Source organism: Pseudomonas sp. GW821-FHT09H03 (genome assembly GCF_059415945.1).
Genome location: NZ_JBWKOF010000010.1, coordinates 44,914 through 102,339, shown reverse-complemented (window position 1 = coordinate 102,339; position 57,426 = coordinate 44,914). Strand labels below are relative to the sequence as shown.

Annotated in this window: 52 protein-coding genes (1 of these 52 only partly in view); 33 read left to right on the top strand and 19 right to left on the bottom strand. The window is 57.0% G+C overall.

Annotated features, from left to right (window positions below; translation table 11 throughout):
* Positions 1–99, bottom strand: partial view of a nitroreductase family protein gene (locus AC07OG_RS16055; protein ID WP_495067457.1) — the 5' end (the start) only. The gene continues 495 nt to the left of window position 1, outside the view; only the first 99 of its 594 coding nucleotides appear in the window; its start codon is at positions 97–99; the stop codon falls past the left edge of the window.
* Between the two features lie 276 nt (positions 100–375).
* Here AC07OG_RS16055 and AC07OG_RS16050 point away from each other — a divergent pair, with 276 nt between their 5' ends.
* Positions 376–825: a YcgN family cysteine cluster protein gene (locus AC07OG_RS16050; RefSeq protein WP_007944020.1), complete on the top strand. Its 450-nt coding sequence runs from the start codon at positions 376–378 to the stop codon at positions 823–825.
* A 36-nt stretch (positions 826–861) separates the two neighbouring features.
* Positions 862–2,091, top strand: a complete 1,230-nt coding sequence (locus AC07OG_RS16045; RefSeq protein ID WP_495067456.1) for a hypothetical protein — start codon at positions 862–864, stop codon at positions 2,089–2,091.
* 85 nt (positions 2,092–2,176) lie between these two features.
* Here the strand turns inward: AC07OG_RS16045 and AC07OG_RS16040 are convergent, their stop codons facing one another.
* The 4 genes from AC07OG_RS16040 to AC07OG_RS16025 all read right to left on the bottom strand — a co-directional run bounded on the left by AC07OG_RS16040 (position 2,177) and on the right by AC07OG_RS16025 (position 4,436).
* The gene (locus tag AC07OG_RS16040) at positions 2,177–2,554 is read right to left on the bottom strand and encodes a YgaP family membrane protein (RefSeq protein WP_495067455.1); all 378 of its coding nucleotides are present in this window, start codon (positions 2,552–2,554) and stop codon (positions 2,177–2,179) included.
* A 92-nt stretch (positions 2,555–2,646) separates the two neighbouring features.
* Complete coding sequence (locus tag AC07OG_RS16035; protein WP_060541271.1) at positions 2,647–3,117, bottom strand: RNA methyltransferase; 471 nt, start codon at positions 3,115–3,117, stop codon at positions 2,647–2,649.
* 210 nt (positions 3,118–3,327) lie between these two features.
* A complete protein-coding gene (locus AC07OG_RS16030; protein WP_007944009.1) occupies positions 3,328–3,699 on the bottom strand; it encodes a YajD family HNH nuclease in 372 nt (123 codons plus the stop codon).
* Between the two features lie 50 nt (positions 3,700–3,749).
* On the bottom strand, positions 3,750–4,436 hold the full coding sequence (locus tag AC07OG_RS16025; RefSeq protein ID WP_095171697.1) for a spermidine synthase: 687 nt from the start codon (positions 4,434–4,436) through the stop codon (positions 3,750–3,752).
* A gap of 95 nt (positions 4,437–4,531) precedes the next feature.
* On the opposite strand from AC07OG_RS16025, the gene AC07OG_RS16020 reads away from it, so the two are divergent.
* Positions 4,532–4,822 (top strand): hypothetical protein, encoded by a 291-nt coding sequence (locus AC07OG_RS16020; RefSeq protein WP_060541273.1) that lies wholly within the window; start codon positions 4,532–4,534, stop codon positions 4,820–4,822.
* Here AC07OG_RS16020 and AC07OG_RS16015 read toward each other — a convergent pair.
* Both AC07OG_RS16015 and AC07OG_RS16010 read right to left on the bottom strand, forming a co-directional pair.
* Complete coding sequence (locus tag AC07OG_RS16015; RefSeq protein ID WP_495067454.1) at positions 4,819–5,292, bottom strand: cyclic nucleotide-binding domain-containing protein; 474 nt, start codon at positions 5,290–5,292, stop codon at positions 4,819–4,821. The genes AC07OG_RS16020 and AC07OG_RS16015 overlap by 4 nt on opposite strands.
* A gap of 286 nt (positions 5,293–5,578) precedes the next feature.
* Positions 5,579–7,633, bottom strand: a complete 2,055-nt coding sequence (locus tag AC07OG_RS16010) for a S9 family peptidase (protein WP_495067453.1) — start codon at positions 7,631–7,633, stop codon at positions 5,579–5,581.
* Between the two features lie 214 nt (positions 7,634–7,847).
* Here AC07OG_RS16010 and AC07OG_RS16005 point away from each other — a divergent pair, with 214 nt between their 5' ends.
* From AC07OG_RS16005 to AC07OG_RS15995, 3 genes are read left to right on the top strand one after another with little or no spacing between them, the layout of a single operon-like run.
* Positions 7,848–8,345, top strand: a complete 498-nt coding sequence (locus AC07OG_RS16005; protein WP_060541276.1) for a hypothetical protein — start codon at positions 7,848–7,850, stop codon at positions 8,343–8,345.
* 30 nt (positions 8,346–8,375) lie between these two features.
* Positions 8,376–9,152 (top strand): class II glutamine amidotransferase, encoded by a 777-nt coding sequence (locus AC07OG_RS16000; protein ID WP_060541277.1) that lies wholly within the window; start codon positions 8,376–8,378, stop codon positions 9,150–9,152.
* Positions 9,153–9,161: 9 nt separating this feature from the next.
* Positions 9,162–9,704, top strand: coding sequence for a DUF2937 family protein (locus AC07OG_RS15995; protein WP_495067452.1), 543 nt, complete (start codon positions 9,162–9,164; stop codon positions 9,702–9,704).
* Between the two features lie 102 nt (positions 9,705–9,806).
* Here the strand turns inward: AC07OG_RS15995 and AC07OG_RS15990 are convergent, their stop codons facing one another.
* Positions 9,807–10,733, bottom strand: a complete 927-nt coding sequence (locus tag AC07OG_RS15990) for a LysR family transcriptional regulator (protein WP_495067451.1) — start codon at positions 10,731–10,733, stop codon at positions 9,807–9,809.
* A gap of 159 nt (positions 10,734–10,892) precedes the next feature.
* Between AC07OG_RS15990 and AC07OG_RS15985 the strand changes: the two genes are divergently transcribed.
* The 4 genes from AC07OG_RS15985 to AC07OG_RS15970 all read left to right on the top strand — a co-directional run bounded on the left by AC07OG_RS15985 (position 10,893) and on the right by AC07OG_RS15970 (position 14,619).
* Complete coding sequence (locus AC07OG_RS15985) at positions 10,893–12,179, top strand: MFS transporter (RefSeq protein WP_060541280.1); 1,287 nt, start codon at positions 10,893–10,895, stop codon at positions 12,177–12,179.
* 63 nt (positions 12,180–12,242) lie between these two features.
* On the top strand, positions 12,243–12,995 hold the full coding sequence (locus AC07OG_RS15980) for a 5-oxoprolinase subunit PxpA (RefSeq protein WP_060541281.1): 753 nt from the start codon (positions 12,243–12,245) through the stop codon (positions 12,993–12,995).
* Positions 12,992–13,696: a 5-oxoprolinase subunit B family protein gene (locus AC07OG_RS15975; protein WP_060541282.1), complete on the top strand. Its 705-nt coding sequence runs from the start codon at positions 12,992–12,994 to the stop codon at positions 13,694–13,696. Before AC07OG_RS15980 ends, AC07OG_RS15975 begins: the two co-directional genes overlap by 4 nt.
* Entirely contained in the window at positions 13,693–14,619 is a 927-nt protein-coding gene (locus AC07OG_RS15970) for a 5-oxoprolinase subunit C family protein (protein ID WP_495067450.1), read from the top strand. The genes AC07OG_RS15975 and AC07OG_RS15970 overlap by 4 nt, the downstream gene beginning before the upstream one ends.
* 118 nt (positions 14,620–14,737) lie before the next feature.
* Here the strand turns inward: AC07OG_RS15970 and AC07OG_RS15965 are convergent, their stop codons facing one another.
* The 3 genes from AC07OG_RS15965 to AC07OG_RS15955 form a co-directional block, all read right to left on the bottom strand.
* The gene (locus tag AC07OG_RS15965; protein WP_060541284.1) at positions 14,738–15,916 is read right to left on the bottom strand and encodes a vWA domain-containing protein; all 1,179 of its coding nucleotides are present in this window, start codon (positions 15,914–15,916) and stop codon (positions 14,738–14,740) included.
* A gap of 18 nt (positions 15,917–15,934) precedes the next feature.
* The gene (locus AC07OG_RS15960) at positions 15,935–16,780 is read right to left on the bottom strand and encodes an AAA family ATPase (protein WP_060541285.1); all 846 of its coding nucleotides are present in this window, start codon (positions 16,778–16,780) and stop codon (positions 15,935–15,937) included.
* 143 nt (positions 16,781–16,923) lie between these two features.
* Positions 16,924–18,030 (bottom strand): DUF748 domain-containing protein, encoded by a 1,107-nt coding sequence (locus tag AC07OG_RS15955; RefSeq protein ID WP_495067449.1) that lies wholly within the window; start codon positions 18,028–18,030, stop codon positions 16,924–16,926.
* Positions 18,031–18,128: 98 nt separating this feature from the next.
* Between AC07OG_RS15955 and cysK the strand changes: the two genes are divergently transcribed.
* The 12 genes from cysK (at position 18,129) to AC07OG_RS15895 (ending at position 33,263) form a co-directional block, all read left to right on the top strand.
* Positions 18,129–19,103, top strand: a complete 975-nt coding sequence (gene cysK, locus AC07OG_RS15950) for a cysteine synthase A (protein ID WP_495067448.1) — start codon at positions 18,129–18,131, stop codon at positions 19,101–19,103.
* Between the two features lie 634 nt (positions 19,104–19,737).
* Positions 19,738–21,408 carry a urocanate hydratase gene (hutU, locus tag AC07OG_RS15945; protein WP_495067447.1) on the top strand — a complete coding sequence of 557 codons (1,671 nt, stop codon included), beginning with the start codon at positions 19,738–19,740 and terminating at the stop codon, positions 21,406–21,408.
* A 142-nt stretch (positions 21,409–21,550) separates the two neighbouring features.
* Positions 21,551–22,342, top strand: a complete 792-nt coding sequence (locus AC07OG_RS15940; RefSeq protein WP_218425856.1) for an ABC transporter ATP-binding protein — start codon at positions 21,551–21,553, stop codon at positions 22,340–22,342.
* A gap of 388 nt (positions 22,343–22,730) precedes the next feature.
* A complete protein-coding gene (locus tag AC07OG_RS15935) occupies positions 22,731–24,821 on the top strand; it encodes a hydantoinase/oxoprolinase family protein (protein WP_495067446.1) in 2,091 nt (696 codons plus the stop codon).
* Positions 24,818–26,497 carry a hydantoinase B/oxoprolinase family protein gene (locus tag AC07OG_RS15930; RefSeq protein ID WP_495067445.1) on the top strand — a complete coding sequence of 560 codons (1,680 nt, stop codon included), beginning with the start codon at positions 24,818–24,820 and terminating at the stop codon, positions 26,495–26,497. Before AC07OG_RS15935 ends, AC07OG_RS15930 begins: the two co-directional genes overlap by 4 nt.
* An 81-nt stretch (positions 26,498–26,578) precedes the next feature.
* Entirely contained in the window at positions 26,579–27,301 is a 723-nt protein-coding gene (locus tag AC07OG_RS15925; protein WP_218425853.1) for an ABC transporter permease, read from the top strand.
* Positions 27,301–28,026, top strand: coding sequence for an ABC transporter permease (locus AC07OG_RS15920; protein WP_495067444.1), 726 nt, complete (start codon positions 27,301–27,303; stop codon positions 28,024–28,026). The genes AC07OG_RS15925 and AC07OG_RS15920 overlap by 1 nt, the downstream gene beginning before the upstream one ends.
* A complete protein-coding gene (locus AC07OG_RS15915; RefSeq protein WP_218425851.1) occupies positions 28,023–28,805 on the top strand; it encodes an ABC transporter ATP-binding protein in 783 nt (260 codons plus the stop codon). Before AC07OG_RS15920 ends, AC07OG_RS15915 begins: the two co-directional genes overlap by 4 nt.
* Entirely contained in the window at positions 28,750–29,727 is a 978-nt protein-coding gene (locus AC07OG_RS15910) for a transporter substrate-binding domain-containing protein (RefSeq protein WP_495067443.1), read from the top strand. The genes AC07OG_RS15915 and AC07OG_RS15910 overlap by 56 nt, the downstream gene beginning before the upstream one ends.
* 496 nt (positions 29,728–30,223) lie before the next feature.
* The gene (locus tag AC07OG_RS15905; RefSeq protein WP_495067442.1) at positions 30,224–31,717 is read left to right on the top strand and encodes a formimidoylglutamate deiminase; all 1,494 of its coding nucleotides are present in this window, start codon (positions 30,224–30,226) and stop codon (positions 31,715–31,717) included.
* Positions 31,714–32,517: an N-formylglutamate deformylase gene (gene hutG / locus AC07OG_RS15900; RefSeq protein ID WP_218425848.1), complete on the top strand. Its 804-nt coding sequence runs from the start codon at positions 31,714–31,716 to the stop codon at positions 32,515–32,517. The genes AC07OG_RS15905 and hutG overlap by 4 nt, the downstream gene beginning before the upstream one ends.
* Positions 32,518–32,690: 173 nt before the next feature.
* Positions 32,691–33,263 carry a HutD/Ves family protein gene (locus tag AC07OG_RS15895; RefSeq protein ID WP_495067441.1) on the top strand — a complete coding sequence of 191 codons (573 nt, stop codon included), beginning with the start codon at positions 32,691–32,693 and terminating at the stop codon, positions 33,261–33,263.
* Positions 33,264–33,584: 321 nt separating this feature from the next.
* On the opposite strand, the gene AC07OG_RS15890 is transcribed toward AC07OG_RS15895, so the two are convergent.
* From AC07OG_RS15890 to AC07OG_RS15880, 3 genes are all read right to left on the bottom strand, one after another.
* On the bottom strand, positions 33,585–34,493 hold the full coding sequence (locus AC07OG_RS15890; protein ID WP_218425846.1) for a MurR/RpiR family transcriptional regulator: 909 nt from the start codon (positions 34,491–34,493) through the stop codon (positions 33,585–33,587).
* 219 nt (positions 34,494–34,712) lie between these two features.
* A complete protein-coding gene (locus AC07OG_RS15885) occupies positions 34,713–35,258 on the bottom strand; it encodes a cucumopine synthase-related protein (RefSeq protein WP_218425845.1) in 546 nt (181 codons plus the stop codon).
* Positions 35,258–35,677, bottom strand: a complete 420-nt coding sequence (locus AC07OG_RS15880) for a hypothetical protein (RefSeq protein ID WP_218425844.1) — start codon at positions 35,675–35,677, stop codon at positions 35,258–35,260. Before AC07OG_RS15880 ends, AC07OG_RS15885 begins: the two co-directional genes overlap by 1 nt.
* A gap of 255 nt (positions 35,678–35,932) precedes the next feature.
* Between AC07OG_RS15880 and hutH the strand changes: the two genes are divergently transcribed.
* The 4 genes from hutH (at position 35,933) to AC07OG_RS15860 (ending at position 42,127) form a co-directional block, all read left to right on the top strand.
* Positions 35,933–37,456, top strand: coding sequence for a histidine ammonia-lyase (hutH, locus tag AC07OG_RS15875; RefSeq protein WP_218425843.1), 1,524 nt, complete (start codon positions 35,933–35,935; stop codon positions 37,454–37,456).
* Between the two features lie 514 nt (positions 37,457–37,970).
* The gene (locus tag AC07OG_RS15870) at positions 37,971–39,218 is read left to right on the top strand and encodes an OprD family outer membrane porin (RefSeq protein ID WP_256352840.1); all 1,248 of its coding nucleotides are present in this window, start codon (positions 37,971–37,973) and stop codon (positions 39,216–39,218) included.
* Between the two features lie 243 nt (positions 39,219–39,461).
* Positions 39,462–41,105 (top strand): acetolactate synthase large subunit, encoded by a 1,644-nt coding sequence (locus AC07OG_RS15865; protein ID WP_495067440.1) that lies wholly within the window; start codon positions 39,462–39,464, stop codon positions 41,103–41,105.
* A 200-nt stretch (positions 41,106–41,305) separates the two neighbouring features.
* Positions 41,306–42,127 (top strand): MinD/ParA family protein, encoded by an 822-nt coding sequence (locus tag AC07OG_RS15860; RefSeq protein WP_495067439.1) that lies wholly within the window; start codon positions 41,306–41,308, stop codon positions 42,125–42,127.
* A gap of 75 nt (positions 42,128–42,202) precedes the next feature.
* Here AC07OG_RS15860 and AC07OG_RS15855 read toward each other — a convergent pair whose 3' ends face one another.
* From AC07OG_RS15855 to AC07OG_RS15840, 4 genes are all read right to left on the bottom strand, one after another.
* Positions 42,203–43,144 (bottom strand): LysR family transcriptional regulator, encoded by a 942-nt coding sequence (locus AC07OG_RS15855; RefSeq protein WP_060541289.1) that lies wholly within the window; start codon positions 43,142–43,144, stop codon positions 42,203–42,205.
* Positions 43,145–43,213: 69 nt separating this feature from the next.
* Positions 43,214–44,743, bottom strand: a complete 1,530-nt coding sequence (locus tag AC07OG_RS15850) for a tripartite tricarboxylate transporter permease (protein ID WP_495067438.1) — start codon at positions 44,741–44,743, stop codon at positions 43,214–43,216.
* Positions 44,740–45,273 carry a tripartite tricarboxylate transporter TctB family protein gene (locus AC07OG_RS15845; protein ID WP_495067437.1) on the bottom strand — a complete coding sequence of 178 codons (534 nt, stop codon included), beginning with the start codon at positions 45,271–45,273 and terminating at the stop codon, positions 44,740–44,742. The genes AC07OG_RS15850 and AC07OG_RS15845 overlap by 4 nt, the downstream gene beginning before the upstream one ends.
* Positions 45,274–45,326: 53 nt before the next feature.
* Complete coding sequence (locus tag AC07OG_RS15840; protein ID WP_495067436.1) at positions 45,327–46,340, bottom strand: Bug family tripartite tricarboxylate transporter substrate binding protein; 1,014 nt, start codon at positions 46,338–46,340, stop codon at positions 45,327–45,329.
* Between the two features lie 441 nt (positions 46,341–46,781).
* On the opposite strand from AC07OG_RS15840, the gene AC07OG_RS15835 reads away from it, so the two are divergent.
* The 6 genes from AC07OG_RS15835 (at position 46,782) to AC07OG_RS15810 (ending at position 54,356) form a co-directional block, all read left to right on the top strand.
* Positions 46,782–48,122: an MFS transporter gene (locus AC07OG_RS15835; protein ID WP_495067435.1), complete on the top strand. Its 1,341-nt coding sequence runs from the start codon at positions 46,782–46,784 to the stop codon at positions 48,120–48,122.
* Complete coding sequence (locus AC07OG_RS15830; RefSeq protein ID WP_218425837.1) at positions 48,115–49,086, top strand: amidohydrolase family protein; 972 nt, start codon at positions 48,115–48,117, stop codon at positions 49,084–49,086. The genes AC07OG_RS15835 and AC07OG_RS15830 overlap by 8 nt, the downstream gene beginning before the upstream one ends.
* Positions 49,083–50,087: a 4-hydroxythreonine-4-phosphate dehydrogenase PdxA gene (locus tag AC07OG_RS15825; protein ID WP_060541295.1), complete on the top strand. Its 1,005-nt coding sequence runs from the start codon at positions 49,083–49,085 to the stop codon at positions 50,085–50,087. The genes AC07OG_RS15830 and AC07OG_RS15825 overlap by 4 nt, the downstream gene beginning before the upstream one ends.
* A 330-nt stretch (positions 50,088–50,417) precedes the next feature.
* Positions 50,418–51,593 carry an L-rhamnonate dehydratase gene (locus tag AC07OG_RS15820; protein ID WP_060541296.1) on the top strand — a complete coding sequence of 392 codons (1,176 nt, stop codon included), beginning with the start codon at positions 50,418–50,420 and terminating at the stop codon, positions 51,591–51,593.
* A gap of 39 nt (positions 51,594–51,632) precedes the next feature.
* On the top strand, positions 51,633–52,628 hold the full coding sequence (gene araD1 / locus AC07OG_RS15815; protein ID WP_218425836.1) for an AraD1 family protein: 996 nt from the start codon (positions 51,633–51,635) through the stop codon (positions 52,626–52,628).
* Positions 52,629–52,775: 147 nt separating this feature from the next.
* A complete protein-coding gene (locus tag AC07OG_RS15810) occupies positions 52,776–54,356 on the top strand; it encodes an aldehyde dehydrogenase (NADP(+)) (protein WP_495067434.1) in 1,581 nt (526 codons plus the stop codon).
* A 132-nt stretch (positions 54,357–54,488) separates the two neighbouring features.
* Here the strand turns inward: AC07OG_RS15810 and AC07OG_RS15805 are convergent, their stop codons facing one another.
* Entirely contained in the window at positions 54,489–55,397 is a 909-nt protein-coding gene (locus tag AC07OG_RS15805) for a DMT family transporter (RefSeq protein WP_495067433.1), read from the bottom strand.
* A gap of 181 nt (positions 55,398–55,578) precedes the next feature.
* Here AC07OG_RS15805 and aceK point away from each other — a divergent pair, with 181 nt between their 5' ends.
* A complete protein-coding gene (aceK, locus tag AC07OG_RS15800; RefSeq protein ID WP_060541300.1) occupies positions 55,579–57,297 on the top strand; it encodes a bifunctional isocitrate dehydrogenase kinase/phosphatase in 1,719 nt (572 codons plus the stop codon).
* The last annotated feature ends 129 nt before the right edge of the window (positions 57,298–57,426 follow it).

The window sequence follows — 57,426 nt, the reverse complement described above, 5'->3', positions numbered from 1 at the left end:
CTCGACGGGAATGGCTTCGCCGGTGAAGGCGCGAGGGGACCAGCGATCAGTGAACTGCGGGTGAATGGCGTATTCGGCAACGCGTGGGTTGGCACTCATCAAGAGATTCCTTGCTACGTTTGAAAGAGAGTTGTCTGAAACCTGCGGGCGCAGTTGAGCTGGGCGATGAGGTTTGTCGAGAGCCTGGCAGACTACTGCAATGCAACGCGGTCGAGCGTTTATGGCACGCGGGTATGGCTCCTTGCGATTGGCAAAGCTACTTGGCGGCGCAATAACTGACAAGTGCGATGTACCGACAGTCGCCAATGCTTGGCCCAACGGGCCGGGGGCACTAGACTGGCGGCCTTTTCACCACCTGATGTTGATGCTCGAGCCATGGCCGCCAAAGTCGAACCGTTCTGGATACGCAAAACCCTCGATCAACTCGATCAAGAGGAATGGGAATCGCTGTGCGACGGCTGCGGCCTGTGCTGCCTGCAAAAGCTTGAAGATGAAGACGACAACAGCGTCTATTACACGCGCATCGCCTGCAAACTGCTGGACCTGAAAACCTGTCAGTGCACTGACTACCCTAATCGTCGTGACTTCGTGCCGGACTGCATCCAGCTCACGCCGGGCAAGGCCGACGAGTTCAAGTGGCTGCCACCGACCTGTGGCTATCGCCTGGTCAGCGAAGGCAAGGACCTGCCGCTGTGGCATCACCTGGTGTGCGGTGATCGCGATGCCGTGCACCACGAGCGCATCTCCCAGTCCGGGCGCATGCTGGCCGAAGGCAGCGTGCCGGAAGATGATTGGGAAGATCACCTGATTTTCCGGGCGGGCTGATCGCCCGGGGTTTTAGCGTTTCACGAAGGAGTGTGTATGGCTGTGGAATGGCGGCTGGCGTTGGCTTGTGGATTTCTGACCCTGGGTTCGCCCGTGTGGGCGGCGAACAAGGTCGATCTGGATTATCACGTGCGCTTGCTGCCGCAGAGCGATCAGGCCGAAGTGCGCCTTACCCTGGCCCAGGGTTCGGCAGTGCGCAGTCTGGATTTCGACCTTGGTGACGGCAGCCATTACAGTGATTTCAAGGCCGATGGCCAATGGCAGCTGACGCCGGGCAGCCAAGCACGGGGCGTTTGGCAACCAGGCGCCGACAAGGCCAGCCTGACCTATCGCGTGCGCATCAGCCACGGGCGCAAGAATGGCAGCTTCGATAGCCGTATGACCCCGACCTGGGCCTTGATGCGCGGTGACGACCTGGTGCCGCCCGCCCGACTCGATCAGCAGGATGGCGTCGAATTGGTGGCGCGCCTTGAGTTTGAACTGCCCAGTGGCTGGAAAAGCGTCGAAACCGCCTGGCCGCGCATCGGCACGAACAAATTCCGCATCGATAACCCCTCCCGCCTGTTCGACCGGCCCACGGGCTGGATGCTCGCCGGCCACCTCGGCAGTCGGCGCACGCGGCTTGGGGAGACCGAAGTCACCGTCGCCTCTCCCCAGGGGCAGGGCATGCGCCGCATGGATGTGCTGACCATGCTGACCTTCGTCTGGCCCCAGGTACAGGCGGTTTATTCCCGACACCCGACCAAACTGCTGATTGTCGGCGCCAGCGATCCCATGTGGCGCGGCAGCCAGGCGGCACATGAGTCGATCTACCTCAACAGCCGTCTGCCGCTGGTCAGCGAAAGCGGCACCAGCGTCCTGGTGCGTGAACTGGCTCAGCTGTGCGGGAGAATCAACGACACGCAGCGCAGTGACTGGATCAGCGAAGGTCTTGCCGAGTATTACGCCATCGAACTTGTGCGGCGGGCCGGCGGCATGAGCGATGAGCGGTACGAAAGTCTGCACGCCAAGCTGATCAAGACAGGCCAGAAGGTCACGACCTTGCGCGTTGAATCGGCGAGCCCGGCGCAGGTGGCCAGGGCGGTGGTGTTATTGCAGGAGCTGGATCGCGAGATTCGCCTGAAAACCCACAACAAGCGTTCGCTCGATGATGTGCTGCGTGGGGTGATGCGCCTGGAGAACGTTGATACCAAGGCGTTTGTGCAGCTCAGCGAGAGTGTGATCGGGGATTCGTCGAAGGTACTGGATACCGAGTTGCTTCAGTAACTCGGCTATCGCTGGCGAGCCAGCTCCCACAAGTGGAAGCTGGCTTGCCGGCGATGAGGCCATCAGCCTTACCAGAACGCTTGGATCAGACCCCGGCTTTCGGCGATTGCAGCGAATCATTGCCCGTGACAGTCGCCGTTTTGGTCGCCGCCTCGGCATTGGCCTTCAACTGGCTCAACTCTTCCCCGGCCCGCTGGATTTTCGCCCGCACGTTGTTCATGTCCTGACGGCTTTTTTCCAGCAGGCTTTTCGCCGAGCTGTGGCCAGTGATGCCACGGGCCAGGGCGACGCCGCCAATGGCCACCTGGATCAAACCGAAAATACCGCCGCGGCGCAGGCCTTTACCGACCATCACAACGCCGCCCGCCAGGGAACCGATGCGCTCCCAGCCCTGCACGTTTTGCTCGGATGGGCTCTGCAAAGGTGTGGATTCGATACGCTCGACGCGCTTGAGTTCGCTCATGATCTGACTCCAGGCAGGAAGGGTTGCTTCAGTAATGGATAGTTAAGCTGACTGCCGAAACGGCCAGCTTGTTCCATCGGATGTGCGGCACTTCAGCGGAATTTCGGCCCGGATCGGGTATTGAGACCCTTGGCCATGCGGTCATAGAGCACGACGTTGACGGTGGCCGCCAGGTTCATGCAGCCGGTGGTCGGGATGTACACCACGTCTTCGCACCAGTCGCGAATCTCTTGATCCAGCGAACCGTCCTCGGGGCCGAAGATGTACAGCGCGCGATCCGGGTGAGTGTATTCAGGCAGCGCCCGGGCGCCGTCGACAAGTTCAACGGCAACGGGCACGCAGCCCAAGGGCAGGATTTTCTTCAGGTCGTCGATGCCGATCAGCGGAATGTCGTAGTGGACTCGCTTGGTATCGGTGACGAAGTCAGCGGCGCGTTCATAGCGCTTGCCGGTATAGAACACCGACGCCACGCCATAACAGCCAGCGGCGCGCATCACCGAACCGACGTTCTCCGGTGATTTTGGGTTGTACAAACCGATGCAGCTGTACCGTTTGTCTGCCACGAGCGAAGCGCCTTTCAGGAAAAAAGCGCGATTATACGGGGAATGGGTGGCAGTGGTCTGTTCGCAGATTAGTGGTGTCTGCGCAATCGCCTTCGCGAGCAAGCCCGCTCCCACACTGGACCTGAAGCGCACATAAATTGAGTGCTCACCTCCAATCCACTGTGGGAGCGGGCTTGCTCGCGAAGGGGCCGGTTCAGGCGCTAAAAATCTTCAGTCTTCCTTTTTCATCAAACCGGCCAAAGCCGCAAACGGATTGTGCGTCGCCTTGGCGATTTTTGGTGTGCTCAGCGAGCCTTCGCCGAAGTACTGCTGGTCGGTATATCGAGAGTGCTCGTTATCGTGGCAATACAGGCACAACAATTCCCAGTTCGAGCCGTCCTGCGGGTTGTTGTCGTGGTTGTGGTCGCGGTGGTGCACGGTCAGTTCGCTCAGGCGCTTGCCGGAAAACTCTCGGGCGCAGCGGCCGCACACGTGCGGGTACATCTTCAGGGCTTTATCGCGGTAGCCCATTTCCTTGTCGCGCTGGTTGTCGGCAAGGATGCGATCCAGCTTCGAAGTGTTGGTCGGGGTGGACGAACTCATGGGTTCACCTTTGTAGAAAGACTAATGACGGTTATAGGGTGAAGTTTAGCCTAGCCCTTGAGCTTCTCGGCAATCCAGATGGTGTGACGGGTGCCTTTGTTGCCATGGGCGAAGACCTGGACTTCCTCGGCCTTGAAGCCAGCTTTTTTCAGCTTGTCGGAAAATTGCCGATCGGCGCTGGCCGACCACACGGCCAGCACGCCCTTGGGCCGCAAGGCTTTGGCGCAGGCCGCCAGGCCTCCTGCGGAGTACAACCAGCTGTTGGCCTTCTGGGTCAGTCCTTCAGGGCCGTTGTCGACATCGAGCATGATCGCATCAAAACCCTGTGGCTCGGCTTGCAGTACCTTGGCGACGTCTTCCATGCGAATTACCGTGCGTGGGTCGAGCAGCGGCTTGCCGGCCTTTTCGCCCAAGGGACCGCGGTTCCACTCGACCACGCCTGGCACCAGCTCGGCCACCACCACTTCGGCGCTCTTGCCCAGGTGCTTGAGCGCGGAGGCGAGGGTGAAGCCCATGCCCAGTCCGCCGATGAGCACCCGTGAATTCGGTCGGCCAGCGACTTTGCGGCAAGGAATCTCGGCCAGGGCGTCTTCGGAGCCGTGCATACGGGTGTTCATTAATTGCCCGCCGTCACCGCCCTGGATCTTGATGACGAAATCCTCGCCGTACTCGAACAGGCACAGGGCGCCGCCGTTTTCAGGAATAGGGGTGGTGTCGAGCAGAACAAAACGTTTCATGGGGCTCACTTGAAGAAAATTGGCAGAACTCAGGAGGGCAAACCGACGCAGTTGGGAGTAGCCTGTTTATGACGACAAGGCCAACGGAGCCATTGATGAAGCGCACCATTCTAACGGTCATTGCCCTGGCCGCGCTCTCGATAACTGCAGCGCAGGCCCAACAGCTGCAAACCATTCCTGTCAGCCCCGCGTCGACGCTCGGTGCTCCCGGCACTGCGACGCCTACACCATATCCGCAGATCAGCCCCGCACCGTTGCCCAGGGTTGGCCCAGGCAGCAGCGGTCCGCCGTTGGTGCCGATGGAGATGCCCAGCCCGCCGAGCAAAGACCAGCCGCTGCCAGGGCTTACACCGCAACCACCGAAAGCCAAGTCGCCGGGCGGTTAAACCTGCTGTGAAAGCAGTTGCCCGTCGGCCATGCGCAGGCGCCTGGAGAGGGAAACGGCGAGGGCACGGATGATCTTCGCGGCGATTTTCGGCGCGTCGTTGAGCATTTTTTCCAGTGAGTCCTTACCCAGGTTAAGCAACTGACAGTTGCTCGCCGCCACGCAACTGGCCGAGCGCCGCTCGCCGTCGAGCACAGCCATTTCACCGAACGAGCGACCGCTGCGCAAAGTGGCGATGGTTACCCGTTGGCCGTCGGCGGTGGTTTTCTGCACCGCCACCTGGCCGGTGTGGATGATGCACATGAAGCTGCCGGCATCGCCTTCCTGGAAAATTTCTTCGCCCTGGGGGATGGCACTGATGCTGAAGTAGCCTGAGGCGGCGGCAAAGTCCGCTGGCAGCAGCTGGTTGAACAGGCCGCAATCCATCAGCCAGTCGCGGATTTCGTTGTTAAGCAAGGTCGGTTCTGACATGTCTTTGCGGTCTTTTTGTAGTGTCTTTTACTGGCTGGATTATGAATACACCGCAATCCCCTAATGTACGAACGAGCTTTGTGGCGAGGGGGCTTGCCCCCGTTCGACCGCGTAGCGGTCGCATAGCACAGCCGATCTATCAGAATGAATTCAGGACACCGGGTTTGGGGCTGCTTCGCAGCCCAACGGGGGCAAGCCCCCTCACCACAAAGGCGCCCACAGGGGGTTAGGTGTTGTATCGGCCCGAGGCGTCTGGAATTAAGACCGTTTCGTCGGGCCAGGTTCCTCAGGCAATGCCCAAAACCTTGAACAAAAACCCATATTCGAGCGCTACGTCACGTAATCCCTGATATCGACCGCTCATCCCGCCATGACCGGCGCCCAGTTCGGTCTTGAGCAGCAGTGGATTGTCGTCGGTTTTGTTCGCGCGCAGCTTCGCCACCCACTTGGCCGCTTCCCAGTACTGCACACGGCTGTCGTTGTAGCCGGCGATCACCAGGGTCGCGGGATAGTCCTGAGCGGTGACGTTTTCGTACGGGGCATAGGCCTTGATCCGCTCATAGACATCCGGCTCCTCGGGATTGCCCCACTCGTCGTATTCGGTCACGGTCAGTGGCAGGTCCGGATCGAGCATGGTGTTGAGCACATCAACGAACGGCACTTCGGCGATAGCGGCAGCGAACAACTCCGGGCGCTGGTTGAGTACCGCACCGATCAGCAGGCCACCGGCGCTGCCGCCGCTGATCGCCAATTGTGCAGAGGAGGTGAAGCCCTCGGCAATCAAGTGTTCGGCGCAGGCGATGAAGTCGCTGAAAGTGTTGTGCTTGTGCTCCTGCTTGCCGGCGCGATACCAGGCTTCCCCCAGCTCGCCGCCGCCACGCACATGGGCAATGGCAAAGGCCATGCCGCGATCGAGCAGGCTCAGGCGCGCGTGGGAAAACCACGGGTCGAGGCTTTCGCCGTAAGCGCCGTAGCCATAGAGGTACAGCGGTACCGGTTTGCCGAGGTTCTCACGCTTGATCACCAGACTGATCGGCACTTGCGTACCGTCCGGCGCGGTCGCCCACAGGCGCTGGCTGACGTAGGCGTCGGCATCGAACGGACCGAGCACCGGCGTTTGCTTGAGGACTTGCTGCTCGCCCGTCACCAGGTCGAGCTGGCGGATCTGCGCCGGACGGTTCAATGCCTCATAGCGCAGGCGGATGCGCTCGCTGAGGAACTCCAGGCTGTTCTGCACGTGCAGGCTGTAGGCAGCGTCGGGCAGTTGCACGCGGTAGCTCGGCAGACCCTCGGGGTGAACCTCGATGATCGGCAGGCCGCCGATGCGCAGGCTCAGGGTCATGGCGCCGGCATTGAGGCTGACGCCATCGATCATCACCGTATTGCTGTGCGTGATCAGGTTCTGCCAGTCGGACTCGCTCGGCGCGCCGCCGTTATCAATGGCTGTGTACAAGGCGAAGTTGATGCCATCGCGGTTTGTGCGGATGAACCAGGTCCATTGACCGTCGAGCGTACCGTGGTCGACGTCGTATTCGTGATCTTCGACCCTCGGTGCAATGCAGGTAAAGGCTTGCTGGGGCTGGGAGGCGTCGAGCACCCAGACTTCACTGGTGGTCTTGCTGCCCACGGACAGCAGCAATTGCTGCTCGGAGCTGGAGCGATAGCAATGCATGAAGAAACGGCCATCGGGTTCATGGAACACTTCTTCGGCCGCAGTGCCATCGAGGCGATAGCGGTACAGCTTGTGCGGGCGATGGGTGTCGTCCAGTTCGCCGAAAAACAGGGTCAGGCTGTCATTGGCCCAGGTCATGCTGCCGTCGCAGTCCTGGAACTCCAGTTCGCTGACACGCCCGTCGGACAACTCCTTCACGAACAGCGTGTAGATCTCCTCGCCGCTGGAGTCGATGCTGTAGGCCAGGCGCTGGTGATCGGGACTGATGCTGAACGCCCCAAGGGAAAAGAAACCGCCATTGGCCAGTGCGTTCGGGTCGAGCAACAGCTGTTCCCGGCTTTCGTCGAGGGTCAGGCTGTCATCTGCCGGGCGCGGGCAGCGGTAGTGCCGGGCGTATTCGTCGCCCGCGGTGGTGCGCGTGTAATACAGGTACGGCCCCCAAGGCGAGGGCAGGGACAGGTCGGTTTCGAGAATCCGGCCCTTGATCTCTTCGAACAGGGTCTCGCGCAATGCGGCCTGGTCGGCGGTTTGTGCTTCCTGATAGGCGTTTTCGGCCTTGAGGTAGTCGAGCACGGCATCGGTGTCGCGCTCCTGCAGCCAGGCGTAGGGATCGGAGCCTTCAGTCTTGTGGGCAATCGGAGCGTCGCAAAGGGTGGCGGATAGGGGCATGGTGGACTCTCGGACAGTATACGAAATAAGGGCATCACCCCCTGTGGGAGCGGGCTTGCTCGCGAAGAGGGGGTGTCAGTCGAGACTATGTTTTCTGACACACCGCTTTCGCGAGCAAGCCCGCTCCCACAGGGTGAGGCACGTTGCTGGCTGGATTTGGGCAGCCTGAAGGGCGAAAAGCCGTTATCATAAGCGCCTCTTTGCCTGCCTTGCCATGGACACCATGACCGAGAACGACTATCTGATTGCCTGGGGCCTCTACGCCTTCGCCGCCATAGGCTGCCTGTTGGTGTGGATGCGCATCACCCGCTGGATGTGGCGTTGGCTGCGTGAGCCGTTGCGTTTGCTGGTCGCCGTGCTGCTGTTCAGCCCGACCATCATCGACCCGGTCAAGGCCAAGGTCGCTCCATCGATTGCCATCACTGCCCTTGATCTGTTGTTCAAGGTCGGCAACAACGCTTGGCGGGCGATTTCCGATCTGTTCATGTACGGCATGATCGCGTTCGCAATCTACCTGGTGTTTGTCGCGATCCGCTTTCCGATCGAGCGTGCTGCCAATGCCCGCAAGGAACAGGCAGCGGCCGCCAACGCCGCCGCCCGCGCCGAAGACCGGGAAAATGATCAACCGTTCGGCGGTGCCGGCGACGATCGTTACGGTCGTGCGCCTGTGCCGGCCAATCCCCAGCGTATGCGAGTCGAACCGCGTTTGTAACCTTGCCCTGCCTTCATCGAGAATCCGAGCATGTGTGAGTTATTGGGCATGAGCGCCAATGTCCCGACCGATATCGTGTTCAGCTTCACCGGGCTGATGCAGCGCGGTGGCCGCACAGGCCCGCACCGCGATGGTTGGGGCATCGCCTTCTACGAAGGCCGCGGGCTGCGCCTGTTCCAGGACCCGGCCGCGAGCTGCGAGTCGGAAGTCGCCAATCTGGTACAGCGTTATCCGATCAAGAGCGAAGTGGTGATCGGGCATATCCGCCAGGCCAACGTCGGCAAGGTCTGCCTGTCCAACACCCATCCGTTCGTCCGTGAGCTGTGGGGGCGCAACTGGTGTTTCGCCCATAACGGCCAACTGGCGGACTTCCAGCCGGCCGCCAGTTTCTACCGCCCCGTTGGCGATACCGACAGCGAAGCGGCATTCTGCGACTTGCTCAACCGCGTGCGTGCAGCGTTCCCCGAGCCGGTCGAGGTCGAACAATTGCTGCCGGACCTGGTGGCGGCCTGCGCCGAATACCGCAGTAAAGGCGTGTTCAACTGCCTGCTCAGTGACGGTGACTGGCTGTTCTGCTATTGCTCGACCAAGCTGGCGCAGATCACGCGCCGCGCTCCATTCGGCCCGGCACGCTTGAAGGATGTCGACGTGATTGTCGACTTTCAGGCCGAAACCACGCCCAACGACGTGGTCACGGTGATCGCCACCGAACCCCTGACCGAAAACGAAACCTGGACTCGCTACGAACCGGGTCAATGGAGCCTGTGGCGACGCGGCGAATGCGTCAGCCAGGGCCGGACCGAATAAGGATCTCCCATGTTGCTCAGTTATCTACGGCTGGTGTTGTTTGCGGCGGGCCTGTTGATCGGTGTCCAGGTGCCGGGGTTCATCAGCGATTACGCCAAGCGGGTCGAAGCGCACCTGATCGAGGCGCAAACCGGCTTGAGCGGTTTTCAGGGCACGGCCAATCAGTTCTTCAAGGGTGACATGCAGGCCCTGGTCGCCCATTACCGCGCCAGCGACGACCCGATCTTTCGCAGCGATGCCGACAGCCTGAGCAATCTGCTGACCCGCCAGGTGGCGCTGGACAAGCAGTTCCAGGCGATGCAGGGACCTTGGTACATCCGTGTCCTGCAAGTGGTCCTGGCCGCCGACCCGGATATTCGCAAGGAGACCTGGAACGGCTACAGCTACCAAATTCTGCTGACACCCGAGGCGATGATCTGGGGCATGAGCGGTGCGTTGCTGCTGTCGTTCGGCCTGGAGTGCCTGTTCCGCCTGATCGACTGGGTGGTGCTGGGCGGCAAGCGCCTGCGCCAGAGCCGGCCGATCGAAGAGCGGGATTTGCGCGGGTTGTAAAAAGATCAACAGATCGCAGCCTCGTTGCACTCGACAGCTCCTACAGAAAACGCGATCCCCTGTAGGAGCTGTCGAGTGCAACGAGGCTGCGATCTTTAGCTTTCAGCTGGCCGCAGGTTTGCTCAAGGTGACGTAAGCGTCACCCATCTTCTGCGCATAGTCTTCAAGCACCTGCTGACACAACGCCACAATCTCCTCGACCCACTCCACACCCACTCGCCACGACACCACCACTTGCAGGTCCGGCGGTCGCTGGTCGATGTCCAGCAAGGACAATTCCCCCCGTGCCAGCTCCTCGGCGACCAGCACCGGTGGCAATGCGCCAATGCCGAAACCGTCACGCAACAACCGGGTAATCGCCGACACCGAATTGACGCAGTTCAATCGCGGCGCCATGACGCCGTTGGCCTGCATCAGGGCGAGCACTTCCTGATGCGGATGGGAGTTTTTCGAGTAGGTGATGATGCGCTCACCGGCCAGGTCGGCGATGCCTGAGTACTCGCGGTTGTACAGGGAATTGCTGGCGGCGATCCAGCCCATGGGGTGGCTGGCCAGCTCCAGGCTGCGCACGCTTTCCTGGCGCAACAGATCGGTTTGCAGGATCACATCGAGAAAGCCTTTTTGCAGCTGATCGCAGAGGTTGAGCGAGGTATCGGCCACCAGCTCGATTTCCACCAGCGGGTAGTGGTCGGTCATCTGCGCCACCAAAGGGCTGAGCCAGGTGTGGATCACCGTGTCCATGACGCCGATGCGTACCCGTCCGGCCTTGCTCGAACGGGTCTCGATCGACTGTTTGAGCGCCTGCATGGTGTCCAGCATCCGCTCGGCATAATCGAGCACTTTCAAGCCTTCGGGGGTCAGGCTCACGCCCCGGGAATCGCGCAGAAACAGCTTCACTCCAAGCTCGCCCTCGAGCACTGCGATGCGGCTGGAAATCGACGCCTGGGTGGTGAAAAGCTTGTCTGCCGTCAGGCGAAAACTCTTGAGGCGGGCAACCCAGACGAAGGTCTCTAGAAACTTCAGGTTCATGTCATCAGCTCGGGGGATAAAGTTTTCTTATGGCTGGGGCGGGGTTTTATTAGTTGGACGCAAAGGGGCCGGACATCCAAGAATCGACGCATCCGGTTCCCACGATAGGCGTCGTCGGGGCTCAGAACAATACCAATAAAATATGCGCGGAGATTTGCCATGAGTGCGCCCGACACCCTCGACATCCCCAAAGCCACCGCCCGTCCTGGACCCTTCGACTGGTATCGCAACATCAATCAGCAGGAACGCCGCACCTTCTGGAGTTGCAAGATCGGCTATGGCCTGGACGGCATGGACACGCAGATGCTCAGCTTCGTGGTGCCGACCCTGATTGCCATGTGGGGCATCACCACCGGCGAGGCCGGGCTGATTCACACCAGTACGCTGATCGCTTCGGCCATCGGTGGCTGGGTGGCAGGGATTCTCTCCGACCGCATCGGTCGCGTGCGCACCTTGCAACTGACCGTGTTGTGGTTCGCCTTCTTTACCTTCCTCTGCGGCTTCGCCCAGAACTACGAACAGTTACTGATCGCGCGCACCCTGATGGGCTTCGGTTTCGGTGGCGAATGGACGGCCGGTGCGGTGTTGATCGGTGAAGTGATTCGCGCCCAGGATCGCGGCAAGGCGGTTGGCATGGTGCAATCCGGCTGGGCGCTGGGTTGGGGGCTGACGGCGATTCTGTATGCAGTGTTGTTCTCGCTGCTGCCACCGGAAGACGCCTGGCGCGCACTGTTCATTCTCGGGATCGTGCCGGCGATTTTTGTGATTTTCGTTCGCCGCCTGGTCAAGGACCCGGAGATCTATCGCCAGGCCAAGGCCAAGGAAGCACCGAGCAATCCCTCGAAGTTCTACGAGATCTTCGCCCCCGGCATGCTCTTCACCACGTTCCGCGCCTCGTTATTGACCACGGGTGCTCTGGGTGGCTACTACGCGATCACCTCCTGGTTGCCGACTTTCCTGAAGAACGAACGCGGCTTGAGCGTACTCGGCACCGGCGGTTATCTGGCGATGGTGATCATCGGTTCCTACGTTGGCTATGTCATCAGTGCGTATTTGACTGACATCCTTGGGCGCAAAAAGAACTTCATCCTGTTCGCGGTCGGCTCGTTCACCATCGTCCTGCTGTATACGCAATTGCCCGTGAGCAACGGCGTCATGCTGTGGCTGGGCTTCCCGCTGGGCTTCTTTGCCTCGGGGATCTTCAGCGGCATGGGCGCGTTTCTGACCGAACTGTTTCCTACGCGGATTCGCGGTTCGGGGCAGGGTTTTTGCTACAACATCGGCCGGGCGCTGGCGGCGCTGTTCCCGTTGCTGATTGGCTTGCTCAGCCAGACGGTGCCATTGAGCGTGGGGATCGGCGCGTTCGCGGCGGTTTCCTACGGCGTGGTGATTCTGGCGGCACTCAGCCTGCCGGAAACCCGTGGCAAGCAACTGGACGCTCAGTAACTGATAACCTGCGCGGTAGATGCATTACAGCGAAGAAGAATAAAACCTACAGGAGTGTTCACTGTGAGCCGCCTGCTATTGAACTGTGACATCGGCGAGAGTTTCGGCAGTTGGACCATGGGTCTGGACGCCGAGGTGATGCCCTTCATCGACTGCGCCAACATCGCCTGCGGCTTCCATGCCGGTGACCCGGGCGTCATGCGCAAGACTGTCAGCCTGGCCCTGAGCCACGGCGTGCAAATCGGCGCGCATCCGGCCTATCAGGATCTGGTCGGGTTCGGCCGTCGGTCCATGACCTACAGCGCCCAGGAACTGCAGGACATTCTGCATTACCAGATCGGCGCCCTCGACGGCATTTGCCGGGCCCAGGGCGGTCGGGTGAGCTACGTCAAACCCCACGGCGCGATGTACAACGACATGATGGCCAACCCGGCGCAATTGCGCGCGGTGCTCCAGGCTGTAGCGTCCTATGACCGTAGCCTGCCGTTGATGTTGATGGCCACTGCCGACAATAGCGCCGCCCGGCAGTTGGGCGAGGAGTATGGCGTGACCCTGTGGTTCGAAGCCTTTGCCGATCGCGGCTATGACAGCGCCGGCAGGTTGCTGTCGCGACAATTGCCGGGAGCAGTGCATCATGATCCCGAGCAAGTCGTCGAACAGGCACTGATCATTGCCCGTGGCGATCATCTCACCGCCAGTGACGGCAGCGCTTTGCACTTGCAGGCCAACACCCTTTGCGTGCACGGCGACAACGCCGGTTCGGTCGCCGCCGTGCAACGTATCCGTGCAGCCTTGAATCAGCCGAGCGCCTCATGAAACTGCGGGTTGAAGTCGTAGCGCTCGATTGCCTGATGGTGCGCCTGTTCGATGAAATCGCCGAAGCCAACATGCCGTGGATGCTCGCTGCCAGCGAAAGCCTGCGCAGTGCGTTTGCCGGGCATTTGATCGATCTGGTGCCTTCTTACACCACCTTGATGGTGCACTTTGACCTGAGCGGATTGAGCCCGTCCCAGGCCCGGGAGTTGATCGCCCAGGCATTGATCGATCTTTCGCCCAATGCCAGAAAGCGCGGCGCTTGCCATGTGCTGCCGGTGTGGTACGACCCGAGCGTCGGCCCGGAGCTGAGCCTGTTATCGCAGCGCAGCGGCTTGACGGTGGATGAGGTGATCCGCCGTCATAGCGAGCGTGAGTATCAGGTTTTCGCCCTGGGCTTTGCGCCGGGGTTCGCGTTCATGGGACTGGTGGAGGAGGTCCTCGCCGCGCCGCGTCTGAACACGCCCCGCAAGAAAGTCGCAGCCGGCAGCGTCGGCATCGCCGAACGACAAACGGCGGCCTATCCGGTGGTATCCCCCGGGGGCTGGAACCTGATCGGTCGCACCCCGGCCAGATTGTTCGACCGCCACCGCGATGGCTACAGCCTGATGCAGCCGGGCGACACGGTGCGCTTCGAAGCGGTCGGCCACGCCGAGTTCATCAATCTGGGCGGGGATGACACGCCATTGGAGGCCCAGGCATGAGCCGTCTGAGTATTGAAGCGAGCACGCCACTTTGCTTGTTGCAGGATGCGGGGCGTTTTGGCGTGCGGCACCTGGGGGTGACCCAGGGCGGGGCGGTCGATTGGTGCTCGATGGCCTGGGCCAATTGGCTGCTGGGCAATGCACTGGATGTAGCGGTGATCGAAATCACCCTCGGCGGGCTGACCCTGGTGGCCGAAGACGAATGTCTGCTGGCACTGGCCGGAGCGGATCTGGGCGCGCAGGTCGATGGCGAAGCGTTGGCGCCATGGCGCAGTTTCAGACTGCACAAGGGCCAGCGTTTGCAATTCACTCAACCATTGCTTGGGGCCCGAGCCTATCTGGCCGCGCCGGGTGGTTTTGCCGCACCGAAGGTGTTGGGCAGCAGCGCCACCGTGGTCCGCGAAGAACTGGGGGGGCTGGATGGCATGGGTCGTCCATTGAGCCAAGGTGCTTCGTTGAGCTATTCGGGGAATCCGCTGATGCTGCTGCGCGATGTACCGGCAGATCAGCGACCGGACCTGAACCTGGATACACCGCTGGACCTGGTGCTGGGGGCGCAAATCGGCGAGTTCAGCGGGCAGAGTCTGTTCGATGCGTTCAACAGCACCTGGAGTCTGGACAGCCGTGCCGACCGCATGGGCATTCGTCTCTTGGGCCCTGCGCTGCAGTATCAGGGCAAGCCGATGATTTCCGAAGGCATCCCGCTGGGTGCGGTTCAGGTACCGCCGGACGGGCAACCGATCGTCCTGCTCAATGATCGGCAGACCATTGGTGGCTATCCGCGTCTGGGGGCGTTGACGCCGTTGGCGCTGGCGCGCTTGGCGCAATGCCTGCCGGGTAAGCAGGTGCGGCTGCGCCCGGTGGTGCAGGAGGTGGCGTATCGCGAGCAGATTGAATATTTGCGCAGGTTTCAGAACCGCTAATAGCATCGTCGGAACGCGCTCCGGAGCAAGCCCGGCTCCCACATTGGCGTTGTGCAAGGCACAGAGTAAATGTGGGAGCGGGCTTGCTCGCGAAGAGGCCCTTACCGGCAATACATTCCTATTTGGATAAAAACCGCATCCCTTCCTCCAACCCGCGAAGGGTCAGGGGATACATCTGGTCATCGATCAAGTCCCGCACGATATTGGTCGACGAGGTATAGCCCCAGGTGTCTTTCGGGTACGGGTTGATCCAGATGAGCTTCTTGTACTTCTCCTTGAACCGCTGCATCCACACGTAACCGGCTTCTTCGTTCCAGTGCTCGACGCTGCCGCCTGCCTGGGTGATTTCGTAGGGCGCCATCGCGGCGTCACCGATGAAAATCACTTTGTAGTCGGCACCGTACTTGTGCAGCAGGTCCATGGTCGAGGTGCGCTCGGAGGTGCGGCGCATGTTGTTCTTCCACACCGATTCATAAATGAAGTTGTGAAAGTAGAAGTACTCCAGGTGCTTGAACTCGGTCTTGCAGGCCGAGAACAGCTCTTCGCAGATCTTCACGTGAGCGTCCATCGAGCCGCCGATATCGAACAATAGCAACAGCTTGACGGTGTTACGCCGCTCCGGCCGCATCTGGATATTCAGCAAACCGGCATCTTTGGCGGTGTGGTCGATGGTGCCATCGATGTCCAGCTCTTCGGCCGCGCCCTGGCGGGCGAACTTGCGCAGGCGGCGCAGGGCGACCTTGATATTGCGCGTGCCCAGCTCGACGGTGTCATCGAGGTTCTTGTACTCGCGCTGGTCCCAGACCTTGACTGCCTTGCCCTGACGCTTGCCGGCATCGCCGACCCGAATGCCTTCGGGGTTGAAACCGCCGGAACCGAACGGGCTGGTACCACCGGTGCCGATCCACTTGTTGCCACCGGCATGGCGTTCCTTCTGTTCTTCCAGGCGCTTCTTGAACTCTTCGATCAGCTTGTCCAGGCCCCCAAGGGACTGGATCGCCGCGCGCTCTTCGTCGGTCAGTGAACGCTCGAACTCCTTGCGCAGCCAATCTTCGGGGATCAGCGCCTGCAAGTGATCATCGAGTTTTTCCAGGCCGTTGAAATAGGCCCCGAACGCTCGATCGAATTTGTCGAAATGCTTTTCGTCCTTCACCAGGATCGCCCGGGACAGGTAATAGAACTCGTCCATGTCGGCGAAGGTCACGCGCTGTTTCAGCGCGTTGATCAGGTCCAGCAGCTCACGCACCGAGACCGGCACCTTGGCTGCGCGCATTTCATTGAACAGGTTGAGCAGCATGGTCTTTGCCCCGGATGATCAACGACTGCCGCGACGGCTCATGAACGCCAGGCGCTCAAGCAATTGCACGTCCTGTTCGTTCTTCACCAAGGCGCCGGCCAGCGGCGGGATGGCCTTGGTCGGATCGCGTTCGCGCAGGACCGCTTCGCCGATGTTGTCGGCCATCAGCAGCTTCAGCCAGTCCACCAGCTCTGAGGTCGATGGTTTTTTCTTAAGGCCCGGCACCTTGCGCACGTCGAAGAACACGTCCAGCGCTTCGCTGACCAGGTCTTTCTTGATGTCCGGGTAATGCACGTCGACGATCCGCTGCATGGTCGTGCGATCCGGGAACGCGATGTAGTGGAAGAAGCAGCGGCGCAGGAATGCGTCCGGCAGCTCTTTCTCGTTGTTGGAGGTAATGATGATGATCGGACGCTTCTTGGCCTTGATGGTCTCGTCGATCTCGTAAACGTAGAACTCCATTTTGTCGAGTTCTTGCAGCAGGTCGTTGGGGAATTCGATGTCGGCCTTGTCGATTTCATCGATCAGCAGGATCACCCGCTCTTCGGATTCGAAGGCTTCCCAGAGCTTGCCCTTTTTCAGGTAGTTGCGAACGTCGTGGACCTTTTCCGTGCCCAGTTGCGAATCGCGCAGGCGGCTGACCGCGTCGTACTCGTACAGGCCCTGGTGAGCCTTGGTGGTGGACTTGATGTGCCAGGTGATCAGCTTGGCGCCAAAGGATTCGGCCAGTTGCTCGGCGAGCATGGTCTTGCCGGTGCCTGGTTCGCCCTTGACCAGCAATGGCCGCTCCAGGGTGATGGCGGCATTCACCGCCAGCTTCAGGTCATCGGTGGCGACGTAGGCCTGGGTGCCTTCGAACTTCATCTGCTAATCCTCGAACGGTAACGCCGACCTGAAAAGGCAGGGCGGGGCGCAATAAAATGTCAGCCCCGACTATAACGCGCTGCCCGGTCGACTGTGAACGCAGACGGCTTATTCAGTCTCTGAATGGAGCGTCACATCCTGACTCAGCCGGCATCCGGCTTGGGATTCTCATACCGTGCATTGAATGCCTGGATGAAACCATTACGTAAAATCTGCAAAAACGCCTGGAATGCGCTGATATCTTGCCGATGTACGTTGCCTTTCAGTTCGACGCGGGTGGCAAACTGATTCTTGCCCTGGTTCTTCAGCACGGTTTCAGAGCCCCCGACTATGGCCTCCCAAATGGATCGGAATATCCCTTTGTCTTTGTTTTCCACGTCCTGCTGCCAGTTGAACACATCGACGTCTTTCAACAGCGGCTTGATATAGCCCGTTAACCTGGCTTTTTTCGCCTGCGCTTCGATCACCACGTCGCCGTGGCCGGCGTTGAAGTCGAACTTGCCATAGGCCGCTGCGAAGTCGTTCAACCGTTTGAGTTCGATGTCCCGGGCGCGCAGGCGAAACTCGAAGTCTTCGAAATTGCTCAGCGGGTCGAAAGTGGCGCTTGTTTCAAGTGGTGCGTGCCCCAGCAACAGGGCTTTGCCTTCGAAGCGTGCGTCACGTTTGCCTTCGGTATCGACGACATTGGTCAGGTTGTAAATGCTCGCATCGACCTTGGTGGCGTTCATGTTCACCGCAGGTTTGGAATTGAAATTGCGAAAACTGATCTTGCCGTCATCGATCTTTACTTCGTTCAGGGTGATCGGCAGCAATTTGCCCAACTGGGCGCGCCAGTCGGTGCCTTGGCCGGTTTGAGAGTTCTGTTTGTTGGCGCCACCGTCGACGAAATTCACTTCAGGCCGGACGAATGTCACCTCGGCCACTACCGCATGGTCATGCCAGAGTGAGTGCCAGCTGACCGAGAGGTCGATCAACGGTGCATCGACGAACGGAACCGGCACCTTGCCGTCGACCTTGACGATCTTCAAGCCATTGATTTTGTAGGCGCCGCGCCACAGGGCCAGGTCCACATCGGTGATCTGGCCGCGGTAATCACCCATGTCCGCGAGGCGGTCGTTGAGGTAGTCGCGCACCAGATAGGGCAGCGCGAAATGCAGGGCAATCAGCAGCACAATCAGGCCGGCGAAGGTCCATAGGGGCCAACTGTATCGACGTTTCATGGTGGCAAATCTCTGGCGATCTAAAGCCATTGACTCCTGTAACAACTGGACGTTCGACCTGACTGGACGACTACAGGTAACAGGCATACCTTTGTGCGCTTATCAAATGCTGTAGTAAGGACCCAGCCATGAGCCGCATTTACGCAGACAACGCCCATTCCATCGGCAATACACCGCTGGTGCAGATCAATCGCATCGCCCCGCGCGGCGTGACCATCCTGGCCAAGATCGAAGGGCGTAACCCGGGTTACTCAGTCAAGTGCCGGATCGGCGCGAACATGATCTGGGATGCCGAAAGCACCGGCAAACTCAAGCCTGGCATGACCATTGTCGAACCGACCTCCGGCAACACCGGTATTGGCCTGGCCTTCGTAGCCGCCGCCCGTGGTTACAAGTTGATGCTGACCATGCCGGCGTCCATGAGTATCGAGCGACGCAAAGTGCTCAAGGCCCTGGGCGCCGAACTGGTGCTGACCGAACCGGCCAAGGGCATGAAAGGTGCCATCGAGAAGGCCGGCGAAATTGTCGCTGGGGATCCATCCCGATACTTCATGCCGGCACAGTTCGATAATCCGGCCAACCCGGCCATCCATGAAAAGACCACCGGGCCGGAAATCTGGAACGACACCGACGGTGCGGTCGACGTTTTGGTGGCCGGTGTCGGAACAGGCGGAACCATCACTGGCGTTTCGCGCTACATCAAGAATACCCAGGGCAAACCGATTATCTCGGTGGCCGTGGAGCCTGCCGTCTCGCCGGTGATCACCCAGGCGCTGGCCGGTGAAGAGATCAAGCCGAGCCCGCACAAGATCCAGGGTATTGGTGCCGGTTTTGTGCCGAAAAACCTCGATCTGTCGATCGTGGACCGGGTCGAACTGGTCAGCGACGACGAGTCCAAGGCTATGGCCCTGCGCTTGATGCAGGAAGAAGGGATTTTGTGCGGTATCTCCTGCGGTGCGGCCATGGCTGTCGCGGTGCGCCTGGCGGAGACCCCGGAAATGCAGGGCAAGACCATCGTGGTGATCCTGCCGGATTCCGGTGAGCGTTACCTGTCGAGCATGCTGTTCAGTGACCTGTTCACCGAGAAGGAAGACCAGGCATAAGGCGGCATTCAGGCGATTGGTTGATCCGGGCGCGATGCGCCCGGTGTTGGCGGTAGTGGGGCTGACGTTTCTGGGGTATTGGCTGTTCGGGTGATTATCTGTCCGGGAAGCAGACCTGTAGCTGGCTTGCCAGCGATCGCTGGTTTATCAGTCATCATGGATATGCCGACACCGCGCTATCGTAGCCGGCTCCTCCAGGTCCTCAGTACACCAATGCTGTATGCGATGGCCATCAGAAACCCTCCAAGGGAGAGTCGCGTCGCGGACATGTATGAAATTATGTAAAAACGAATCGATAACGATATCTAAACCTGTCAGATCGATCAGTGTAGTAACCGAGTTACCCATCACTCCGTTTTTTTGTTGTCTTAGGCCTGGTGGTGAGTAGTTTGGTTACATATTTCGCCGAGCTTTTGCACGTCAGCTCATCAGAAGCTGGAAAAAGTTAGCCGTTAAAAATTTACTAGAAATCATATCTCATTGATTTATAGGTTTTTATTTCATTTTCTGAAAATAATTATACACGTAGAGTCTCTCTGGCCCTTGGCTTGCATCAGCCTGTATATACAGGATGATGTAAGTGCGCCCTTCACATCACTCCTGTTCAAACAAACAAGCGCACAGGAGTTGAACCGTGTCCAATAGCAAATTCCGCGACGTTGTTATCCGTGCACAACGTGGTAACCAGCTAACCGCTAAATCTTGGCTGACCGAAGCGCCGCTGCGCATGCTGATGAACAACCTCGACCCGGAAGTCGCCGAGAACCCTAAGGAGTTGGTGGTTTACGGTGGCATTGGTCGCGCGGCACGTAACTGGGAATGCTACGACAAGATCGTTGAAAGCCTGACCAACCTGAACGACGACGAGACCCTGCTGGTGCAATCCGGCAAGCCGGTCGGCGTGTTCAAGACCCACACCAACGCCCCGCGCGTACTGATCGCCAACTCCAATCTGGTGCCACACTGGGCGAGTTGGGAGCACTTCAACGAACTCGACGCCAAAGGCCTGGCCATGTACGGCCAGATGACAGCTGGCAGTTGGATCTACATTGGCAGCCAAGGCATCGTCCAGGGAACCTACGAAACCTTCGTTGAAGCCGGTCGCCAACACTACAACAATGACTTGAAAGGTCGCTGGGTCCTGACCGCAGGTCTGGGCGGCATGGGTGGTGCTCAACCTCTGGCGGCAACTCTGGCCGGGGCTTGCTCGCTGAACATCGAATGCCAACAAGTGAGCATCGATTTCCGCCTGAGCAGCCGCTATGTCGATGAGCAAGCCACCGACCTCGACGACGCGCTGGCCCGCATTTCAAAATACACCAAAGAAGGCAAAGCGATTTCAATCGCCCTGCTGGGTAACGCCGCTGAAATCCTGCCGGAAATGGTGCGTCGTGGTGTGCGCCCGGATATGGTTACCGACCAGACCAGCGCTCACGACCCTCTGAACGGTTACTTGCCAGCCGGCTGGACCTGGGAAGAATACCGCGCTCGCGCCAAGACCGAGCCGGCTGCGGTGGTCAAGGCGGCCAAGCAATCGATGGTTGTGCACGTTAAAGCGATGCTGGATTTCCAGAAAATGGGCATCCCGACCTTCGACTACGGCAACAACATCCGTCAGATGGCTCAGGAAGAAGGCGTGGAAAACGCATTCGACTTCCCAGGCTTTGTACCGGCCTACATCCGTCCGCTGTTCTGCCGTGGTATCGGCCCGTTCCGCTGGGCTGCACTGTCGGGCAACGCTGAAGACATCTACAAGACCGACGCCAAGGTCAAGGAACTGATCCCGGACGACGCGCACCTGCACAACTGGCTGGACATGGCCCGCGAGCGCATCAGCTTCCAGGGTCTGCCGGCACGTATCTGCTGGGTTGGCCTGGGTCTGCGCGCCAAGCTCGGCCTGGCGTTCAACGAAATGGTCCGCAGCGGTGAATTGTCCGCGCCCATCGTGATCGGTCGGGATCACCTGGACTCAGGTTCCGTATCGAGCCCGAACCGTGAAACCGAATCGATGCAGGACGGTTCCGACGCCGTATCCGACTGGCCACTGCTCAACGCACTGCTCAACACCGCGAGCGGCGCGACCTGGGTTTCCCTGCACCACGGCGGCGGCGTCGGCATGGGCTTCTCCCAGCACTCGGGCATGGTGATTGTCTGCGACGGTACTGACGAAGCGGCCGAGCGTATCGCTCGTGTCTTGCACAACGACCCGGCGACCGGCGTCATGCGCCATGCCGACGCGGGCTACCAGATCGCGATCGATTGCGCCAAGGAACAGGGGCTGAACCTGCCAATGCTTTCGAGCTGACGGTAATAGATTGGTCTTCAAATACTGCCTTGGGCGTGCATTTGAAGTGTTTCCAACGGTATTGAGAGCATGGGGTATTCCAAGTGGTGCGAAATACACTTGCCCATGCTCCTCTCTTCTCCTGAGTTCAGCGGAGCTAGTCATGATTTCTCAACGCAGCGCAGCCTTGTCAGTATCAAATATTCATAAAGCTTTCGGCGCAAGCAAGGTGCTGAACGGAATATCGATGGATGCTCATAAGGGGGACGTAATCTCCATTCTTGGGGCCAGTGGGTCAGGCAAAAGTACGCTGCTTCGTTGTATTAATTTGCTAGAGACACCCGATGAAGGCTCAATCGTGGTAGATGGTGAAACCATCGAAATGAAGCGACGCGGTGATGGAGGCCAGTCGCCGCGCCATGCTCGGCAGGTCGAAAAGATTCGCAGCAAGTTAGGCATGGTTTTTCAGAGTTTTAATCTCTGGTCGCATATGACCGTTTTGCAGAACGTTATCGAAGGCCCCCTACACGTGCTGAAGCACTCACGTTCGGAATGTATAGAGGAGGCTCACAGATTGTTGCACAAGGTGGGGCTTTATGATCGGCGCGACTCTTATCCAGGACACCTTTCTGGTGGCCAGCAACAGCGGGTGGCGATCGCGCGGGCATTGGCTATGAATCCCCAGGTGATGCTGTTCGACGAACCTACCTCTGCACTCGACCCAGAGCTGGTAGGGGAGGTACTACGGGTAATGCGGTCGTTAGCGGAAGAAGGGCGCACGATGCTGGTGGTGACGCATGAAATGGGTTTCGCACGTAATGTCTCGAATCGTGTGTTGTTTATGCAAGACGGCAAGATCGACTGCCAAGGTACCCCGGCCGAGCTGTTCGAAGGGGTGCCAACGGATCGTTTTCGTCAGTTCATATCCAGTCATCAAGAGCGCAGCGCTGGTTAATCGCTGAGATGGTTCAATTCTGGGCAGTTCCAGCACGATCGAGCTAGGTGAAACCACAGCCAAATCCGTAGGAGCGGCTGTCGTAGATGTAGTAGTGCCTCACGGGTCAGTGGCGATGAGTCCCTTATCAGGAATGCTCGGAGTGGCTATTGCCGAGATTGGTGCGCGCTTCATGCAGAATATTGAGCGGCGTTTGGCGATACCGCCGCTCTGGCCCCCTGCCAGGCGTGAGTATGCGAATTGATACAAGCTGCCAAATCAGGCTGTCCCTTCGTCGTGAATGTATAATTTTATGCTTGCAAATGTGGTATAGATAGTTACAATTCATTCAAGTGGCTTTCGCTCGTAAAACGCTACACATAAGAATAATTTTTGGAGCGCACGATCTATGCTCGCCTCAACCGCTGACCGTCTACGCCTTCGCATTGGCGTCGATTCTGGAGGCACCTTCACAGACATTTGCCTGTTTGATGAAATCAAAGGCGAAATCTCTGTCTGGAAGGTGAGCAGCACCCCTCAGGACCCCTCCAAGGGCATCGCGATCGCAGTCGAACAAGGGTTGCAAGAAGCATCACTGGTTTCCGGTCACGCTGCGGATGTCCATTACTTTGGTCATGGTACGACAGTCGCGACCAATGCTCTCATCGTGGGAAGAGGCGCGGAAACGGGTCTTATTACGACAGCAGGTTTTCGCGATATTCTTGAGTTGCGGCGTCAGAAACGGGACTCGCTCTACGACTTGCAGACAGAAAAGCCAAAGCCCATTGTTTCACGCGATAAGTGCTTTGAGGTGGGCGAGCGGATCTTGTTTGATGGAGCTGTCTTCCAAGAGTTGGATGAAGATGCTGTTCGTGCTGTTGCGCGGAAGCTGCGCGCTAAGGGCGTTCGGTCAATCGCGATCTGCTTTCTGTTCAGCTACGTCAATCCAGAACATGAACTGCGCGCCAGAAGAATCGTCGAAGAAGAGATTCCTGGTGCCTACATCACCCTCTCGCACGAAGTGGCGCGGGAGTTCCGTGAATATGAACGGTTTTCCACTACCGTTGTGAATGCTTACCTTGGGCCGGTCATCAATGACTATCTACAACGCCTGAAGCCGAGACTTGACGAGATCGGCGTCGCATCACCAGTACATCTTACTCAATCCAATGGCGGGATTATTTCATCCGAATCTGCTCAGCGTTTTCCGGCCAGGACTGTGCTTTCAGGTCCAGCCGCGGGCGTGATGGGTACTATTGCCATCGCGGAAACAGCTGGGTTCGATAATCTGATTACGTTTGACATGGGGGGCACCTCAACGGACGTATCGCTTATCAAAGACGGTACTCCGAGCATTTCGAACCTGGCTGTCGTTCATGGCCACTCGCTTAAGCTTCCTATGCTCGATATCAACACCGTTGGTGCTGGTGGAGGCTCAATTGCATATGTGGATGCAGGTGGCCTTTTGCAAGTTGGGCCGCGTAGTGCTGCTGCAGACCCCGGACCTATCTGCTTTGACCGCGGAAACGACGATGAGCCGACTGTGACCGACGCAAACGTCGTCCTCCAAATTCTGAACCCGATTGCTTTGCTCAATGGCCGTCTAGGTGTCAATCAGGCGAAAGCCAAAGTGGCTATTGCGAGACTTGGAGAGCGGCTCGGATTGGGCGTAATGGAAACTGCGCAAGGTATTATCAGCGTGGTGATTGCCAACATGGCAAAGGCTATCCGAGTGGTATCTGTTGAGCGCGGACACGACCCTCGCGACTATGCAATGTTTGCCTTCGGTGGTGCCGGCCCCATCCATGCCTCGCGATTGGCGCGTGCGCTCGATATGCCGAAAATTGTCATTCCCAAGTATCCAGGGGTTATGTGTGCGCTGGGATTGTTGTTGACCGATCTGCGCACGTCCACATCATTGACGCGCCTGCTTCCTCTCAAAGAAAGCAGCTGCATAAGCCTGGAAGCAGGTTTCGCAGAGTTAGAAGAAAATATTGCCTGCTGGTTTGAAGAAGAGGAGATTGAAGGGGAGCGCCGTAGCCTCGAACGTTCCCTGGACATGCGCTACGGAGGTCAAGGTTTTGAGTTAGCCGTACCTTGCCCGGTAGGTAAATTTGACTGCGACACGATTGAGACGTTACGCCGAGCATTTGAGGATGCCCACCTTCTCGCCTACGGATACATCGCGACGACAGAGCCAGTCCAAGTGACAACACTTCGGGTTGCTGCTGTGGGGCGAGTAGAAAAAGCAAAATTTCAAGCCCAGCCGGTAGCGCTCTCTAGAGTTGAAGATGCTGTCGATGAGGTTCGGGACGTTTGGATTCCTGAATCCGGAGGGTTTACGTTGTGTCCCCTGTACGCCAGAGAGAAGCTGGGACCAGGACATGTCATTGACGGTCCCGCGATTATCAATCAAATGGACTCAACGACGCTGGTTCTTCCCGGCCAGATTGCGAGTGTCGATTCTTACCTCAATCTGATTATCGAGGAGCGTGTATGAACCTCAATAAATCGACATCTGTCTTGCAGTCGGAAAATCAGTACGCTGTGAAGCTTGATCCAGTTACCGTTGCCGTCATTGGGAGTGCGCTTTCAACCATTGCGGAAGAGATGGGTAAGGCAGTTATTCGATCTGCATACTCTACGAACATCAAGGAACGTCAGGACTGCTCAGCCGCGCTGTTCGACACCGCCGGGAACACAATTGCCCAAGCTGAGCACATTCCTATTCACCTGGGTTCACTGCTGGGTATCGTCGCATACGTGCTTGAACACCACGATATGTCAACAGTTCGTCCAGGTGATGTATTCATAGGTAATGATGCGTACACGGGGGGTGGGACGCATCTGAATGATATTGTCTTGATGGAGCCGGTGTTCATCGAGGACGAAATGGTTGGATGGGTTGCCAACCTCGCTCACCATTCGGATTTTGTGGATCGCGGTCACGCTCACATCTTTCAGGAGGGGCTTCGTATCCCTCCGGTGCGACTTTACAAAGAAGGGACCCTCCAAGATGACGTGATGGATCTCATTCTGCTCAATTGCCAAGTGCCCCATGAGCGTAAAAGTGACTTCCGCGCTCAGATGGCTGCCAATCGCCTTGGTGTCCAACGCTTACAGGATCTGTGCAAACGCTATGGCAGTAAACTTGTTGCTGAAGTTTCTAAAGAGATTCTGAACTATACGGAACGTCGAACACGTGCCGGTATTGCTCAGATTCCAGATGGCGTATATGAGTTTCAGCATGAGTTTGACACGAATCTGATTGACGAAATATTGGACCTGAAGGTGCGAGCTACTGTCCAGGGAGACGACTTGTTCCTTGAGTTTCCGGACGCTCCGGCCCAAGTCCGTGCGCCTATCAATATGGTGTTTACCGCCCTTCAGGCAACGGTCTTTTTTGCAGTCAAAGCATTGATCGATCCTGAAATCCCGGCGAACTCGGGATTTCAAAGGCCAATCCACATTTCGGCTCCTGTGGGAAGTGTGTTGAATTCGACAGCGCCTGCCGCTGTTTATAGTCGAACTGATATCGCCATGCGTCTGGTGGACATGATTTTCGCTGCTTTTTCCCCGGTGTTGCCGGAGCGTATAGCTGCTGCATCTACGGGAGGCATTCTGCTTACAACCAGTGGCCTGCATCCACGAACCGGCAAATTCTATGTATATAACGAAATGCAGGGCGGCGGAATGGGAGCGCGCGCAGGTAAAGATGGGCTTGATGGAGTCCAGGTTAATACAACTAACACTGCGAACTTACCCATTGAAGCACTAGAGACGGAACACCCGGTTATGGTCGAGTGCTATGAGCTTATGCAGGACTCGGGAGGCCCCGGAAAATTTCGCGGCGGAATGACGATGAGACGGCGCGTGAGGGTGCTGGATCATGTTGCGAACATTTCCGCTGGTGGTACGAATACCCGGTTGCCTCCGTACGGTCTTTTCAGTGGACATAGCGGTGCTCCCGCCCGGGTCGAGATGCCAGACGGCGCTCCACCACTCGATCGCCGTAAGAGTGTGCTTCAGGCAGGTCAAGCAGTGGGAATGGTTGCAGCAGGAGGAGGTGGTTTCGGTGATCCGAGACTTCGGTCGCGCGAATTGGTGATCCGTGACCTGAAGGAAGAACGGATTTCAGAGGCTGCTGCCAGAGACATCTATGGGCTAGAAATCTAGCCTCTCAGGTGCGCCGCGTCATCGCGTCCAATGCGCGAAGACAAATTAGCAAATCCGGTCATCTAACAGGACATAACCGCCATGAACGAAGTTAGCTTTTTAGAGGTCGTTGGGTTCGGCCCAAACGGCTGGGGTATGACACTACTGCACGGCGCAGCAGTGACGCTCGCTGTGGCCATTTGCGGGATGCTGCTTGGCATGGTTGTTGGCACATTCGGGGCTTGGGCCAAAGTGTCCAATCGTAGGCCTTTTTCAGACATTGCGGGAGCCTACACTACTGTAATTCGCGGTCTACCGGACTTGCTGATTATCTATGTAATTTACTTTGGCGGTAGCGCGGTTCTCACTTGGTTCCAACCTCTGTTTGGTTCGTCCGGCTTCGCCAGCTTTCCTGCTTTCTTGGCCGGTACTATTGCGATCGCAGTCACATCGGGTGCGCAAGGGACCGAAGTGTTGAGAGGCGGGTTTAACGCAGTCTATAAAGGCGAAATCGAAGCTGCCGTCGCATGCGGTATGCCGCGGTATTTGCGCTTTCGAAGAATCGTGGCGCCATTAACGTTACGACATGCGCTACCAGGGTTAGGTAACGTCTGGCTCAGCGCTTTGAAGGAGTCCTCTCTGCTATCAGTGACAGGGTTGGCTGAACTGATGCGACAAGCTCAGGTAGGCGCCGGCTCTACTCGGTTACCGTTTGATTTTTACCTGGCAGCTGCGCTGATTTACTTCATCCTGTGTACGGGCTCGACATTAGCGATTCAGCGTGTTGAGCGACGCCACTCACTTAACCTGTTAGGGAGAGCGTGATGGACTTCCAGTTTATCTATGAAACATTCATTCAGTTGTTACCTGGGCTACCACTTACGATTGGGCTTGCTGTTATCAGTGTTGTTTTGGGTGGGCTCCTAGGTTTTGTAGTTGCTCTATTAGGTCTCTCCTCTTTTAGGTTGGTGAGAGCTATTGCATGGTTCTATGTTCAGCTATTTCGAAGCGTTCCCCTACTGGTTCTACTATTTATAATTTACTATGGGGTAAGCCAGTTCGCGGTTGTTCGCGGGAGTGTGTTTTGGCCATTTCTTCGTGAGCCATTTTGGTGCGTTCTTTTGGCTCTGACGATTAATACCTCTCCATATGCTGCGGAAATTATTCGTGGGGGATTGAAATCTGTAAGTCGCGGAGAGCTTGAAGCTGCATCCGCTTGCGGAATGTCTCGGTTAATGAGGATGCGGAGGATCATCGCTCCGCTCGCAATGAGGCAAGCACTTCCTGCTTATGGAAATGAACTCATAGCTATGGTGAAAGCGACAGCCCTTGCGTCCCTGGTGACACTTATGGATGTCACAGGTATAGCTACTACAATTGCTTCGCAGACATATCGGCCGATTGAAGTATATGTATCTGCAGGGATAATTTACTTCGCTATGAGCTACATGATGACGCGCGTAGTTCGTTGGACTGAATATAAGCTGAGCGCTAATTTGCGGCCGCCAGTTTTTGAACATTCTCCAAGTATCAAGGAGAAAATAGCATGAGTAACGTATATGATCTCCTCCCACCTGCTGCGGTGGAGTTGACGGATATTCGTAAGCAATATGGAAGCTTAGAGGTATTAAAAGGCATCTCGCTCCAAGCGCGGGAGGGCGAGGTAGTCTCAATACTTGGTTCCTCCGGGTCGGGAAAGTCGACGCTACTCCGCTGTATAAATTTACTTGAAACTCCGGATGCGGGAAGTATTGTGGTTGCTGGTGAGCGCCTGGATATTTCATTTCGTGGGGGTAGTGCGCCGAGGAAATATAATAATAAACAGGTAGAAAGGATTCGCTCAAAGGTTGGGATGGTATTTCAAAGCTTCAACCTTTGGTCGCACAAAACAGTACTCGAGAATATTATCGAGGCTCCTATGTACGTACAGCGCCGTCCGAAAAAAGAGTGTTTGGAGGAGGCGAGGGAGCTGCTTGATAAAGTCGGCATATCAAACAAAGAAAACGCCTACCCGGCACACCTATCTGGAGGCCAACAGCAACGCGTTGCCATCGCGCGTGCACTGGCAATGCGTCCAGCTTTGATGTTGTTTGACGAACCAACCTCAGCTCTAGATCCAGAGATGGTCGGTGAGGTGCTGAGGGTCATGAAGAGTTTGGCGAAGGAGGGCCGGACGATGCTTGTAGTTACCCATGAAATGGGCTTTGCTCGGGAGGCGTCTAGCCGAGTGGTTTTTATGGATCAAGGTTTAGTGAAGGACGAGGGGACCCCGGATGAAATATTCGGTGGGACGCGTTCAGTTCGACTCAAACAATTTCTTGCTGGATAAGTTTGATAGTTGTAAAACACCCTGGTACTACTCTAAGAAGGCTAAAATAATGACAAAATCTTTTCCTGGATGTGCACGCCTGGTACTTGCTACGTCGATATTGGCAGCAACGTTGGGCGCAAGTTTCGGAGTTGCAGCGGAAGACGCGCCTCCGAAGGAAATTCGAATCGTGACAGAGGGTGGCTTTGTTCCCTGGAATTACACTAAGCCTGATGGGACACTTGCTGGTTTTGAGATTGATCTCGCGAATGATCTCTGTAATCGCATGAAGGTGAAGTGTACATTTGCAGCTCAGTCGTTTGATAGCATGATTTCTGCACTGAATGCCGGTAAGTTTGATGCCATTATCAATGATATGGCGATCACTCCTAAGCGCGAGCTGGTTATTGATTTTTCCATTCCTTATGCAGCCTTGTGTTATACGTTTGGCACTCTGAAGGGCGGTGATTTGGCAGCTAAGTTGCCAGCTGATGATAGGAAGATATCTCTAATGGATGAGGCCCTTTCTACAAAAGCCCTAGATGAGGTTAAAATTGCGCTAAGCGGGAAAACGGTAGGTACACTCTCCTCTGGTACCTCGGTAGAGTTTGCTAGTCACTATTTGAAGGGTGTATCCATAAGGCAATACAAAAGCCCAGAAGCGCGAGACTTGGATATGCTAGCGGGTCGGGTGGATGCCGTGATTGGTGCTAAAGACTCTTTGATGGGCACTGCCGCGAAACCCGGTAACGAGGGCATGGTGCTCGCTGGTCCGTGCTTCCACGGAGGCGTGGTAGGGAAAGGTGCCGGAATTGGGCTGCGTAAAGGTGACACGCAGCTTAAAGCAATGTTTGACAAAGCGATTAATGAAGCACGAGCGGACGGTACAATCAAAAGACTATCGGAGCAAACGTTCCATATGGACGTGACACCGATCGATTGACTTTTACATCTGCTCTAGCCTGTTGGTGTTGATTGAAAGCTGGCCATTACTGACTTAAAATTTTTAGGTTGATTGCTGATTATTACTTAAATTATGTTGAATAAGTTAATCAGTAGTGTCCCGCTGATGCAGGCGCTAAGCCCTGCCGCATGTTGGTATGCGGCAGGGTGTTTTAAAGTAAATCACAACAGCTCTCATTTTTTCAGCTGTAGCCAGATATACCGGTTACTCCATAGTTTTGATGCTTGCCCGACCGTAGTCAAAGTCTCGTTATAACAAGGACCTTCCATATAATTGTCCGTTGGAGGGTGCCGAGGCAATTGAAGTCGCGTATGGCATCTCCTACAAGATCTCATTGTAAGTCCTTGGGGCGGTTACCAAACTCGGCGTCGATTCAGGACTAAGGTGCAATCGTCGAGGTGCCTTCGGGCTCAGTTGTTCACCTAACTCAAGGAAGCGCGAACACGCAGCTTTCTGCAAAGTTTATTGGCTCGCGATGCTGGTTGAACTGCCCATTTTTGCTTGTCTTTTGCGAGGTTATCGTAAAGTGCGATGCTGTTTGGATACTGCTGTTGATCGCGTTTCAACCCCCGTGCTGGCCCATCGCAGTTTGTTTGCCGAGCGTGCGTTGTTGCCCGATGGTTGGCACGACAATGTTCTGCTGCGCTGGGATGAGACTGGCGATCTGACCGAGATAAATGTTGATGCTGTCCGCAGCCAGGACACGCCCCTTGCAAGGGGGTTAGTAGTCAGCGGCATGCCGAATCTGCATTCTCATGCGTTCCAGCGTGCCATGGCCGGACTGACAGAAACCATGGGCGATCCATCTGACTCGTTCTGGAGTTGGCGCACATTAATGTATCGGTTTGCCCAGCGTCTGCAGCCACAGCATATGCAGGCCATTGCCCGCCATCTCTACATCGAGATGCTCAAGGCCGGTTATACGTCGGTGTGTGAATTTCACTACGTGCACCACGATGCCGACGGACGACCTTATGATAATCCAGCAGAACTTGCGCAGCGTATCGTCATCGCGGCGCAGGAGGTTGGTATTGGAATTACGTTGTTGCCGGTTCTCTATCAGTACAGCGGTTTTGGTCAGGTCGAGCCCCTGGCCCACCAACGGCGTTTCATCTCTTCTCCAGAGTGGATTCTTGACCTGCGCCAGCGGCTGAAAGCATCTATGCCCGAACACGCCAATCTGCGCTATGGCGTGGCACCGCACTCTTTGCGCGCTGTGTCTGAAGTGTCGCTAAAGACGTTACTCGACGGTCTGAACGACGATGACGCGCAAGCGCCGATCCACATTCATATCGCCGAGCAAACCCAGGAAGTCGATGACTGCATTGTGACCCTCGGTCAGCGTCCGGTTGAATGGTTGCTCGCGCGCCAACCTGTGGACAGCCGCTGGTGCCTGGTGCATGCCACGCACATGATCGACACCGAATACAGCAACCTCGCTCGCAGTGGTGCTACGGCAGGCCTGTGCCCGACGACCGAAGCTAACTTGGGCGACGGTCTATTCGATGCCCCTCGGTACTTAGCCGCCAACGGTCGCTGGGGGATTGGCTCTGATAGCAATATCACCGTTAACCCTTGGTCCGAACTGCGTCTACTTGAATATGGCCAGCGCTTACTGCACCGACGCCGCAACGTACTGGCCGAGGTCAAGGCGCCAGTAATCGCCGACCGGTTGTTCAGTCAGGCGGTGATTGGCGGCGCCGCAGCAACCGGCCGGCGGGTAGCGGGGTTGGCTGTGGGGCAGCGCGCAGACTTTGTTGTGATCGACAGTGATGCGCCTAATGTCGACCAGAACAATCAGCGACAACTGCTCTCTGCGTTGGTGTTTTGTGAGCATGGCGGTAATCCGGTTCGCGACGTTTTCGTCGGCGGAAAAAAAATCATCGATAACGGCCAACACGCTCTGCAGGTTAACGCTCTGTACGACTATCGCGCTGCCCTTGCCGTATTGTTGAAGGAGGCTGTATGAGTGACGACGTGGTATTCACCTTGCAACAGGGTTTCGGTCCACTGTTGATCTCAATGCCGCACGTGGGAATCCATCTACCGGACGATCTGTGTCACCGATTCAGCCCTGTCGGGCTTGCCGTCGACGACACGGACTGGCATATCGACTCGCTATACGACTTTGCTATCGCCTTGGGCGCATCAGTCCTACGGCCGGTGTATTCGCGATATGTAATTGACCTCAATCGGCCGGCCGATGGTGAAAACCTGTACCCCGGCCAGAACACTACCGGCCTGTGTCCGCTCACCACATTCGACGGCGTGCCCCTGTACCTTGAAGGACAGGCACCAAATGAGGCGGAAATAGCACATCGCCTTATTTGTTATTGGCACCCATACCATCAAGCTTTGCAGGCAGAGCTCGATCGTATCAAAGCCGCCTATGGCTATGCATTGCTTTGGGATGCCCATTCGATTCGATCGGTTATCCCCCATCTATTCGACGGAGAACTGCCGGTGTTCAACTTTGGAACGGCAAACTCGACCTCATGCGCGGCTGGCATCGCTGAGGCTCTACTGGCCTCTGCCAAGGATGCTGCGCCGAACATGTCTGCGGTGTTGAACGGCCGCTTCAAGGGGGGGCATATCACTCGCACTTACGGCAAGCCTGAACAACAAGTCCACGCGATTCAACTTGAGTTGGCGCAGCGTAGCTACATGCAGGAGGTAGCACCCTATGCGCTTAACGAGAAGTTGGCTGCTCAGTTGAAACCGGTGCTGGCGGCGCTAGTTGGGCAGTTCATGGGGTTCAAGCCCGGCTAATTCTCACCTGTTGGTGACAAGGCGCGTTGCAATGGTTAGGTATACAGCCGCTGAGCGGGCAATGATTATGCGCCTTGCAGGCGCCCTAAAGTGTCCGGTACAGCGCTCCACCGCTCGGCTGTCGGCTTTCGGTTATCGCCTGGGATAACTGCTTCATAAATAGAGAGAGATACATGAGTCAGTTGAACGTTTTGCGCGCGGCTAATTATCCGCGTATGCCCTGGAAAAACGGCGGTGGCAGCACGAAAGAAATTGCCCGCGATGCCGGTGACGACTTGGACAGCTTCGGCTGGCGCCTGTCGATTGCCGATATTGGTGAGTCAGGCGGGTTTTCTACCTTCGCTGGTTATCAGCGGGTCATCACGGTGCTGCAGGGCCAGGGCATGATGTTGCTGGTCGATGGCCAGGATACGCGGCTACTGTTACCACTGGACTCGTTTGCCTTCAGTGGCGAGTGCCTGGTTTATTGCGCATTATTCGGCGGGCCGATTCTTGACTTCAATCTGATCTATGCACCAGAGCGCTTCAGCGCCAGGTTGCAATGGCTTGAAGGTAAGCAGCGTTTTTTCAGTTCGGCGAGTTCGGTGCTGATCTTCAGTGTCGCTGAACAGGTACAGATCAAGTTGGGTGATAGCACGGATGAAGTGCTGGGTCGGCATGATTGTCTACAATTCAGCAGTAATGTCGAATTGCAAGAAATATCTGTCAATGGTCAGTGTTGTGTAATAGAGCTGACCCCACGCTGATTCACTGTTGCTAGGGGATGTCGTGATTGAAATGGTTAATTGGGTGGTAGTGATGAAATGCCGATAAAACCCTCACAATCATCAACAATTATTTGTAGGGAAAAGACCTATCCCCTGCGCCAGGACGCTATCGTCGATGACGCGATTAACCACGCGCCTAACTCGACCAAGAATAAGCATTAATAACGTGCGTCATCGCAATAGACGATAATGGCGTTAGCTGGAGAGTGCCTATACGACTCAGGCCGATCATTGTACCTAATACAATGTCTTATAATAAAGTCAAGAGGCAACGGTTGAGCGCGCCGGGAAATATAGGCATCAGCGTATAAACACCTTTCTGCGCATAGATGACCGGTCTCCTGCTTCTAGGCGAGCTTCCCCACCGTCCGGCATAGCATCGCACATCGCTTCCAGCAGAACTGTAACTAGAAAAGCGCTAGATACGCTTGAGTCGAAAACCAACGACGAACAAATCTGGGTTGAAATATTGAAATCTGGAATGAGTCCTTGAGTTGGAAATCCTGGATCGGAAACCACAGCAAGACCAAGGCCGAGCTGCCTAGCAAATTGAAGCGCTTGTATTGTTTCGCGAGGGTACAATGGCATGGCAAAAGCAAGAATACATGTTGCGCCAGCACCTTTTGCCTGCTCAATCAGGTCCTCGGCAAGCGATCCGCCATTAGTAATGAGGCGTACATCCGGGTGGACTTTAGCTGCAAAATAGGCAAACTGAGTTGCAAGCCCCGCTGATGCACGTAGTCCTAAAACCACTAGTGGAGTTGATTCGGCAAGCGCGCTTCCAAACTCCCTTATACGAGTCATATCCTCAAGTTGCTCTGACAACTCCATGATATTGCGCGCTTCTGCTGCCGCGGCGGCCTGATACTTGTTGGCATTACGGGTGTTACTGTCTGCTGTTGGGGTAGGTTCAGTGAGAGAGCGAAGAGCACGCCGCATCTCTTGAAATCCGTCGAACCCCAATGCCACTGCAAAGCGAGACACTGATGGCTGACTTACATTTGCCAGTTGGGCCAACTCCATACTGGTCAGATAACCTATGTCGGTTGCATGCTGCACCAGAATCTGCGTGATTCGGCGGTGAGCAGGAGTTAAGCGCCGACCCTCAAGCCTTCGTTCAAGCTCGTTACGCAGTAACGTAGGATCAGCGGACGCTTGAGGTCCAGGCGCATCAGACTTTTTTTTCGGGTTACGAGCTCTGACGGCCAAGGTTATCTCCAAGTTTGAGAGTAAATATTAGCAAGCTTGGCATGTTACTCGCTGGCAAAGCAAGATCGGTATCGTATGTACAGGGTAACAAGGCAATCAGACTTGGTATGTTGCAAAATTGTGCCCCGACTTCACCATAGCATCATGCGAGGTGAAGGACGGGGCGCTACGTGCGATCAATGGGCAAGGATCGCATCGCCTATTACTGAATGTAAATTTTCACGCTTTAACCAAGATTCCTGCGATCGCTGCAACCTCTTCGGGCTGGCGGTGAGGGAAGGCAACGCCCAAATTCCATGGAAAAATGAAGTGGATCCAGCGGTGCATACGGATCACGTAGGTCATCATCGAGCCGGTGAGCTGGACGTATTCTTCTTTGGTTTCCAAGGTGTCGAGAGCATCGCTAAACATCTGCCCGATCTCGTGCATGTTCGTCAGACCCAAGTCGGTCATGAACTCGAACACGTTAAACGTACCGGTCAGAAACTCACGAGTCATCTTAATGAGCGTCGGAAGCTCTACATCCGGATACTGGGAAACTTTGAGAAAGCGATAGGTTACGTCTGCGCCTACCAACATCAAATAAGCTTCGAGGTGGACCAAGACGCTGAAAGATTGTTGGCCACTGCCGGCGCCGCTATCGATGATGCCCCAGCGGATCTTCTGAATTTCTTCAGGTTCTGACAGCCATACGCGTTCGACTTGGCGATCGATTTCTGCTTTGGCTTCGCGCCAGTTACCTTCAAATTTCTTAATACCGGACATTATGAAGCCCTCCGAACGGTGATGTTGATGACACTCCGGCGCGGCTCGGTGATCGTCTGTGCGAAGACAAACTCGCCGAGTTTCTCCAGTGCTGGCAGGTCACTATCGAGAACTTGCCCGAATTTGTTGACCAACGCGCTTTCAGTGATGGCGCCATAGGTCAGGCAAATTGTTTGGCCTGGAGCGTACAGATACACAGCGCCGGGCGAGCGTTTCACCATATTCGACTTGCCCAAATGAACGATCTTGGTTGGCATCCAAATGGCTTCGCCAGAAATGACGACGTGACCCAGCACGGTATCAAGTGGCAGTTGCTCAAGAACCTGTGCGATGACGTCAGGGTTTTCTTGGTTAAGCAGTTGGACACGGAACTTGATGTCCGGGCCCGGCGCGTGAAACTCGAGCAGGTTGGTTGACATGTGAACTCCATCGTTCTGAAAGTTTTTATTTGTGTTGCGAGACAAAGAATAAAACATTTCATTCATCTGTGCAATGAATCGGACGAATGGAGGTTTTTGCGGGGACTGCTCAGACGTTTTTTCAGGCTGAAACCCTTGTTTTGCTGGCTTCTGTGAGTAGTTTTGACAATTTCTCACTTGATGTTGAATGAAAAAATACATTCATGTATATTTCGTCCATCGTTCATTCGTCATTCATTCATTGGAGAAATCGGCATGATTAAGCTAACGCCTGGCAAACTCACCTTGAGCCAGCTGCGCCGTATTGCGCGTGAAAACGTCTCTCTCGAACTCGACCCGGCCAGCTTCGACGCTATCGAGGCAGGTGCTCGTACCGTTCAAGCAATTGTTGCCAAAGGGGCGCCTGCGTACGGAATCAACACAGGTTTTGGTTTGCTGGCAAGCACGCACATTCCTAGCGACCAGCTTGAGTTGCTCCAGAAAAATCTGGTGCTGTCTCACTCGGTGGGTGTGGGTGAGCCAATGCCGCGACCGGTGGTTCGCCTTTTGATCGCGCTCAAATTGTCTAGCCTTGGTCGTGGCAACTCTGGTATCCGTCTGGAAGTGATGGAAGCCATGGTCAAGCTCTTCAATGCTGACGTGCTTCCTGTAATTCCTGTGAAAGGCTCCGTAGGCGCCTCTGGTGACCTGGCTCCTCTTGCCCACATGTCAGCCACGCTGATCGGATTCGGTGAGGTGCATGTGAAGGGGGAGCGTATGAGCGCTCTCGATGGATTGAAACTCGTAGGGCTTGATCCGCTTATATTGCAAGCTAAGGAAGGGCTCGCGCTGCTTAACGGAACCCAAGCATCCGCTGCTCTCGCGATACAAAATCTGTTTGCGATTGAGGACCTATTCAACACCGCTCTCGTTGCAGGTGCGCTGTCGGTCGATGCTGCGTTGGGTTCAGTTGCACCTTTTGATCACCGTATTCATGCGCTTCGAGGCCATCAAGGTCAGATTGATGCTGCCGCAGCCTACCGGACTCTTCTTAAGGGCTCTGAGATTAACCTGTCACATGCTGATTGCGAGAAAGTGCAAGACCCGTACAGCCTGCGGTGTCAGCCTCAAGTTATGGGGGCTTGCCTCGATCAGATTCGGCATGCCGCCAACATACTGCTGATTGAAGCGAACGCCGTTTCTGACAATCCGCTGATCTTTCCAGAAACTGGAGAGGTTATCTCAGGAGGTAATTTCCACGCTGAGCCAGTGGCTTTTGCTGCGGATAACCTGGCTATCGCTGCCTGTGAAATCGGATCGATTGCTGAGCGTCGTATTGCACTTTTGATTGATGCAACGCTTTCTCGCCTGCCTCCATTCCTGGTCAAAGATGGCGGTATCAATTCTGGGTTCATGATTGCTCATGTTACTGCTGCCGCACTTGCCTCAGAAAACAAGTCACTTGCGCATCCAGCTTCTGTTGATTCAATCCCTACCTCTGCCAACCAGGAGGACCATGTTTCCATGGCGACCTACGCCGCCCGCCGCTTGACCGATATTGCAGATAATGTTGCGCATATTCTGGCTATCGAGTTTTTGGCTGCGGCTCAGGGCGTAGACTTGCGTGCTCCGAATAAGACCAGTCCAACACTCCAATTGACGATGGAAACAATCCGCCAGAAAGTTACTCACTACGATGCTGACAGGTACTTTGCGCCGGATCTTTTGGCTGCTTATACCCTAGTGCGAAGCGGCAATTTTGCGAAGTATTCGCCGTTCGCATTTGCTTCGATGCAGTAGTATATAGACAATATAAGGCTGTCGTGTGGCGGGCGACAGCTAAATTGTTGTAGTTGTATAGGGTTGATGAATTCTTGAGGAGGCAGAGGTCTTCCGTAACTCGCCATATTAAGTTGATTAATTGATCTGCCGGTCGCCTGGAAAATATGATTTTTTTTGCGGATGTTGGCGTGAAGATTTGACAGCTTCCACATGCTCGTAAGTAGACGTGCGCAATGCACTCAAACGCGTATAAGTTTTAACTGGCGATGGCCTGAGCGTTAAATTTTATCAGTAGGGCTGATATACAGAGCTACTGATATAAGAGTTTTTTCTTGAAAGTCGGACTGCGTTTTTATGCCAATTGGCGTGGGCGCGCTATCGGGCTTTTCCGGATGGAGTTTACACCCAATAACCAGGAAGGTTGGCTGTCTACTGTGCGAGATGTCCACAGAGTGTTGTGCTGCACGAATAATAACTACTCAGTAAAAATAAAAACAATTTTGTTTGTGTCGTAACTTAAGAGAGGTAGGTTATGAAAGTGTTAATGGCTATATTTTTGGCGGCAATACTGGTTTTCGGGAGTGCATCCACTTTTGCTTCGGATATTTCGGAGTCTGACTTCGTCAAGAAAAGCACGCTCAGCATACTTAACCGAAATTACTACTATGATCGTGACTTTTCAGGTGAAAATGTCAAGCAGAGCCAGCGCCGTGAGTGGGCGCAGGGGGCGATTGCTAAGTTCAGTTCCGGGTATACTCCTGGAACCGTTGGCTTCGGAGTAGACGCAATCGGCATGTTCGGCCTGAAACTTGATAGCAGTTCCGATCGAATCGGTACTGGCCTTCTTGCAAGCTCAGGAAAGGGAATACCTGGGGTTGACGAAGCTCAAGATCAATACTCCAAGGCAGTAGGTGCTGTTAAGGTAAAAGTGTCAAATAGTGTTCTAAAAATAGGTGGTCAGATCGTCAAAAACCCTGTGGTCTCACTCGGAGATTCTCGGTTGCTCCCCGAAACAGTAGACGGTGTGACATTTAGTAGCACAGACATTTCAAAACTTCTCTTCGAAGCGGGTCACTTAACTTCCCTGCGACGTAGGGATCAGACTGATCGGGCATCGGGACCTTTGCAAGAGGCTGATTACGTAGGCGGTAAGTACGATTTTACCAAAGATCTCAGTGCCTCTCTATATTCATCCAGCATACAGAATTACTGGGATAACCGTTTCATCGGTATTAACTGGTTACATAGCTTGGATGCTAAACAGGCAGTGGGCCTGCAATACAATGCGTATCAGCAGAAAAGTATCGGTGATGAGCTCGGCGGAGATTTGGATAACTATGTTTTCAGTCTTCAAGGCAGCTACTCCTATCTTGGTAGTACCTTTACTGTAGCGAATCAGCAGGTCAGTGGTCGAGGCCCGCATCAATACCTTATTGATGGAACAAGTACTTTGTACTTGTCTAACTTTATTCAGGTCATGGATGCCGTCAATGAAGACGAAAATTCTTGGAAGTTACAATATGACCTTAATTTTGCGCAATTAGGTTTGCCGGGTCTTACATTTACGACCGTCTATGCTATGGGTGATAACATAAAAGTAGGCAAAACTGTCAGTGACGGCAAGGAGTGGGAGACTGACTTTATGGTGCGTTATGTTGTGCAGTCCGGTCGTGCTAAGGGGCTGAGTACTCAAGTTAAAGCCGCCAGCTATCGTAGTGATTTCAAGCCAGACGTTCATGAGCTACGGCTTGTTACAGAGTATCCACTTAACATATTTTAATTGCGTGTAAGGCTTCGAGAGCTGCTCCGGTTGTCTCGAAGTATCATTTGCCGCCCTTTTGGGGCGGTTTTTTTTTAATGCTCAGTAGTGGTTAGTCCCTTGGTTTATAAGTGCATGGCTTTCCTAGTTGGTTAGCCTGCGGCTCGTTATATCTGGCTTGTTACCTGGTTGTCTGATGAAGGTAGTGGCTGCGGTAAAACATATTCAATTGCATTTAAATGCTCTCAAAATTCGAGGTGGAAGATGGCCAAGGCTGCAGATGTTGTAGTGCAATGCTTAGAGAATGAAGGAGTTGAATATGTGTTTGGCATTCCAGGTGAGGAAAATCTGGATCTGCTGGAGTCACTAAGATGCTCAACCATCAAATTGGTACTCACACGCCACGAACAGTCCGCCGGATTTATGGCTTCTACATATGGTCGTCTCACGGGTAAGACAGGTGTCAGTCTCGCTACGCTAGGCCCCGGTGCAACGAATTTGGTGACCGCCAGTGCTTACGCCTATCTGGGGGGGATGCCTATGCTCATGATTACCGGGCAGAAGCCCATTAAAAAGTCTAAACAGGGGCGTTTCCAGATCCTCGATGTGGTTGGGATGATGCGGCCGGTTACAAAATACACGCACCAATTAGCTTCTGCGGACAACATCCCTTCTCGAGTACGTGAAGCTTTTCGCCTTGCTGAAGAAGAGAAGCCGGGCGCTGTGCATCTCGAGCTCCCGGAAGATATTGCAGCCGAGCATACGGACAACCGACCAATCCAACCCAGTTTGCATCGCCGTCCGGTTGCCGAGCAAAAAGCTATTGCTGCCGCTGTCTGCAAGCTCAAGGCGGCACACAGCCCAATCTTGGTTATCGGAGCTGGTGCTAACCGTAAGATCACCGCTAAGGTCCTCAGGCAGTTGATCGATAAGACTGGAATACCGTTCGTAACCACTCAAATGGGGAAGGGTGTAGTGGACGAGCGCCATCCCCGTTTCCTTGGGAACGCTGCTCTGTCGGCGGGTGACTTCGTACATCGCGGTCTAGAGGCTGCTGATTTGATCGTCAATATCGGGCACGACGTAATCGAAAAACCACCTTTTTTTATGGTTCGTGGCGGTACGGACGTTATCCATATCAACTTCCGATCTGCCGAAGTTGATCCTGTGTATTTTCCACAAATCGAAGTGGTGGGTGATATCGCCAACGCGATCTGGCAGATCAGCGAAGCACTGGAGCCGCAGTCTCATTGGGATTTCAATCGGCTGATGACTATTCGTGAGGCTAATGAGGTCCAAGTGGCCGAAGGAGCTGATGACGATCGCTTCCCAATTTATCCCCAGCGCCTGGTAGCTGATGTTCGGCGTGCTGTGCCATCTGAGGGTATCGTCGCCTTGGATAACGGGATCTACAAATTGTGGTTCGCGCGCAACTATAAGGCTCATAAACCTAACACGGTTCTGTTGGATAATGCCCTTGCGACTATGGGTGCGGGGCTGCCGTCTGCCATGGCTGCCCACTTGGTCTACCCTGATCGCCCAGTCGTGGCGGTCTGTGGTGATGGTGGTTTCATGATGAATAGCCAAGAGCTTGAAACCGCCGTTCGCTTGAAGATGAATTTGACTATCATCATCCTACGCGATGATGGGTACGGCATGATCCGGTGGAAACAGGCAAATATGGGGTTCACAGATTTTGGTCTGGATTACGGAAATCCTGATTTCGTGATGTATGCCCAAAGCTATGGCGCCAATGGGTATCTGATTCACTCTGCAGAATCGTTTTTACCATTGTTGAAGAAGTGCATTCGCGAGCCAGGAGTTCATGTGATCGATTGCCCGATAGATTATTCCGAGAATGACTTCATTCTTAATGGAGAACTCAAACGTCGAAGTGCGCTTGTGTAATTGAAGTAAGGTGACCTCTTTGTGGTTGCAGTTTTCTTAGCGGAAGTGTCGCCGCCTTGTTATAAAGTTGAGTGGTCGATAGATGTACTGTGCGATTTCTAGTTTTCCTTGTGAGCTAAGTGCCAGGGTCGCGCATTCAGAACTTATACGGATAAATAGCGACTACTTGCATGTGTTGCACATGGAAGGGGGTCTATAAGATGGATGATGTGAATACTGTACAGGTTATCGCCGTAACCGGCGGAAAGGGCGGCGTTGGCAAGACGACTGTGGCTGTGAATCTTTCATTGGCGCTAGCGAAGCTTGGAAGAAGAGTTGTATTGCTTGATGGCGATCTTGGCTTGGGGAATATTGATGTTCTGTTAGGGCTTTCCCTAAAGTACACACTTGCCGATTTAATTGACGGTCGCTGTGAGTTATCCGAAGTGCTTTTAGGTGGTCCGGGTGGCGTGCGAATCGTTCCCGCAGCTTCAGGCTTCCCGAACATGGCGCATTTGTCACCGGCTCAGCACGCAGGCCTGATCCAGGCTTTCAGTGAAATCAGTGATAGTCTCGATGTGCTGGTGATTGACACAGCTGCGGGCATCGGCTCGTCGGTGGTTGGTCTCGTCCGGGCGGCCCAAGAAGCCCTTCTGGTGGTCTGCGACGAACCGACCTCGATCACCGATGCCTATGCACTGATTAAACTGTTGAATCGTGATTACGGAATGGACCGTTTCCGGATCCTAGTCAATATGGCGCATAACTCGCAGGAAGGTCGCGCCCTTTTCGTTAAATTGACCAAGATTACCGATCACTTCCTCGACATAGCACTGCAGTATGCGGGAGCTGTACCGTACGATGAATGTGCGCGTAGGGCAGCGCAGAGTCAGCGAGCAGTTTATGAATACTATCCGCGCTCCAAGTGTGCCCAAGCATTTCATAATATCGCTGTAAAGGTCAGCACTTGGCCTTTGGCAACTATTCCTAGAGGCCATATAGAGTTCTTCGTTGAGCAACTCGTCAAAAAAACGAGAGGATGACATCTCTTTCCGGGCCGTATTTGAATCGTCGCACCGTAGTTCCTACAGGTTTTACTTTATCCCTGAAGAACCGTTTCATTTGCTCAGCGCATGCTCGGCCCGCACCGAATTCATGAACGCCTGCATCGCCGAGGATTGAATGCGATGGCGCCTGGTGATCAAGCCATACGGCGGCAAGCGCGCTTCGAACTTGATCGGCAGCACCGCCAGTAAATCACGGCCAGGATAATCCTCGACCACCGACACCGGCGTGACACCGAGCATGTCGGTCTGCTGGATCAATGAGAGCAGGGTCATGATCGAGGTGGTTTCGACGATGCTGCTGGGAATATCGACCCGCGCATTGTGGAACACCTGATTGATGATCGCGCGCATCGGGCTGGGTTGTTGTTGTAGCACCCAGGTCATGTTTTGCAGTTCGGCCCAACTCAATTGAGTCGCTTTCGCCAGTGGATTGTGCGCGCCGGAAATCACGCACAAGGCTTCTTCGCCGAGGCTGTCGAAGAGCAATTCTTCGGCCCGGGCACCCGCCGGAATCCGCCCCAGCACGATATCCAGTTGATCCTGCAGCAATGCTTGTACCAGCACGTCGCTGGTGTCGACCTGAATGCTCATGGACAGACGCGGATGGCTTTGTTTCAAGGTTGCGATGGTACGCGTGAGCAGTCCTGAAGCGAGAGCCGGAATCGCTCCCACCGCGACGCGGCCGAGGTTGCCGGACTGCAGGGCGACCAGTTCTTCACGCATGCCGCTGAGTTCGGCGAACACCATGCGTGCGTAGTAAATGACCGTCTCGCCGAATGGGGTGGAGCGCATGCCGCGAGGCAAGCGTTCGAAGAGTTCGACGCCGAGCAAATCCTCGGCTTCGTGCAGCATCTTGGTCGCTGCCGGTTGGGTCATGCCGATGTGGTCGGCGGCGCGGCGCAACGAGCCGAATTCCTGCAGGGCCAGCATCAGCCGCAGTTGGCGCAGACGCAGTCGGCTGTGGATTACGTTGGCATCAGGAATTCGGGTCATGGGCCGCGCTCGCATGAAAGACTGCGGCAAGCCTGACAACAAATGTCAGGCGTTGCCAGCATTGCTGTATCACAGCACGGATTTGGTCTTGGCGACGGGCGGTTTGCGCAGGCCTGTCAGGGCGCCCAGTGCCCTGGAAATCAGCGGCCAGAACAGCATCAGCAGTGCCGCCGTGGTCAGGCTGCCCACCAGTGGGTTGGACCAGAAAATCCCCAGGTGGCCGTCGGAGAACAGCATTGACTGGCGGAATGCATCTTCAGCCTTGTCACCCAGCACAGCGGCCAGTACCAGCGGCGCAATCGGGTAGCCGAGTTTCTTGAACAGATAACCCAGGGCGCCGAAGCCGAGCATCAACACCACGTCGAAGAACGAGTTGTGGACCGAGTAGGCACCGATGGCACAGACCATGATGATGATCGGCGCGATGATCGAGAACGGAATGCGCAGGATCGAAGCGAACAGCGGCACGGTAGCCAACACCACGATCAGGCTGACCACGTTGCCCAGATACATGCTGGCGATCAGGCCCCAGACAAAATCATGCTGCTCGACGAACAGCGTCGGGCCGGGGTGCAGGCCCCAGATCATCAAGCCGCCAAGCATTACCGCTGCCGTGGCCGAACCAGGAATGCCCAGGGTCAGCATCGGCAATAAGGCACTGGTGCCAGCGGCATGGTCTGCAGTTTCCGGAGCGATCACGCCTTCGAGTTCACCTTTGCCAAAATTGTCGCGGTTTTTCGAAAAGCGCCGCGCCAGGCTGTAGCTCATGAACGATGCGGCGGTCGGTCCGCCTGGAGTGATGCCCATCCAGCAACCGACCAGGGTGCTGCGCACGATGGTCCACCAGTAGCGCGGCAGCTTGGCCCAGGTGCGCAGGATCACCATCGGTGTGATGCGCGCATGTTCGCCACGGAACACCAGGCCTTCTTCGACAGTGCAGAGAATTTCACCGATGCCGAACAGGCCGATCACCGCCACTTCGAAGCTGATGCCGGTCATCAGTGTCGGCTGGTCGAAGGTCAGGCGCAGGTTGCCGGACACAGTGTCCATGCCGACCGCTGCCATGGCGAAACCGATCATCATCGCCACCACGGTTTTCAGTGGCGGGTTCTTGCTCATGCCGATGAAGGTGCAGAACGCCAACAGGTACACCGCAAAGAACTCCGGCGAACTGAAGGACATGGCGAACGCGGCAATCTTCGTCGACAGGAAGGTCAGCAACAACACCCCGGCCAACGCACCGAGCAGTGCCGAACTGAAGGCGGCGGTCAGGGCTTCGGCGGCGCGACCTTCGCGGGCCATCGGGTAGCCGTCGAACGTGGTCGCCACCGATGAGGGCTCACCGGGGATGTTGAACAGGATCGAGGTGATCGAGCCGCCAAACAGCGCGCCCCAATACATGCACGACAGCAGGATGATCGCCGATACCGGCGACATGGTGAAGGTCAGTGGCAGCAGCAGCGCCACGCCATTGGGGGCGCCGAGGCCGGGCAACACACCCACCAGAATGCCCAGCAGCACGCCGATCACCATCAGGCCGATATGGCCCGGGGTCAGGATCAGGTTCATGCCTTGCAGCAGGGAATCGAACTCGCTCATTTGAAGTTTCTCCCGGCCAGGGCAATCCAGTCGCCCATCGGGCCGGCATCCAGCGGGACCTTGAACCACAGCGCGAAAATCAGGTAGCTGGCGAGCACCGCGCCCAGGGACACGCTGGCGATCATCAACTTGCCATAAGGTTTGGCGCGCACCTTGTCACGCCACATGAACCAGGCGATGAAGCACGCCGAGGCCACATAGATGCCGGTCAAGGGCATGGCGCCGACGAACAGCGCGATAGGGATGAATACCGACATCACTTGCTTGAATGCACTGCGGCTGACGAACGCAACACTGAGCGCCTGCCAGCGCACAAGGGTCAACAGGCCGTTGGCCACGCTGGCGGCACTGAGCATCAGGCCGATATAGAAGGGCAAGTAACCCGGCTCTGGGCCGGCATCGCCCCAGCCAATGCCTTGTTCGAGGCTACCGTACATCACCACCGCGCCGATCAGGGTAGTGAACAACGCCAGGCCGAGTTCGACCCAACGGGTGCCGACCAGTGCCGGTGAATCCGAGGAATGGGACATGAACATATCTCCAGCAGGGCACGGCCGCCCGCAGGCAGGCGGCCGTGGCGACTTCAGTTTTTCAGCCAGCCGGCTTCCTTGAACACTGGCGTGACGCGGGCGGTGTCTTTTTCGATGTAGGCAGTCAGCGGCTCGCCTTCGAGGAAGGTCGGCACCAGGGCGTTCTGCTTCACGTAGGCCTTGAACTCAGGGGTTTCGGTGACTTTGCGCATCAACTCGACATAGAACGCCCGTTGTTCGGTGGTGACTTCGCCAGGCATGAACACGGTGCGCGGGAAGCGATACTGATCGATGCCCAGGCCTTGTTCGTGGCAGGTCGGCACGTCGGCCCAGGATTTATCGCCGGCGACTTTTTCGGTGTAGCTCATGCGCTCCTTGCTGAATACGCAGAGCGGCTCGACCTGGTCACCACGCCATTGGCTGATGCTTTCGCTGGGGTTGTTGACGTTGGCGGCGATGTGTTTGCCGGCCAGTTGGGTCGCGGCTTCGCTGCCGCTCTTGAACGGGATGTACACCAGTTTGCTGTTGTTGGTCTGGTTGAGCAGCAGGGTCAGGGTCTGGTCGACGTCCTTGGACTGGCTGCCGCCCATGCGCAGGCTCGATGGGTCGGCCTTGACCGCCGCGTAGAAGCCCTTGGCGTCTTTCCAGGGCGCGTCCTTGTAGCTCCAGAGAATGAAGTCATCTTCGGCCACGGCGGCAATCGGTGTTAGCTCCTGCCATTGATAGCCGAGCTTGGACACCAGCGGCAACAGGTAGATGTTATTGGTACCGATCACCAGTTTCTCTGCATCGCCCTTGTTCATCTTCATGTCGAGGAAGGCTTCGGCGCCATTGCCGCCGCCCTTGTTAAGGACGATGGTATTAACGTCGAGCAGCTTGTGGGTGGTGATGATCGACTGGATCAGGCGCCCGAGCTGGTCGGTGCCGCCACCGGGGCCACCGGCGACAATGATTTCGACGTTCTTGTCCGGCTGCCAGGCGTGCGCCAGGGCGGGAAGGGCACCGGCGGCGATCAGAGTGCAGCCAAGAAACAGACGGGAAGTGCGACGGACGAATGCATTTCGCATGGGAAGGGCCTCGTTTCGGTGTTTTTGTAATTGTTATGAGCGACTTGTTTAAGCGTTAAAGCCGCAAGCCTGGCCTGAGTGTGTGAACACGCAGACTCCACGTCTAGTCAAAACAATACATACACCGATAGCCTGGAGTTATAGCTCGGCAAACGAAGCAGGACTTATGTAGGAGCGAGCCTGCTCGCGATGGACTCATGGGCGCTGCGTCTCTTCAAGAAACACGCGTTTTCGTTGAAGACCATCGCGAGCAGGCTCGCTCCTACAGAAAAAAGCGCCAACGTTGAAAGGACGTTGAAAGCAGGGCATGGCATAACCCGAGGCTATCGCCTGATTTCAAGTATTGATTAGACGGTTATCAGCGAGCCTTCGATAGTGCTCACCACGCCGCCAGGAAAGGCGTCGTTACGTTCACAACAATAATAAAACGAGGTACGCACCATGGCTCGTTCCAGTGCTTCCCTGAACCTGCCCGCCGCAGGTATCCAGCCACCGGCCGCGGCGAACGCGCAGGCCGGCACCGCCAAAGCCAGCAGTGTGCGTTGGCGGATCTTCGCCATCATCTTCGCCTTGACCATGATCAACCTGATCGACCGGGTCTCGCTGTCCATCGCGATGCCGACCATTGCCCACGAATTTTCCCTGTCTCCCAGTTTGCAGGGGCTGATCCTCAGCAGCTTCTTCTGGGCCTACGCGCTGTTGCAGATTCCCGGTGGCTGGTTGATTGACCGATATGGCCCGCACCGGGTCATCAGTTGGTCGACCGGCTTGTGGGGCACGTTCCAGGTACTGGCGGCGTTCGCCACCGGTGGCCTGTCATTATTTTTTGCCAGGGTGGCACTGGGTGCCGCCGAGGCGCCGCTGTTCCCCTCGGGCGGCAAGATGATTTCCCTTTGGCTGGCCCCCAGCGAACGCAGTCGCGGCGCGGTGCTGATGGACAGCGGCAGCCCGTTGGGTGTGGCGCTGGGCGGGTTGATCATTGCTTACCTGATCGCTTCGCTGGATTCCTGGCGCCTGGCCTTTGTGATTGCCGGTATCGCCACCCTGGCGCTGGCCTGGCTGGCGCGGCGTTATCTGCGCGATGACCCGGCCAGCCACCCGCAGGTCAATGAAGCCGAGCTTGAGCAGATCAACGCCGGCCGTGCCACACCAGCTGCCGAAGCGGCGCGGGTGCCGGTCAAAGGCCTGGGCATTGCCGCGCGTTCCCTCAGTGGCTTGCTGATCGGTCGTGCCAGTTGGGCGATGGTGTATTTCGGGTTGCTGACCTGGGGCCCGAGTTATCTGTCCCAGGCCCGCGGCTTTGATATCAAGGGCATTGGTGCTGCGACTTTCGTGATCTTCCTCTGTGGTGCGCTGGGCTCGTTGACCGGTGGTTTTCTTTGCGACGGTTTGATTCGCAAGGGTGTCAGCCGCGGTACGGCGGTCAAGAGCCTGCTGGCGTTTTCCGGGCTGGTGGCCCTCGGCGCCTTCCTGCTGCTGCCGACCCTGAGCAATCCTTTTGCAGCAGTGGCGCTGTTGGCGATGACCGCGTTTTTCCTGATGTGGGGCAGCCTCTACTGGAGCTTCCCGGCACTGCTGGCGGCTCCGGCGCGGGTTGGCCTGATCGGCGGCGTGATGAACATGGCGGGCAGTACCGGCGGCATTGCGGTACCGATCCTGGTGGGCGTGATTTTGCAGATGACCGGTGGTTTTGCCCCGGTGCTGGGCTTCTTCGCGGTGTGCTCGGCGGTGTTTGTGCTGGCTACGTTGTTCATCAGTCTGGATGAGGTGCGACATGTCTAAGCTCTTGGCCGGTACCACTTGGGATGGCCCGATCGTCGATGCCCATCATCACTTCTGGGACCCGACCGTCAACGACCACCCCTGGCTCGCTCCTGAGGCCAGCGTCCCGTTTCGTTACGGTGACTACAGTGCAATCAAGCGGCGTTATTTCCCTGAGGACTATTTCGCCGATGCGGCCGCGCATGACGTCGTGCAGACGGTGTACGTCGAGACCGAATGGAACCCCGGGGACCCGATTGGCGAAACCAGGTTCATCGAGCAATTGGCCGCCCGTTACGGCGTGCCGAATGCCATTGTGGCGCAAGCCTGGCTCGATCATCCGGACGCCATCGATGTATTGCACGAACAGGCGCGTTTCAAGCACGTGCGCAGTGTCCGGCACAAACCCGGTGGGCCGGCCACGCCACAGCAAGTCGGGCATCTGCGCAGCCTGATGAGCGATGAGCACTGGCGCCGCAGCTATGCCGCCCTCGAAGGCCTGGGGCTGCATTTCGATTTGCAGACACCCTGGTGGAACCTGCACGAAGCCGAGCGCCTGGCCCGGGACTTTCCCGGAATCACGCTGATTCTCAACCACGCCGGCTTGCCCAGCGATCGCAGTGCCGAAGGCCTGGCGAGCTGGCGCCTGGCAATGGCGCGGCTGGCGCAGTGGCCGAACGTGCAGGTGAAGATTTCCGGCCTGGGGCAGGGTGGCCAGCGCTGGCGTGCCAAAGACAACGCCTGGATCGTGCGCGAGGTGATCGCCATGTTCGGCAGCCAGCGGGCGATGTTTGCCAGCAACTTCCCCGTGGACAGCCTGTGCGGCTCGTTCGACGACATCTACAGCGGTTTCAAATCCATCGTCGCCGATCTGCCACGGGCCGATCAGGAGCGACTTTTCTACAGCAACGCGCAGCGGGTTTATCGCTGCGAGCCTTGCGCCATTGACCGTGCGCAGCCTGAACCCTTGAGGAGTGAAGCATGAACAAGACTACCATCGCGATGGTCCTGGGGGACCCTGCCGGCATCGGCCCGGAACTGATCGCGCGACTGCTCGGCGAGCCGCAGGTGCGCAGCCAGGCCAATGTGATCCTGATCGCCGACGAGGCGGAAATGCGGCGTGGCATGCGCATCGCCGGGGTGGAGTTTCCCTTTCGTCGCGTGGAATCCCTGGCGCAACTGGACTTTGTCGATGACACGCCGCTGTTCTACGATTTTCGCGGCGATGCCATGGGTGAGTTCCCCCGTAGCGAAGCTAGTGTGGTGGGCGGTCGCTACAGCCTCGACACCCTCGAACAGGCCCTGCGCCTGACCGAAGCGGGCACCACTGATGCGGTGCTGTTCGGCCCGTTGAACAAGACCTCATTGCACATGGCCGGCATGGCCCACAGCGACGAACTGCACTGGTTTGCCGAGCTGCTGGATTTCCACGGACCGTTCTGCGAATTCAACGTGCTCGACAACCTCTGGACCTCGCGGGTGACTTCCCACGTAGCCCTGGCCGATGTGCCGGGCATGCTCAGCCAGGCGCGGGTGGTGGAAGCGATTGAGTTGATCGACACCGCGCTCAAGCGCAACGGTCTGGAAAAACCGCGCATCGGCGTGTGTGGCTTGAACCCGCACAACGGTGACAACGGGTCGTTCGGTCGTGAAGAGCTGGACATCATCGGCCCGGCGGTGCGTGCGGCTCAGGCCAAGGGCATCGCGGCTGAAGGGCCGTACCCGGGAGATACGATTTTCCTCAAGGTCCAGGGCGATGCCAGTGCCTTCGATGCAGTGGTGACCATGTACCACGACCAGGGGCAGATCGCGATCAAGCTGATGGGCTTTTCCCGCGGCGTGACGGTGCAGGGCGGCTTGCCGATCCCGATCACCACACCGGCCCATGGCACGGCCTTCGATATCGCCGGGCAGGGCAAGGCCAATGTCGGGGCGATACGCCAGGCGTTCGAGATTGCCTGCCGGATGGGCGCCAACAGCTACTGATTTCCCGATCCATCGACAACACTTAACCCTGTGGGAGCGGGCTTGCCCGCGATGGCGGTGTGTCAGGCGGCATTTATGTCGATTGACATTGCCTCTTCGCGAGCAAGCCCGCTCCCACATTTTTTTGTGTCATGCCTGATAACTCGATCAGAGCAATAAACGCATTCATCTATCACCCCAGGTTATCGCCGGATACGCATAAGTGATTATCCGCCGCCCCCGGGCGCTGGCTAAAGTCGGCCCATCGAATGCCTTGGAACCCGTCACCGAGCAGCTCCAGGCACGCGACCCGACAACTACAAGAAGCCGGCAGCTCAAGGAACTGTATTCATGAAAATCAAAGCGATCCGTACCCGCGTTTTCGAGTGGAAAGGCAAAGTCGTTCCACCTCAAGCGCACTTCTGCACCAACGCCAGTGACATCCTTTTCGAGCGCGGCGACGCCATGGGATCGTTCCGTTTCCACGGCTGGCTGGTGGTGGAAGTCGAGACCGATACGGGCCTGGTCGGCATCGGCAACTGCGCCCTGGCGCCGCGTGTGGCCAAGGAAATCATCGACACCTACCTGGCACCCATCGCGATGGGTGAAGACCCGTTCGACAACGAATACATCTGGCAGAAAATGTACCGCCAAAGCCACGCCTGGGGCCGTAAAGGCATCGGCATGGCGGCCATTTCGGCGATCGACATCGCGATCTGGGACATCATGGGCAAGGCGGTCAACAAACCGGTGTTCAAACTGCTCGGTGGCCGTACCAAGGAAAAGATCTGGACCTACGCCTCCAAGCTCTACGCCAACGACAACCTCGACCTGTTTCTCGAAGAAGCCCAGGGCTATCTGAACCAGGGTTTCACTGCGCTGAAAATGCGCTTCGGCTACGGCCCGAAAGATGGCCCTGCGGGTATGCGCAAGAACATCGAGCAAGTGCGCGCCCTGCGTAATCTGGCCGGCCCCGATGTCGACATCATGCTCGAATGCTACATGGGCTGGACCCTGGAATATGCCCGTCGCATGTTGCCGAAACTGGCCGAGTTCGAGCCGCGCTGGCTGGAAGAACCAGTGATCGCCGACGACATCGAGGGCTACATCGAGCTGAAAAAAATGGGGATCATGCCGATCTCCGGCGGCGAGCACGAGTTCACCTCCTACGGCTTCAAGGACCTGCTGGAGCGTCGCGCCGTCGACGTGATCCAGTACGACACCAACCGCGTCGGCGGCATCACCGCAGCGCGCAAGATCAACGCCATGGCCGAAGCCTGGTCGGTGCCGGTGATCCCTCACGCCGGGCAGATGCACAACTACCACCTGACCATGTCCACCACCGCCTCGCCGATGGCCGAGTTCTTCCCGGTATTCGACGTCGAAGTCGGCAACGAACTCTTCTACTACGTGTTCAAGGGCGAGCCGCAGCCGGTCAACGGTTACATCCAGCTCGACGACCACAAGCCCGGGCTGGGCCTGGAAATCTCCGATGAGTACCTGAGCGACTTCAACATCATCGAGTGACCCTGTGGCCACCAATTCGCGACTCTATGGAGGGCCGACATGCGCCTGATTCAATTCGAAAATACTGCCGGACAACGTCAGGTCGGACTCGTCGACGGGGCACAGGTCCAGGTGCTGCGCGACACCCGCAGCACCCGCGAACTGGCACTCGCGGCGATCCGCGGCAAACGCAGCCTGCAAGAAGAAGTCGCGCAGCGCGGCACCGAGCCCGGGCCCGATTACGCGCAGTTATTGCAGCAGCGCTGCGTTTTGCCACCGCTGGATCACGAAGACCCGGCCCATTGCCTGATCAGCGGCACCGGCCTGACCCACCTGGGCAGCGCCTCGGCACGGGACAAAATGCACCAGCAGGACGGCGCCGTAGAAATCGGCATGACCGACACCATGCGCATCTTCAAATGGGGCCTGGAGGGCGGCAAACCGGCGGCGGGGCAGGTAGGCGCGCAACCGGAATGGTTCTACAAGGGCGACGGCAGTATCGTCGTGCGCCCCGGTGAGGATTTTCCGGTGCCGCCGTTTGCCGAAGACGCCGGCGAAGAACCGGAGCTGACCGGGCTCTACGTGATTGGCGATGACGGCCAGCCGTATCGCGTTGGTTATGCGCTGGGCAACGAGTTCTCCGACCATGTGATGGAGAGGCGCAACTACCTGTACCTGGCGCATTCGAAGCTGCGTTATTGCTCCTACGGTCCGGAGTTGCGCATCGGTGAGTTGCCCAGGCACCTGGTCGGCACCAGCCGGATCAAACGCAACGGCGAAACGATCTGGGAAAAGGAGTTTCTCAGCGGCGAAGACAACATGTGCCACAGCCTCGCCAACCTCGAATTCCACCACTTCAAATACTCGCAGTTCTTGCGCCCGGGTGATGTCCACGTGCATTACTTCGGCACTGCCACGCTGTCGTTTGCCGACGGTGTAAAGACCCAGCCGGGGGATCGCTTCCAGATCAGCCTGGATGAGTTCGGTGCACCGCTGATCAACGGCATAGGCGAAAGCGCCCAGCCGCTGCCGATCGGACAAGTTCGCGTGCTCTGAACACAGGTTCTGAGTCGAACGCAATGTTGAACAACACGAAGATCGGCTCCCTTTCCCCCTCTCCCCTTTGGGGAGAGGGTTGGGGTGAGGGGTGGCTCTTGAACACCCCACGAATCTTCGGTCAGTCACCTGACTAAGGATCTCCACATGACCACGCCACTCGGACACAACTACATCGGCGGCCGTCGCAGCGCCAACGGCACCTCGCAACTGCAAAGTATCGACGCTACCACCGGTGAACCACTGCCCGGCATATTCTTCCAGGCATCCGAAGCCGAAGTGGACGCCGCCGCCAAAGCCGCCGCTGCGGCCTACCCGATCTACCGTAACCTCAGCGCAGAAAAACGCGCACGATTCCTCGATGCCATTGCCGATGAAATCGATGCCCTCGGTGATGATTTCGTCGCCACGGTCTGCCGCGAAACCGCGTTGCCTGCCGGACGTATCCAGGGTGAGCGCGGGCGCACCAGCGGCCAATTGCGTTTGTTTGCCAAGGTACTGCGGCGCGGCGATTTCTACGGCGCGCGCATCGACCGGGCGTTACCGGAGCGTCAGCCGCTGCCGAGTCCGGACCTGCGTCAGTATCGCATCGCCCTGGGGCCGGTGGCGGTGTTCGGCGCCAGCAACTTTCCGCTGGCGTTCTCCACCGCCGGTGGCGATACCGCTTCGGCGCTGGCCGCCGGTTGCCCGGTGGTGTTCAAGGCCCACGGCGGCCACATGGCGACCGCCGAGTGGGTGGCGGACGCAATCATTCGCGCCGCCGAGCGCACGCAGATGCCGGCCGGTGTGTTCAACATGATCTATGGCGGTGGAGTGGGTGAGTGGCTGGTCAAGCATCCTGCGATCCAGGCCGTGGGCTTCACCGGCTCGCTCAAGGGCGGTAATGCCTTGAGCCACATGGCCGCGAACCGGGCGCAACCGATTCCGGTGTTCGCCGAAATGTCGAGCATCAACCCGGTGTTTTTGTTGCCCGAGGCGCTCAAGGTGCGGGGCGAGCAGATCGCCGCGCAACTGGCCGCTTCGGTGACCCAGGGCTGCGGGCAGTTCTGTACCAATCCTGGCCTGGTCATTGGCCTGCGTTCGCCGCAGTTCAGCACCTTTCTCGAAACCTTTTGCGCCAGCATGAACCAGCAGCCGCCACAAACCATGCTCAACGCCGGCACACTGGCCAGCTACAGCCGGGGGCTGGGTGAATTGTACGAGCATCCGGGCCTGATGCACCTGGCGGGCAAGCCGCAGCAGGGCAATCAGGCGCAACCGCAGGTGTTCAAGGCCGATGTCAGTCTGTTGCTCAAGGGCGATGATCTGCTGCAGGAGGAAGTGTTCGGGCCGACCACTATCGTTATTGAAGTTGAAGATCGGGCGCAGTTGGCGGCGGCGCTACACGGCCTGCGCGGGCAACTGACGGCGACGCTGATTGGCGAGGCCGACGAGTTACTGGAGTACCGCTGGTTGGCGGAGGTATTGCAGGAGAAGGTCGGGCGGATTCTGCTCAACGGCTATCCGACCGGGGTCGAGGTGTGCGAGGCGATGGTGCATGGCGGGCCATATCCGGCGACTTCGGACTCGCGGGGCACGTCGGTCGGGACGCTGGCTATTGACAGGTTCCTGCGACCGGTGTGCTTCCAGAATTATCCGGATGCGCTGCTGCCAGAGGCATTGCAGGATGCCAATCCGCTGGGGATTGAGCGGTTGGTGGATGGGGAGATGAGTGCTTCGGCTTTGTAGTGCCTGAGCTGACGCTTTCGCGGGCAAGCCCGCTCCCACAGTTGATCTCAGTGATCACAGATATCGCGTTCACATGAGATCCAATGTGGGAACGGGCTTGCTCGCGAAGACAATGTCGCAAGCACCGCAGCACTACCGGGTCGATACCTTAGCCACTTTCACCACCGTCGGCTTCAACACCATCCACAACGCCAGCGCAATCAACAACCCCCCATAAATATGCGCCATGGACAGTGGCTCATCGAGAAACAGCGCTCCCCACAACACGCCGAACAGCGGAATCAAAAAGGTCGTGGTCATCGACTTCACCGGACCAATCGAGCTCAGGAGCCGGAAGTAAATAATGTACGCAAACGCCGTGCAGCCCAGGCCCAGGCCCAGCAACGACAACCAGACATTCCAGCCGCCCCAACTCGTCGGTGGCTGGGTGATTACGCTGTAACCGAACAACGGCAGCAGTAACAGGGTTGCCCCGAGCATGCTGCCCAGCGCTGAAAGACGACTGTCGAGCCCACCGGCCTGATCGAGCCAGCGGCGGGCCAGAAACCCCGCAAATCCGTAGCAAGTGGTCGCGAGCAGGCAGGCGACGGCACCCATCAGCAGTTCCATATCGAACGCCACCGGACCGGCACGGGTCAGCACGCCCACGCCGAACAGCCCCAGGAACACACCGCCGAGTTTGGCGCCAGTGAGCCTTTCATGGAAAAACAGGCCGCCGATCAGCACGCCCATCAAGGGGGTCGTGGCATTGAAAATCGACGAGTAACCGGCTGGCAACACCTGCGCGGCCACCGAATAGAGGGTCGCCGGAATCCCGGAGTTGATCACCCCGAGCAGCATCACGGTTTTGAGTTTGCCCTTGAAATCCCAGCTGACACGCATCAGCCCCAGTATCACCAACAGTCCGGCGGCGGCGATCGATACACGGAAAAAAGCGGTAGGAATGCTGCCGATCACCGGGGCGATGATGCGCATGAACAGAAAGCTCGCCCCCCAAATGGCCGCCAGGGACAGTAAACGAAATATATCGACGGGGTTCACTGCGCGGTCCTTCCTGGGGGGAGGGGCGAAAGTGTTGCCGAGTGTGTGATCGATGGCAACCGAAATCCGGGCATTTAACTCTTCAGGGTGTCGACGACGCGAAGGCACAAAAATTACGCTTCTCCTGCACCCGCTTCACTGGCTAAGCTCAGGGCTCCCGAATTCCCGCAGAGGTCTCACCATGGCGCAGCAATGGCCAGCCGCCGACATCGCCCGAATGGTTCTCGATGGCTTTGACGATTACCGCGAGCATTTCCGTCAGATCACCGACGGCGCCCGGGCCCGCTTCGAGCAGGCTCTCTGGCAGGAGACGCAATCGGCGTCGGCGGCACGGATCAACCTTTACGAAGAAAAAGTCGGCGAAACGGTGGAGCGGCTGCGCACCGCGTTTGATGCCGATACGCTGGACGTAAGCTGCTGGCCGCTGGTCAAAAGCGCCTACATCACCCTGATCGACCTGCGCTTCGACGATGAGCTGTCCGAAACCTGGTACAACTCGATTTTCTGCGGCCTGTTCAGCCACGACCTGATCAGCGATGGCTGCATGTTCATCCACACCACCCGGCCGAGCCTGCGTCGTGCCCGTGCTGCGCAAACCCGTACCTATAAACCCCAGGGCCAGCTGTCGGCGATGCTGGCGAGCATCTTCGCCGACTACCGTTTCAGCGAGGCGTACGCCGATTTGTCCGGCGACCTGCGCCGTCTCGAAGCGCAACTGCGCGAGAACCTGCCGGACTGGGTGTGCAAGGACCCCGAGCTGAGTGTCGAGCTGTTTTCCTCGGTACTCTATCGCAACAAGGGCGCGTACCTGGTGGGGCGCATCTACACCGCCGATGAGCAGTGGCCGCTGGTGATTCCGCTGTTGCACCGCGAAGGTCGCGGGATCCAGATCGATGCACTGATCACCGATGAAGCCGATGTGTCGATCATTTTCTCGTTTACCCGCTCGTATTTCATGGTGGACGTGCCAGTGCCGGCGGAATTCATTGGCTTCCTCAAGCGCATCCTGCCGGGCAAGCACATTGCCGAGCTGTACACATCGATAGGTTTCTACAAACACGGCAAGTCCGAATTCTACCGGGCACTGATCAACCACCTGGCCAACACCGACGACCAGTTCATCATGGCCCCCGGCGTGCGCGGCATGGTCATGAGCGTGTTTACCCTGCCGGGCTTCAACACCGTATTCAAAATCATCAAGGACCGTTTCTCGCCGTCGAAAAACGTCGACCGCGCCACGGTGATCGAGAAGTACCGCCTGGTGAAGAGCGTCGACCGCGTGGGGCGCATGGCCGATACCCAGGAGTTCGCCGACTTCCGTTTCCCGTTGAGCAAGTTCGACCCGGCGTGCCTGGAGGAGCTGCTGGAAGTCGCGCCGTCCACGGTGTCGGTGGAAGGCGACACGGTGCTGATTCGCCACTGCTGGACCGAGCGGCGCATGACCCCGCTGAACCTGTACCTGGAAAACGCCAACGAGGCGCAGGTGCACGAAGCGCTGGAAGATTATGGCCTGGCGATCAAGCAACTGGCGGCGGCGAACATCTTTCCCGGCGACATGCTGCTGAAAAACTTTGGCGTCACCCGCCATGGGCGCGTGGTGTTCTACGACTATGACGAGATCTGCTTCCTGACCGAGGCCAACTTCCGATACATCCCGCAGCCGCGTACACCGGAAGATGAAATGGCCTCTGAGCCCTGGTATTCGATCGGGCCGCTGGATGTGTTCCCGGAGGAATTTCCGCCGTTTTTGTTTGCTGATTCGGGGCAGCGCAAGTTGTTCGATCAGTTGCATGGCGAGTTGTATAACGCCGATTACTGGAAGAGCCTGCAAGAGGCGATTCGGGCAGGGAAGGTGATTGATGTGTTTCCTTATCGGCGCAAGGGGTTGGATAGCGAGTAGGTATTCAAGAACCCCCCCTCACCCCAGCCCTCTCCCGGGGGGAGAGGGGGGCGACCGAGGCGTCTTGCGTCAAACATCGACCTGAAAGACCTTGGCGATTATGGATTCGGTAAAGCATCCGGACAGTCG

Coding starts and splice junctions, on each gene's coding strand:
- AC07OG_RS15810 (WP_495067434.1), top strand. CDS start 52,776: ATGACCACGCCACTCGGACACAACTACATCGGCGGCCGTCGCAGCGCC.
- AC07OG_RS15975 (WP_060541282.1), top strand. CDS start 12,992: ATGAAACTGCGGGTTGAAGTCGTAGCGCTCGATTGCCTGATGGTGCGC.
- AC07OG_RS16030 (WP_007944009.1), bottom strand. CDS start 3,699: ATGAGTTCGTCCACCCCGACCAACACTTCGAAGCTGGATCGCATCCTT.
- hutH (WP_218425843.1), top strand. CDS start 35,933: ATGATTAAGCTAACGCCTGGCAAACTCACCTTGAGCCAGCTGCGCCGT.
- hutG (WP_218425848.1), top strand. CDS start 31,714: ATGAGTGACGACGTGGTATTCACCTTGCAACAGGGTTTCGGTCCACTG.
- AC07OG_RS15960 (WP_060541285.1), bottom strand. CDS start 16,780: ATGAAGTTCGAAGGCACCCAGGCCTACGTCGCCACCGATGACCTGAAG.
- AC07OG_RS15820 (WP_060541296.1), top strand. CDS start 50,418: ATGAAAATCAAAGCGATCCGTACCCGCGTTTTCGAGTGGAAAGGCAAA.
- AC07OG_RS15940 (WP_218425856.1), top strand. CDS start 21,551: ATGATTTCTCAACGCAGCGCAGCCTTGTCAGTATCAAATATTCATAAA.
- AC07OG_RS16000 (WP_060541277.1), top strand. CDS start 8,376: ATGTGTGAGTTATTGGGCATGAGCGCCAATGTCCCGACCGATATCGTG.
- AC07OG_RS16025 (WP_095171697.1), bottom strand. CDS start 4,436: ATGAAACGTTTTGTTCTGCTCGACACCACCCCTATTCCTGAAAACGGC.
- AC07OG_RS16010 (WP_495067453.1), bottom strand. CDS start 7,633: ATGCCCCTATCCGCCACCCTTTGCGACGCTCCGATTGCCCACAAGACT.
- AC07OG_RS16020 (WP_060541273.1), top strand. CDS start 4,532: ATGAAGCGCACCATTCTAACGGTCATTGCCCTGGCCGCGCTCTCGATA.
- AC07OG_RS15955 (WP_495067449.1), bottom strand. CDS start 18,030: ATGGCTTTAGATCGCCAGAGATTTGCCACCATGAAACGTCGATACAGT.
- araD1 (WP_218425836.1), top strand. CDS start 51,633: ATGCGCCTGATTCAATTCGAAAATACTGCCGGACAACGTCAGGTCGGA.
- AC07OG_RS15970 (WP_495067450.1), top strand. CDS start 13,693: ATGAGCCGTCTGAGTATTGAAGCGAGCACGCCACTTTGCTTGTTGCAG.
- AC07OG_RS16015 (WP_495067454.1), bottom strand. CDS start 5,292: ATGTCAGAACCGACCTTGCTTAACAACGAAATCCGCGACTGGCTGATG.
- AC07OG_RS16005 (WP_060541276.1), top strand. CDS start 7,848: ATGGACACCATGACCGAGAACGACTATCTGATTGCCTGGGGCCTCTAC.
- AC07OG_RS15885 (WP_218425845.1), bottom strand. CDS start 35,258: ATGTCCGGTATTAAGAAATTTGAAGGTAACTGGCGCGAAGCCAAAGCA.
- AC07OG_RS15855 (WP_060541289.1), bottom strand. CDS start 43,144: ATGACCCGAATTCCTGATGCCAACGTAATCCACAGCCGACTGCGTCTG.
- AC07OG_RS15985 (WP_060541280.1), top strand. CDS start 10,893: ATGAGTGCGCCCGACACCCTCGACATCCCCAAAGCCACCGCCCGTCCT.
- AC07OG_RS15845 (WP_495067437.1), bottom strand. CDS start 45,273: ATGTCCCATTCCTCGGATTCACCGGCACTGGTCGGCACCCGTTGGGTC.
- AC07OG_RS15930 (WP_495067445.1), top strand. CDS start 24,818: ATGAACCTCAATAAATCGACATCTGTCTTGCAGTCGGAAAATCAGTAC.
- AC07OG_RS15910 (WP_495067443.1), top strand. CDS start 28,750: ATGAAATATTCGGTGGGACGCGTTCAGTTCGACTCAAACAATTTCTTG.
- AC07OG_RS15905 (WP_495067442.1), top strand. CDS start 30,224: ATGCTGGTTGAACTGCCCATTTTTGCTTGTCTTTTGCGAGGTTATCGT.
- AC07OG_RS15840 (WP_495067436.1), bottom strand. CDS start 46,340: ATGCGAAATGCATTCGTCCGTCGCACTTCCCGTCTGTTTCTTGGCTGC.
- AC07OG_RS15825 (WP_060541295.1), top strand. CDS start 49,083: ATGAACAAGACTACCATCGCGATGGTCCTGGGGGACCCTGCCGGCATC.
- AC07OG_RS15865 (WP_495067440.1), top strand. CDS start 39,462: ATGGCCAAGGCTGCAGATGTTGTAGTGCAATGCTTAGAGAATGAAGGA.
- AC07OG_RS15925 (WP_218425853.1), top strand. CDS start 26,579: ATGAACGAAGTTAGCTTTTTAGAGGTCGTTGGGTTCGGCCCAAACGGC.
- AC07OG_RS15995 (WP_495067452.1), top strand. CDS start 9,162: ATGTTGCTCAGTTATCTACGGCTGGTGTTGTTTGCGGCGGGCCTGTTG.
- AC07OG_RS15920 (WP_495067444.1), top strand. CDS start 27,301: ATGGACTTCCAGTTTATCTATGAAACATTCATTCAGTTGTTACCTGGG.
- AC07OG_RS15835 (WP_495067435.1), top strand. CDS start 46,782: ATGGCTCGTTCCAGTGCTTCCCTGAACCTGCCCGCCGCAGGTATCCAG.
- AC07OG_RS15895 (WP_495067441.1), top strand. CDS start 32,691: ATGAGTCAGTTGAACGTTTTGCGCGCGGCTAATTATCCGCGTATGCCC.
- AC07OG_RS15990 (WP_495067451.1), bottom strand. CDS start 10,733: ATGAACCTGAAGTTTCTAGAGACCTTCGTCTGGGTTGCCCGCCTCAAG.
- AC07OG_RS15935 (WP_495067446.1), top strand. CDS start 22,731: ATGCTCGCCTCAACCGCTGACCGTCTACGCCTTCGCATTGGCGTCGAT.
- aceK (WP_060541300.1), top strand. CDS start 55,579: ATGGCGCAGCAATGGCCAGCCGCCGACATCGCCCGAATGGTTCTCGAT.
- AC07OG_RS15880 (WP_218425844.1), bottom strand. CDS start 35,677: ATGTCAACCAACCTGCTCGAGTTTCACGCGCCGGGCCCGGACATCAAG.
- AC07OG_RS16050 (WP_007944020.1), top strand. CDS start 376: ATGGCCGCCAAAGTCGAACCGTTCTGGATACGCAAAACCCTCGATCAA.
- AC07OG_RS15860 (WP_495067439.1), top strand. CDS start 41,306: ATGGATGATGTGAATACTGTACAGGTTATCGCCGTAACCGGCGGAAAG.
- AC07OG_RS15915 (WP_218425851.1), top strand. CDS start 28,023: ATGAGTAACGTATATGATCTCCTCCCACCTGCTGCGGTGGAGTTGACG.
- AC07OG_RS16040 (WP_495067455.1), bottom strand. CDS start 2,554: ATGAGCGAACTCAAGCGCGTCGAGCGTATCGAATCCACACCTTTGCAG.
- AC07OG_RS15850 (WP_495067438.1), bottom strand. CDS start 44,743: ATGAGCGAGTTCGATTCCCTGCTGCAAGGCATGAACCTGATCCTGACC.
- AC07OG_RS15830 (WP_218425837.1), top strand. CDS start 48,115: ATGTCTAAGCTCTTGGCCGGTACCACTTGGGATGGCCCGATCGTCGAT.
- AC07OG_RS15870 (WP_256352840.1), top strand. CDS start 37,971: ATGAAAGTGTTAATGGCTATATTTTTGGCGGCAATACTGGTTTTCGGG.
- AC07OG_RS15965 (WP_060541284.1), bottom strand. CDS start 15,916: ATGCTGCTCAACCTGTTCAATGAAATGCGCGCAGCCAAGGTGCCGGTC.
- cysK (WP_495067448.1), top strand. CDS start 18,129: ATGAGCCGCATTTACGCAGACAACGCCCATTCCATCGGCAATACACCG.
- AC07OG_RS16045 (WP_495067456.1), top strand. CDS start 862: ATGGCTGTGGAATGGCGGCTGGCGTTGGCTTGTGGATTTCTGACCCTG.